The following is a 57507-nucleotide window of genomic DNA, read 5'->3' on the forward strand; positions in this document are numbered from 1 at the left end:
ATATTAAAGTCACTAAAAAATATGTAATTATTTTGAACAATCTCGATTATCATATTGAATATGAAGGATTTTCTTTTATACCAGACCTTGATTTTAATTTATTTAAGTTATAATAAATCCTTTTATAACAACAACTTAAATGAAAAATAAGTTGGACAGCCTAGTCATGAACTGCTACTTATATATTAGTCACTAAGGATTAATATTATGAAACCAGTCTTACAACCAAGCATCACAAGACGTGAACTAAATAAATTAAGAAAACACTTAGGTAAAATTAAAAATGGAACCTATTAGCCTTTTATTACAGTTAGAAGATCTAACAGTGTCGGTTTATCGCATATTTTATTCAGCCATAAGACTAATCGTTGTCATCACCTATTTAGTTTGGGCGAGCTCGCGCTATTCCTCCATCTAGAGCATGATCCTGATGTGTTAGACATACAAGAACAGTATCCACTACCGATCAATGAGACACTTTCATGCGCTGAAAAGCTGAACTATCGTCACCCAGGGAAATACAAAGAACGAGATGGCAGAGAAATCCCTGCTGCAACGATGACCACAGATTTTGTTGCCACAATTCACGATGTTACAAGCGGACAACTTTATATTAAGCCATACAATTACAAGCCAAGTTCAGCTTTGAGTACTGAGTTCGAGTCTCCGCAAAAAGTAAAGCGAACCAAGCAGAAGTTCAGGATAGAGCAAATGTATTGGGGTCGTCACAACCATCACCTAATTCAGGTGACAGAAGAAGATTTAAACCCTAATAAAACATACAACCTTCAATGGCTTAGAGAGACATATCACCACGTCAGGAAGAGTCAAATTGACGGTCATCTATGCCAAGGAATGCTAGAAACCCTCAGCAATTGCTTATTAAGCAATCCTGAATTTACTCTCAAGCAATGTCTGAGTTTCTCCGCGTCAATCCACGATGTTTCTGAACTTGCCGCTCTAGAGATCTTTCAACACTTGGTCTATTCAAACCAATTAAATGTAGATCTGAACGAACGCATAGAAGTTTTTCGCCCTGTAATCATGATTTCGAAGCACGATGAGAATTAATCAAAAATTAGTCGATGGCAAAAAGGGGCTTGAATATCTCATCGTAGATATGTGCCAAAACCTCGACATGATTGCTGTCACTCAACTCAATGTTGAGCGCCCAAAAAGGCCTCATACGCTTTCGCTGAGTGATACGTTGAGTCAAATAGAGCTAGGCAAATGGAAAGTGCTAAAGCATTCCTTTAGCCCTTACCTATACATGTCAGACGAAGAGTTACTGAAAGACAAAAAGCGCAGTAAATGGTTAAAACGTAGAGACAACAGCTTCCACATCATTGCCCCGCTAGTCGATAACGACGAACTACGTTACAACTATCTATTTATCGATAGCAGTTCAATCCTAGATCGTTTGATAAAAAAATCGGGGCGCAGTCGTAGTTATGTAGCAAAGATTTTAAATCGTTATTGGTATTACGGTTCTCATATCAATGCTCTACTCCCTCTATGGAGAAACTGTGGAACGAATCAGTCTTTACCTGAATCACCATCATTTGACCAAGCCCCTGAGTTAGGCAAAAGTGGCCCCAAAACCAGGTATGGAACGCCTTATCGTGGAGTCACTCAACAAGATATTAAAAATATTCGACGATTTGCTAAAACCATTCCAAACGGCGGAAAAGTCAGGTTGAGTGACCTTTACGATCAGTTTACACGCAAGTTCATGTATGCACGGGTTAGACCAATGGTTGAGGGAGCACATGAAATAGCTTTACCCGTTCCAAGAGCCAAGCTCATTTCACGAAACACCTTTAACTACCATTTTAAGCAAAACGTTGATCAACTTGAATTGATTCGGAAGTCTGTCGGTACAGTCAACTACCAAAAAGACCATCGAGGCCGATCAGGTCTTGCTCGACAAGGCGTCCGTGGGCCCACGAGCCGTTACGAAATAGATGCAACAGTTGTTGATCAATACATCCGTTACCCCTATGACAAAACCAATCAGTTAGCGACGGGACGCCCTGTGATCTATCTAGTTGTGGATACGTGGTCTGGCATGTTTGTTGGCACTCATGCTTGTTTTCACGGCCCTGATTGGACAGGGGCATCACAATCCCTTTTCAACGCGTTTACCAACAAAGTCCAGTTTGCTAATCGCTATGGCGTTGAAATTACTGAAAACGAATGGCCATGTCACCATGTCTGCTCTCAGTTAGTCATGGATCGAGGCTCCGAGTATACAGACCGTAATATTGAAAGCATGCTCAAAGGGGAAATTGGCTTATCAATCGCCAGCTTCGCTCCGTATCATCGCGGCGATTGCAAAGGCACCGTCGAAAAAGCGTTTGATATCTTTCATCAAAATGCAGTTCGATTTGTGCCTGGTCAAGTTATGAAAGTGCCCTGCAAGGAGGAACAACACGCTTCTAGAAAAGCGTCGATGTCCTTCGAAGCGTTCATGGAAAAGCTCATAAGGACAATCATTTATACCAATAATAACCGCCTGAGAAAGAACAACCATAACTTTGAGATGTCTCGAGATGATGTTGGTTTCTCTCCTAGAGACTTATATCTCTATGGGCTAGAAGAAATGATGATCCCGCCAGCTCAGATACCTGAGGAGCAACTTCGTTTCGCATTGCTACCTGCTGACAAGGCGACTGTGAGAATGGAGGGCGTTTACTTTAAGGGGCTGTATTACAGCTCTAACAAAATCATTCAGAAACAGTGGTTAGACAAAGCTCGTAATTTTGGTCGATACACAATAGAGGTTCGATACGACCAAAATTCAACGAACTTAATTTGGTGTAAAGACCTTGAATCTAACGAACTAATTACTCTAGAACTCACTGACCGCTCTGAAGCGTATCGTAATCAGATTTGGCAATCGACCCTGCATGAAATCGAATTAACCAAACAAAAACAAAGCCTTCATGAAGAGCATTCATTCGCTAACAAAATTGAGTTCTTAAACAAACTGGATGAAATCGATAAACAAGCAAAAGCTGACGCTAGATTCCTAAAAACATCGTCAGCAAAGTCTATCGAGATTGGTATTAAAAAACGAAAGAATATTGTTTCTTCAATTGAACGTAACAAACAATCTGAACAAATAGCAGCAACGTTAAGTTACGAAGACATCGATAGTTCGACCGCTAAAAAGAAAACCCAACACTTGGAAACACCTGATTTTTTTGACTTAGATGATGAACAAGATGATAGCTAATTATACACCTCACCCTAACTCTCAGATGGCAAGAAATCCTTTGATTGAAGCGCTTGGAATGCCATTGCTACCTAAACAATTTATACAGGCAACAACATTATCTCCTGACATGTTGATTGATATGAGTTCACTCCCTACTGAGCATCATGGCTACTACACCAGAACATTCATTGATAACCTATCTGAGTGCTATGTTGTTCAGGATGAAGCCCCTCGCCTTTATGACACCGTATTTCGCATGATTGAGCGAGGCTATATCTACCGCAATCCTTTGGTGTATGGCGATATTAAACAATTGCAATTTGCCGACTCTATTGAAATACCTGAAGGGCAAGAACGCACTCTAAAGCAAACAGCAAATCAGCAAAGCTTTTTGGTTGCGGGTCTATCAGGTCGCGGCAAGTCTGCGATGGTTGAAAGCATCCTGTCAGCCATTCCTCAAATCATTTCTCATCAAGAGTATCAAGGGAAAAGATTCATCTACGAACAGATTGTCTGGCTAAAGGTGGATATCCCAACAGCGAGAGGCCAACGGGCATTGCTATGGAGGATCCTTGAGTCTATTGATAGTGTAACGGGAGAGAATTATTACGAATCACATCAAAAAAGTTCAGTCACGGCGCTAATGATTGCTGTTCGTAAAGCTTTACTCATTCATGGAGTTGGGCTTATTGCTCTAGATGAAGCTCAAAACCTATCAGAGACTCGACAGTACGAAAAAGTCGGTAACAACGAAAATGCCACACTAAAGTTCGTTGAAGAGTTGTTTAACAAGGTTGGTGTACCGCTCCTATTGGTCGGGACATTATCAACACTCAATCTATTTTCCAAAGAGATGACCTCCGCTAGGCGCATTGGAAAAACAGGTTCGCTTATCTTAGAACAATGTGATGTTGAAAGTTCTTTTTGGAAACGCTTCATTAAACAAATGTGTCCTACACAATTACTCAAGAATCAGACAACTGACACCGATACTCTAACGCGTCATATACACTACCTGTCAGCAGGAATACCTGCCATAGCAAGTAGTTTAATAAAGGCCACGTTGTCTTATCTGACCTATCTAACGCCAAGCAATCAAGATCTGAGCATAGCTGCATTAAACCATGTATTTAAAGAACAGTTTATCCTGGTTTCAGGAGCACTGACGGCTCTAAAGCGTGGTCAGTTCCATAAATATGAAGATTGTATTCCTTTGTCTCAACTTCACTCGGTTCAAGAGGATTTATCTCCCTACGGCGATTCAAATTTTGGCAGTGACCAAATCAAGAAGCAACCCACTAAAAGCTCTCGCTCTGCCGTAAACCTATCTGAAAAAGATCAAGAAATGCTTGAGAGCCTTACTCCTGAAACTCTTTTAGCACAGGCTCGCAAGTATGAATAACATCTTAAACTTGCTTCCCCACGAACATCTGAGAAGTTATCTTCATCGGATTCATATTATGTCTCCATTTGGTACTTTTAGTACTACAGCACGACGTTTAGGGCTCGAAAAATTTAGTTCTTCTCCAGTGACAGCGTTCTCAGATCTCGACTTCTTACTCATGGACACTTTAAATAGTGATAATCGTACTATTTGGAAAAAGCATTTACACGGTAACGTCATTGAGTCTTTCCTGAACGAACATGAGAAAAGACAAGTTCCGTTGTTTCTGATAGGGAAACAATATGACATTGAATTTATACACTCGCAAACAGTTCACAACCGCACATGGCGTTACTGCAAAGACTGCATAGAAGAAGATCATGACACGTATGGTGTGGCATATTTCCATCAACCACATCAACTGCAAGGTGTGTTTCACTGTTACAAACACGGTTCAAGACTTATCAACGCCTGCTCTTCATGTGATTACCGCTTGAAGAACATCAGCCGAATGCCAACACCAACTTTAGCTTGTCCAAAGTGTGATTCCAACATGACATGTCAAGAATTGTATTCTGATGAAACAACGCTGAAGGTTGAACGGCTAATGATTGCATTAAACAATGGAGAACTCGCCCTAGACCTTGAATCCGTGCAACAAAATACGTTGGCACACATGGGATTTACGCTTGAGCAAACTGAAACGTTAGCTTTTAAGAAAGCTTGTGGCGATTGGTACAAAGAGATTTTCATGACTCTAGGGAAAAGCGCTCTAGAGCAGTACTTCTCGAATACGAGGAAAGTAAATGATCACATAATTACTCCTACTATGAGGACTACACGCCTATTTTTATCGACTTCAACAAACAGATTTAGTCCACCACTGATCTACATTCTCATGCTGGTCGCTACAGGACAACTATAGATCTATGTACCTGCACGAAATAGCTGGAGAAGCCTTTTATAGTCTAGTTGCGCGACACCACGCAGCCTCACCAAGACGCTCGCTACGCGAAAAAAACCGAGATCTCCTAGGGCGCACGGATGTTCGCATTAACCCCCAGCTTCCTTGCATGCTCGAACAAGTTGCCAAACAGACCTCAATAGACGCGGAAAGGTTGTTGTTTAACGGTACTTGTTTCCCTGTTGTCGGCGCTTGCCTTCAAGATGACAAAAGCAAAGCAAGACTTAGATGGCACATGTTGAGTAATGATGGCAGTCACATCGCTGCTGTATCACGTACCGCTTGTTCTCGGTTACGGTTTAGCAGCGCACTAAAGCTCTGCTCACGATGCCTAGAGGAAGATGCATTGAAATATGGGCATGGTATTTGGCGTACCGTACATCAGTATTACGGTATGTTCGTTTGTCCAAAGCATGCATGTTGGCTGCAATATGCACCGACAAATGCCGATGGTCTTAACAAACGCATTGAACTACCACCAACACCTTACGATAGATGTTTCCATGGTTCTGATCTGTGTTTAGAACGAGCGTTGAGGTTGTCACAATTCATCAGTAGTTGGCATCGATATGAATGCGAACGTCGATTCGAGCATCTTGCTACGCCCTCTCACTCATCTTGGATGGGTAAGGCCCATTTGTTAACTCCGAAAGGACAGATCAGGCAATCAGAAGCAGTCAATCGTCTACAAGACTTTTGGGCTCCTCTATTTGCTGGTGCAAAGCTACTGCCTTCGAAGCTATACCAATTTAATTTCTTAAGATTCCTTCTCTTTAATGGCCACTACAACCATTACATACAGCATGCATTGGTTGGTGCTTCCTTTGCGAAGAACGCCAAGTTTTATCTTCAACAAACTGAGCAGGCCTCAAATTATTGCAATCGGGAATCATCTAAACCTCGTGTCTGTCTATCAGAGCTGACCTCAGGAAACTCGCTTCGTTCTGTCGCCAAGGCGACAGGATATTCGGTGGGCTATCTAGCAGCCCTAGCGCAGCGAAATGGGATAACGGTTAATCATCGATTCAAACGACTAAGCAACTCGCTAGTCGATAGGATAATAAGGCTCGCATTCCGTGGACTTCACCGACGAGATATCGCGAAATTATGTGATGTTAGCGTTGGAACCGTAGAACAAAAAATCAACTCAATATCAGGCTTAGCCACTTGGAGAAAGCGACTCTGGTTTTGTAAGAAGAGATATCAATGCCGACAAGATCTCAAATCGATCATTTGCCAGAACCCAGCAATAACTCGAACAGAGATTAAGCACCTCAGCAGTTGCTACATTTGGCTATTTCGATATGACAAAGATTGGCTAAGCCAGCACCTACCAAAAAGAGTAGCTCCCACGTTTCACCCATCTATCGACTGGAATCAGGTGGACAAAAAGCTCGCTAAACAAATTAGGAAGCAGGTAAAGAGCGCTAGCTCCGTGTCGCATGTAGAGAGACAAATGGACTCACAGCATTCGTTAATTAAAAACAGAAAACGCCTGCTGCTATCAATTGGGCAGGCAGAACAGATCGTTACTAATTCAAAAAATAAGGAACAGTAGAATGACGTTATTCGGTACATTCCGACCAGTTCATGAAACTCACGCAGTTAAACCTCACTTACGTGATATTTCAATGTTTGTAACTCTAAATGGTGCAAAGCTCTACCCACGAGAGCAGTTTAATCAGAATGGAGACATTCACCCTTATCTAGCGCCACGCCTAAATCTCATAAAGTTAACTAAGCGTCATAACGCGGTAAAGTGGTTCCTTACCCCCAAAACTTACCAGGTTTGGGATTATAAAGTGCTCCCTGACTATAAAGAACTTATTGATAAGCGGCTTAACCACCATCTAAACGCACTAGAATTGTTTGAGCAAAGCCATAACTATCTAACTGCTAGCCCTGAATCACTCCTCAAACAAAATGACAACGGTAAACTATTCAACATGTTCTGTGATTACATGTGCACGTTTAACGCAGTTTCCATTGAGAGCAGAGAGATACCAACTACTGAGTGGGTTGCTTGGTTTGCTGAGGTGTCCCGCATTTATCAACAGACTGAAGAATACAAGAAAAAGCAGAGACAGCATAAAGCGGCTATCGCTGACAGCAATATCATCAAAGATGATTACGACGATGAAAATGATGTGTTCTACAATCGACATTACCAAGAGCGCGGGTGACCTGAAAAAGTAGGTTCTGGTGGAGCCTTTAGAAGCACCAGTAGTCTTGGCGCGTATACAACTGTGACTTAGACAGTTACTACAAGTTGGTATCAGCAAAAGTGCGAAGCCATAAATACGTCATCGCCAAAGCCTGTGACTTGGTCAATATCGCGTTCTTTGAGAACTGGCTGACACCTGGTGAGCACAGAACTTAGAAAAGTAATGTTACTATCTAACGCCCACTTTAACCTATTGAAGAGAGGGCGTCAGAGTTAGATATATAACTCAACTTAATCGCAAAATTCACGAAGGAAGTGCATTCGTGTACAAGCCATTTAACTGAGACAAACCTAAGAAATATGAAGGCGCTGAAGTTTTTAACTCTCCTTTAGCATTCTCGCGCAGCTCACTTTGACATAGAACACAAAGTTCTTCTGCGCGTGTAATTCCTACATAATGAAGGTTAGTTTCCTGTTGTAAGTCAGGATATTGCGGAGGATCGTTCCAATTTCCAGTATACTTTCGGTAAGGGAAGTTCCACTCTTCCAAACCGAAGTGAAGTACAACTTTAAACTCTAATCCTTTCGACTTGTGCAATGTCATAATTTGCACTTCTTCACTATTTATTGGCTTGTATGATTTTAGTGCTAAATCATCCGACAGTATTTCAGCGAATGCTTCTAACTCTCCATACTGTACTTCCAAGTCAAATAACGCCGCTAGCTCACCAGCAATGGAAGCTAGCCGTTTATGGTCTTCTTCTTGCCTCAACCTACGAACTTGGCCTCTCCCGAAACTACTTTGGCGACGAACATTGAATGGTTTGGTTCTAGCAAACTTATCACATACTTCCTGTGCACTCACAATTTTACCGTACTTATACTCAAGTAAAGCGGTCATAAAATCTGAAGCCGTGGTACCTATCGCATCTAGTTTATTATCGACATACAACCTATTTGGCACCCCTAGATTCTCAGACATTAACTTCAGAGTTTTTTCGGTTTTAGCCAATATGGCAATGTCCGCGGCCCTTTCTACTTTAAATTCTTTTCCAGCTATCCATTTGTTTATTAAGCTCGAAACTGTTGAAGAACATTTCGGCAGCCATCCATCAAGAACTAAACGAACGACGCGCAAATCACCTTCTTCATGCTCTACCAAATTACACTCAGGTCTTTTTAGACGGCTGGCATAGTTAACAATTGAAGGATGACACCGATGATTCAAATCAATCTCAAAGTGCTTGAAACCTGAACCTTTGTGAGTCAGCCCCTCAAGTAGTTGGGGGTCACCTCCCCTAAAAGCATATATCGATTGATCGTTGTCACCGACGGCAATTCCTACTAATCCGAGTTCAACGAGCTCAAGGAACAACTCATGCTGAGCGAAGGAACTATCTTGGTATTCGTCAACAAATACATGTGTATATCTGGCCTTTATGTATCTCCTTGCGCCCTCAGAGTTTTTCAATACAAACAACGCTAGCCCTGAAAAGGAGGTCATCCAAAGCACATTTTGTTCGTAAAGAGTCCTAAACCCACCATCATTCATTACGTCTTCAAAAGTAGGAGCCTGATAGCTCTTACTTAGTTGTGAGCGTTGACCTTCAGACAGTTTCTTCACTAGTTCGCAGTCTTTAACTTGCCCACCCCACAACCTAGCTAAAAAAGGAGCTATCAATTCGCTGAAGCAAAAACCATCTATGGTGCCAAAGAAGCTAGCTTTTGTATCATGCCCGTTTGCTTTACATTTTTGTCTAAGCTCTGTACTCGCCTTGTTGGTAAAAGATATTCCGATAACACCTTTATAATTTGGAAGCATTGGAGTCAAAGCACGAACTTTCTCTTTCACAACTGTTGTTTTTCCGCTACCAGGGCAGGCCGTTATTACGGTACTACCATCCTGATAAATGACAGCGTTTTTTTGTTGGTCGGTTAGCTTCAAAATAGTCATTCCTGAACTGTCTCAATCAATGCTATTAATGGTTTAGCAATGTTACTGCTAGCTAAATCGCTCATATTTCCACGCAACGCGATCACTAATTCCCGCATTCTGACTGCTTTCTTATCTTGCAAATATTTTATAGCAGCAGTCGTAGATCTCTTGTTGAGTGCTTTTAAAGTTGGCCCCTTGAACTCACTCACTAAGTCTGTTTCGAGGTCGACCCTAGAAAGAAATACATCATACCTTTCAAGTTTATCACTTACCGCTTGCCAGTCAGATTCGGGCATGTCACAAGGAGCTAGCTCAACTTCAGAGTGCTCCCACTTTTCTTCATTAATGATAGAGAGACATCTATTGACACCTGCATATTGCCAAAGATCCTTTTTTGGCACTTTCGAAATATCATTGTCAGTCCTCATTACAACAGGAATATCTAGTCCTTCTAAAATATCGATGAACACCCTAAAGTCGACTCCATCAACCGAAAGTATCGATAAGTTTAGAAAATCTAAGTCATGGCCAAGTCCCTCAGCGAGTGCATGATAAAAAATGACCTCTGATGGCCCTTCAACTAACAACACTCCGTTAGAAAAAAACGTCTCTGCTGGAATGATGCTCATGCGATACCCCATCCCGTCCCATGCTTCGCTAATTCGCTCTGAACAACCATCAGCAGCAGCCCATGTTTCTCCATCCTCAACATAGAGCCTTACAATTGAGTCAGGACTAAAACCTTCTGCAATCTGTGGAGAGTGAGTAGTGATGATTGTCTGACTATTTAACTCTTCAACAAGATAATTGGCTAATTTCCTTTGTTGATGTGGGTGCAAATGAGCTTCAGGTTCTTCGATCACATAGAACACTACACTATCGTTTTCAGCGTTTTCTCGGCTACTCCGAGATTTCCATAATGCCAATAGTATCTGGTTATTCCTTCCATCCCCCCCAAGGAGGACGTCGGAACCATTAGTGTTCGCCCCCAATTGTAGCTTTTCAATGAAGTCACCTACCTGTATAGCTCCAGTATCTAATTGAACCTCATAGTCACTATTGTGGTGTGCAAGTTTTTTGAGCTCTATGTTGACTTCATTTGTTGCTGCTTCTACATATTTCAGGCCTGACACTTTCGTGTTCAAGGACTTCAAGTCGCGACTTATCTCTGCCATTAGAGCTTCATCGGATTCTGCTTCAGTTTTTAGTAAAGACTGTTGGGCATACTTCAATAATTGTTTCTTTTCTCTTTGAATGAATTTATCTAAATCCCTTTTTGACTGAACATACTTCAAGTTCATACATTTTAGGTACTTGCTCCGAGGGAAGTCATCAAGTGACTCTATTGATTCACCCATTAAGATTCTCGGTTCGAGGTTATCTCTGCTTGCTCGATACTGTAGATATACCTCTCCATTGTCACTAACACATCCTTTCAAGGTAGAGAGCACCGATTCCTCTACCACCTCGTCAAACTTAATGGTAATAGCAAGCTCTGTGCTTATAGCTTCTTTGCCGATATGAAAATCCAACTCGGACGCTTCAACATCAGCCTCAGAGAAGCTTCTATCAAGTAGAAGCCTAAGAGCATGAAGCATGTTTGATTTGCCTACATCATTTGCTCCGATTACGAGGGTTTTCTCGTTGAAGTTAATATCGGTATCTTCGTAATTACGAAAACCCTGTAAATGCATGTTTGAAATTTTCAATCGTTCACCTTACATCCAATCTAAACTGTCACAACACCAAACAAATACACAATCAGGCGCTGAGCAACAAAACTCGAAAAAGAATATCAAAAGGTATAAAGTGGAGTAAAAACAAAGATCACAAAACCAACGCGAACTGCGCAGTATATAAGCACCCATAAGGATTATTTGGGTTCATCACTCCAATTGGTGCTTTGGAATTCATCAAGTTCTGGGATTTCTTGCCATGCATGAACATATAAAGAAACGAATAGTAAAAGATCTGATAGAAGAAATTGGGAATCTCGATGACCGAGATATAGAGCTTGTTGGTAACAATTTCATAGCGGTTAGCGAAGGTCAACCGATGATACATCACGGCCTTAACAAAGATTATAAACCCGCCAACTACACTGTAGACTCCTTTTCGGACGATTTTACAGTAGTAGGCGAATATAGCACAGACAAAAACTACTTCACTCATAAAGGGACAGCTAAGTCCCCTACTTTTGAAAAGATCGAAAATGATGTAAACCACGCCGTCACTCATGCAGCGAAATGTGTGCTCAAAAAAATATATCTAATAACGAATCAAGAAGAGCCAAACTCTTTTAGAAAGAAGTTCAACACCACTGATTTTGCAAAGCGCCATTCGCACCTTATATCATTTATCGATGCTAGAAGGCTCTCCATAGGCATTTACGAACAATCAATTAGTAACCCTAACATCGCGGATTTCTACAAACAATTCTTCCCTTTGTTCTCTTTAAATCTAGATAACTATGAATATTATGGAAAGTTGCCACACCTTTGCCAAGGGCACATTCGGGATGACGCCGTCTTAGATAAAATTATAACTCATGTAACTCAGAAAAATCCGATATGTGTTCTCTCTGGTCTTAGTGGTACGGGAAAGACTCAAACAGCAATTGATTTTGTACACAAGTGTACAGAGGACTTCCAAAACTATGTGTGGATAACAGGTGACGACTGGTCTGAAAACAAACCGTTGAGTAGCGTTCAGCGCTCAAGGGGAGGAGCACCTGTAAACATTGCTGGACTATTTAACTCCACAAAAACAATCTTAATAATTGATAGTTTAGAACGAGTTATAGATGAAACCGCCTTTAATGAATTAGCTGAGGGATTCAAGAAAGGTAGTATTGTTTTGATGACATCGCAGTTAACACAACCTTTGTCAGATATATACCTTCCGATCCCGCAGTTCTCCCTGCAAGTTGCATATGCGATTTTGGGGGAGTCTTTTCAAACATCTACATCAGATTGTGAAAAGTTTGTATCCAAATGTCGTTTTTCACCTTTGATATTGTCCATGGCAAGAAAACTTGCAGAGAATGAAGGCATAAGTAAATCAGATATTTATACAGAGATACAACAAGATCCAGAACTGATCGATGACGACAGTGGCAAATCTATAATTAAGAAAATCTTATCAAGACTAGAACCTAAGACGCTTAAGTCACTGACCAAAATTTCTAATTCAGGGCAAAACACTCACGAAATACAATTTCTAAAAAATTACATAGGGTTTCTCAACCTAAATACCCTGCAAAAACTTTCTTTGCTTGTACCGACCAAAGTGCCTGGTGTATTGAAAGTTCACGATCTAGTCGCTCAGTCGGTGATTGAATCCATCGATATAAGCGGGATAGCCAAAGATGTTGAAGATTTTGTGGCTAAGTTTAAGGGTGATATGACTCCCAGTGTCATTCGTCAAATACATCTATGCTTTAAACCTTTATACCAAGAGCATATAAAAAGAGGGCCCCGCTCCCCTGACTGGCTTCACTATTCGATACTTCAGTGTGAAAGTGATAGAAAAACAGAACTCTATGATGGCTTACACCAATTGCCTTTAACATCATTTACTAGATTGGATTTACCTTACCTAAAATGTGTTATTGATGCGAAGGAAATTCATTCCTATACAATTTTCGACAAAGCTGAGCGGACGAGCTTTTACAAGACCTGTGCAACTTCTTATGCCAACCTAATAGAAACGACCTCCGATGAAGACTTACGAGCTGAGCTTCTTCACCATCAAGGGAAAGCCCTTCGCAGATGTGGAGAACTAGATGCAGCATTAGCATCATTTAATAAACTACTAGCATTAAAACCTGATTGGCACGCAACTCATGGTCAAATAGCTCATCTAGGTAGCCAGCGAGAGGCTAGACCAGAAATTAAACGAGTAGGTGAAAAGTCAATGCGCATTTTAATTCAGGAAATGCTTAATGACTCCGCATCTGTTCCACTACGAGTATCCTTAGCAACTATCGCGCGCCTGAGATCTTATTTTAATGTGAAGAATGATGTCAATTCCCAGAAAGACTCTGTAAGAAAGCTCGCAAATATAATTGCACTATCAGCACTTGAAGGGCTTGACCAATTTTATGAAGGGTTTGTTTCATTTACCTCTTGTTTTGGATACAACCACAGTGAGCAATCGCTGTACATCGCTGAGCTCGTTCCAGAGATAACCGTTGTTTCTCCTGTTCAAATTGATGAAAGGCAATGGTTGAGCGCCTGCGAAGCTTTTACCAATGCTGCTATTGAAGCTGATCGGGAGAACAAAATATCTATGCAAGAAACTTTAAACGAAGCTAGCCTGCGTTTTGCTGATGCATTAAGTAATTACCCTACGCTAACCTCATTTACAGCTAGAGGGGTCGCAAAAGCTTACACCTCTGCTAATGTTCCCAAAAAAGCGATAAAAACTATAAACAGGATAGACGAAAACGAAAGAAACCACTGGCTTTTATATGAACTTGCAAAAGCTTACCTTGAAGATGAACAGAATGAGTCAGCGTTAAGAACCGCGAAGGAGTGCTTTAATCAAGCATCCAAAGATCGAAATGGGATAAGTCGAATATCTATTTACCATGAACTATTGAGTAAATGCTACGAGCAATGCGGTTCCCCAGTGAAGGCATGGCAGCACTGTAAGAGAGCATTAAGAAAATGTTCAAATCCAAAATACAGAGAAGCTATCGATAATCGGCTAAAAACATTAACAACAGTATAGGGTGCTCATAAAATGACAAACTAAAGCAACTTTGTTCTTAACAATCAGCTTGTTTTGTAAAAGGCGATTGATGGTGGTGAACTCTCGGGCACATAGCTCCAAAAAGCCTAATAGATATGTACCACCTCTATTCGTTACAGTCTTATCAGGATATGCCAAGCATTAAAGCAATTTCACTATGTACAAAGAAGATAATAGAAAAAACTTCATTTAATGATGCAACAACAAGATTAGGTAGAAAAACCATAGTTGCTATAAAGGCATACACAACCCAGTTCTTAATCTGGTTCTTCTTTTTTTCAAGCAAGGCAGTATTTCGAAATCTTTCAAGTGCTAGCGCCTGGTTATCTATCTCTTCTTGCTTCCTATCCTGCACACGCTGAAGTTTTTGTTCAGATGAGTCAACTTCACTCTTTAACCTTTGAGTTCTGGCTCTCTCAGAGTTCAACTCATTCGAAAATAACTTTACTTTTGAATCAGACTCCTCAATTTGTTGCTCCAACAGACTTTTCTCTTCATGGAAATCACTGATTAATTTACGTACTACTTTGTGGTGAACCCTTGTAGATATTGGATTAACAATAAGAGTTACGTATATACCTTCTTCAAAGTATGAAATGAGATCATTGATATGCTTTTCTACTAATTCAGGGCCCCATAGGCGCTCTTCTGGCCAATCTGGTCTTTCAGCAGGGAACTGACGAAACGTATCATTCTTTATGAATAATTCGAGTACTGGTATATTGTGAAACATGAAGTCTTCTATCTTGTAAGATTCACAACCGTGCTTGTACTTAACTTCGATAGCCAGCTTGCCCCCCCATTGATCATACATTTCATGATCTTCCTCGAAAGTGCAAAGAACATCAGGGTAGTACGTCGCGCTATTGGGTAAGTTCAAGTAAGGCTCTTTCCGTATAGAGGTGAAGTCAAATTCCAAAGGCTTATGTTTACAGTCACCAACAAATATGAATTTCATGTGCTGCATTCTTGAAAGAGCTTCGACTGCACACTTATGAGTCATCGATTCATCATAACCTCTATCAATATCCAACTCAGATTCACCTTTATTGTAACGCTCGAACTGTTTATTTACTGTATGAACTTTAAGCCGATACCTATCATCTGGGTTAGGATGCAAGCTCATATAGTGCCTTTTCTTGTGCAGTTTGCGATTGTCTTTGGCTATTCGTATAGCCTTCTCTATACTAACAAGGCTATGCTCTCCTGAAATGTCATCTTCTTGGTAATAGCCTACGCTACCATCTTCAGAATACCGCTTTACATACGCTTTCTTTGGTCTAACACTTTTTAATGACATACCACCCTCCCCTAAAAACTGTATACATAAACAGTATCTGGATACATTTCAATTTCAAGACTAGTTTTCATCGATTAAACAAATACATGCTACTCATCTCAAAGTTTCTAGACCATAGTGATAGATCTATCTAGATATTCAGTTAGCACGCGCAGTAACATTTCTACTGACCAAGCTTTTGTGTAATGAGAGTTATGACGACTGATAGTTTTCAACTTACATATCTGTGATCAAGAACCCAAATAGACAAAAGTGAACCAGTTGGTTCGCCTTTTTGTTGAGTGTAATTTACGCCTAGTAACTACTTGAGAGGGAGGCTCACTAAAACGCACTGATTTCGGATCAAGTGCTCTTGCGTAATAGCCAGTGTATTCTTCTCAATGAAGGCTAAATGCTTTCGCATTGATGCGCTGACATCTCTGTTCTTGAGCCTATCAAGCTGTTCTAGTTGCTTCAAAAATTCATCTAGCTTGTTGATACTTTGGAACAACTCCAGATTTTTGACAGGTACAATCCAATGATGTTTATCATTACTTAGTTGGTCGATCATATCTAAGCCTGCTGGATCGTAATCAAAGAAAAAACCCACCTCAACATCATTGTTGTCAAAGCACTCAATCATAGTAGGTAGGTCTTTTTGGTTCTTTCCGTGACCACGGTAGACGAGCACTGCGGATTGCCATTCCGCAGGTAAGGAGTGTACGACATCTCTCCATTGCACAATAAGCTCACCATTTTCAATAATGAGGACACGGCTAAAACGCTGGAAATCAAGGTCATCCAATTCTACAGAAACAATATAGCTAGCTTCTTTCGGTACATCTGGCTGGTTCTTTAACGGGATATTCACATTACCAGCTAAGCTAATTAGCTGCTGAAACACACCACCTTTAGCTGATTTCTCATTAATACTAGGGCCTGCTGCATCCAACCTTGAATTACTACACTGTTGAAAGGTCAATAAATTTTGCCCCAATGCAGAAGTAAAATAATTATCAATTTCCCTCAATTCGGAGCGGGATACGAGAATTGAATTGCCACTAACAACCCCTACTTCCACGAGTCTGCAAACTTCAGTATTGGACTTGTTGGCAGATATCCTCTCCCTAGAACTGGCAACAATCCTCTTAGCTGCATTAATTAACGATCGAGATAACATCATTAAGCACCACCGATTGCTTCAAAAACAATGTCACTAATAATCACATTACCGTCATAAGGAAGTATTATTTCTCTTTCTTCCTTAATTTGGACAATGCTCTTCAAACCAATTTTTTGCGCACTAATGTATCCATCGACCAATAAAAGCCAGTCTTCTAATTCTATATTAAGGTCAAACATCATATAGCTTTGCGCAGCAGACAGAGGGAGAATGTTCAGATCAGCTTTAATAGCCTCAAACATTAATTCCAACGCTTCGTCTACCTCATTAAGTTCAAACTCTTCCTCATCTTCACGGACATCCATGACTTCGATACTGTCTAAATCTGAAACTTTGCCTTTTTTCCTCTCACCGCTAGCAAGAGCCCTTACAGCCAAATCAATTAAGTCATCAGCTTGAATATCACTGTTAGTATTTCCGTAGGCTCGTACTTCTGTTTCCGAAACATGAGACAAGCAGTCAGGCAAACATTCAATGGAATTTATAGATGGCGAAAAGGTTTTGTCTTCTTGGAACTTAGCGGCAAAAACATCAATAATGCGATTAAGCTTGGAAGATTTCTTATCTCGCTGAAGCTTTGCCAACATATCGACCATTTTTTTGTTTGATACATTTAAGTCCTTCAATGCTATATCGATTTTAGATTTAAGTAGCTTCAAAAGAATTCGCTCAAGGTGAATGTCTGTTTGCACCCACTCTCTTAACTTTTTCACACTTAAATGCTCGAAGATACTATTGATTCTACCGATCTCACGTTTGCATCGACCGATTTGACGAATTTTGTCATCAACATCAGTGACCATGCTAAATTCATCCGCAACGATCCTATGAAAAGAAGATACGGTCTCAACCAAGGCGTCATTTATCTCGACCGTTATCTCTCGAATTTCATCTAAGTAGTGTTGTTTTTTATCATCATTGAAGTCCTTAACTCGTCGGTAACTGTCAACGGCATAATCCAAGTTTTCAATCTGGTTAGAAAACTCACCATGACGCTCTCTGAATCTATAACGACTAGTTACCCTATCCAGTAAACGTTTAACAGACGAATGAACTTGGACTCCATGCTCATCATCTAAGTGATATACCAACTGATGTTTTGTAAGCGCTGCAATTGCAGCTTTATTGCTTTCACTATGATGAAGTACTCCAGCATGCTCATAGCAAGCCTCGTCTACTACCTCAGTATGAGTACTCAGCGCTCGTACAGCTTCTTTTGACTCCACCTGTCGAGACATCTAAATTAACCCCATTTGAGTATCTAGTTGGTTTTCAGCATCAGCTTCGATTTCCAGCATCCCTTCATTAGTAGCGATAAACTCCAAAGTCTCATAAAGCAGCGACCATTTCGCTGTAGCAATAAAAAGAGAACCAGTTGAGGATGGAGATACAAAATATCCTTCTTGGACAAGGTAATCTAAGATCGACCGCAGCTTCGTTTTACTCTCTTTGCTTTTATGAGCTCTTTTAAGTTTATGTGCAATATGATCAAGCTGATTTTGAAGAGAGTTACTTTCCTCTATTGCTGCGAGTAACTCTGACTCCGATAGTTTGCCACCAGCCATTATAGGTCTTGAGTCTGAGTCAATATTTCGGGCTAGCTTTAGCCAAGTTATTATCCCTTCCATTGTCTGCGAAAAAACTTCAAAGTCTTTTAGTACTTCGTTTTTCTTACGAGTGTTATCTATGTTCTCGTATCCACAGTAAAAACCTAGCCCGTCTTGTGTTTCGACTGTTGTCATACTTATTCGAGACAAGTATTGGTTCATGTCACTTCGATTTCTGGTATCGGATAAATATGTGAACTCAATAGGAGTCGCATACTCACAGATCACTTTTTTACTCATGAGCAGTCGGAAAACCGATTCGAACTTATTCATTCAACCACCTCTATAGACTGATTTTGCTTCGACTCAGAAAGCAATGGATTGACTTTGCTTCTACGTCCGCCAATAAACGATTTAACACCTACATTCTTCACTATGTGATTTTTAGTCGCGAAGTATTTGTAAGTGGCTGGATGCAGATCTGGCTGAGCAGTGAACAAGCAAATACCTTTTTGAGCCATCATGTCGAATAAAATGGCCAGGTTAGAAATAGAGATTTTCCCTAATTCGTCTAGCGGCCAGTGAATAACAACGTCTTCATCCTGGCACAAGAATCGAGTCATCCCACAGAAAACAACGATAATAGCTAGTTTGGAAATCCCTTCGGAGCCGACCTTTTCTAGATCTTCATCATTTCGAACCACTGCTGGACGTCCATTCTCAACAATCGTTATCTCCATCTCGACCAAAGACTCTAGGTTTTTAGATATCTGAGCCTCTTTAAATGAAGCCAACAATTGCTTGAAAGAAGCAAGAAACGCTTTGGAAGGTAGACCTCTTGAGGTTTCGCCTGACCATTTATCCAACTCGAGGCTAAAGAGATTGAGGTCTTTCCAAAGATCAAAAGTATGGATCTTGCTTGATAGTTTGATGTGTATGCTGTCGATAGCAGGGAAAGGATTGCCTGTTTCAATCGACTTGTCCAAAGTGCTCGAAACTGAATCTACTTTACTGTTCACTTGTTTAAGGGTTTGGTGGTAGTTAGAAACCTGAGTCGAGATTGAACGAAGAGTTTCAATTTTAACGTCCCTAACATCTGGAATCACGTTTAGGACAAGCTCTTCAAGGTCTCCCAAGCAAGCAAGGGAAAATTGAGGACTATCGTAGTTGATAGCATATTCATAATTTTCTGAAAGCTTCGTCATGGTCGCAGAGCGCATCTGCTCCCACATCATTTTTATTTCATTGTTGTCGTCCAATCCTAAGATTGTGTTACTTACATCTTTTACTTTACTAACGATTTCTTTCTTAAGCGTGTTAATAGCAGTGATTTTGTCTGTCACTAAACTTACGGCATGCTCAACAGAATGAAATTCCGAATCTACAGAGACATCCTCTACGTTAGCTAAATCTGATTCATCCACCGCTTTTTCTAGGCTGTTAGTACAAGTAGTAAGCTTCGCTATGGCCTCCTTGACTGTAATGAGACCTTCTTCATATGACTTGATTGAAGACGATACTTCATCAATTCTTTTGTTTACCGACTTCTCATAGTCGTCTCTCTTCGATTCACCTCCCGTGATCTGTCGATCTAAAACCAAAATTTCAGAATTGTAGCTATCAATATATTTCCATTCTGATTCTAGCCAAGTGTCATAGTCGTGAATTAAAGCTTGAAATGTTTTTGTTTCCTCACATTGGCGTTCGAGAGATTCCCACTTCGACTTGGCTCTTTCGATACTGACTGGATCTACTCCTTTACTCATCAAGGCTTGGTTGAACGCTAACTTGTAGTCACTAACTCTGTCTGAAATTATCTTTTCTTTATTTTTGATCAGCTCATCAATAGCACTTTTTTTCGCGTCCTCTTCTGACAAGCGATAATCGAAGTTAGCTTTCACCTGAACACGCTCTTGTTGATGGCGCTGTTCTTCGTTTTCGAGTTTTTCTTTCAGCTCAAACTTAATGGTAAAAAGTTCAGACTCTAGTACGCTTTTCTTTTTCTTAACTTCAGATGTACGACTTTCAGCATCACTTTCAAACTGGACTGTTTTTTGATCTTTTAGGAGATTGAGCTTGCTCAGTTCTTCCTCAAAGACTTTTGTTCTTTGACTTTGAATTTTTATTTCTTTGTGAAGCTTATCTGCTTCTTGCTCATCACTTTTGGCTCTGCTCTTCGCTTTACCTTGCCGAACTTCTACTTCTGACTCCTTGATTTTTAGAGTCTCTAATCGCTCTGAAAGCTTCTCTTCACTCAGACAGAAATCAGGAAGTGCGATTGAATCCAGATCCAAATAGAGACCAAAAATCGACTCCGTAGCTTCTGGGTCGAAAAATGGTTTCAAGTTTTTCGCATTTAACAAACTAGGAGTGATTACTTTGCCTATATTGCCGCGCCAATCAGGCACTTTTTGATCTAGGTACTCGTTGAGCGATCCTTTTGCTGGCAATAATGCACGACTAACAGAAACTATTTCATCTGAAATTTCTTTTAATTCGCTAGTACATGTGTGGTAAGTAGAAAGACTGCTCTCATGATTTTTCTCTGCCTGACGTAGTTGCTCATTCAAATGAATTACTGCATTGTGAGAAGCGTTAAGTTTTTCACGCTTACTCTCAAGATCACTTTCCAGACTACGTAATTCGCCTTTTTGTTCTGGTGTGAACTCTAAAGACTGCCCTTCTAGAATTGCAAGTCGGAATTGTTCTTGTCTTATCTTGTCAGACTGTTCATCGAACTCATCTTGCAACTTTTTCTTTTGAAGGTTGAGGTCACTCTGCATCGCCTCTAAACGGTCGTTTTTTTGCTCGAATATATCTTCCTTAGTGTTAAGTATGCTATTGATTTCTTTTTGCTTACGGGAGCGGAAATTAGCACATTCGAGTTCCAGTTTTTGTACCTGACTGTTAAACGTACTTTCTTCGGTTTCTACGTCTTCCAGTAAGTTGTCGTAATGTTTCTTTGCAGATTCTGCTTCCTTCAGCAAGTCACTCAAGCTATTGTAAAGCGTGATTTTCCCTAAAATATCATCCTCGTTCTCGTACTTGTCACGCTTATTGTAAATAGCATCAACTACTTTGGATTTCCTTTCAAACTCAGTCCGATGAATGCTTAACTCAGTATCAAGCTTTTGAAGTCTATCTTTCCTCTCACTGACCAGAGAGCCGTGCAACTCCTTCTGCGAACGAATTTTGTCAGACAACTGAGTGTCATTTAATGCCAGTTGACGCATATAAGAAGCGATTTGAGCTCGATAGGAGTTTAGTTGCTTTATGTACTCATCAAGGCTGTCTTTACTTGCAACTGCTTCATCGAACTTGCTCTTTTTAGTGTCTAGTTGAACAAACACATCTAGGCTATTTGCTAGGTTGATATACTCTTTCTTATATGGGACATCGTCCATCGATGTATTGTTCAAGAAACAGTCCACAATCATCGTCTTAAAACGACTCAACATTTTCTTGTGGCGCATCATTGTCGCCGTCAAAATGTCGATATGATTCATGTTATGGCTCGCAGAACACAACGAGTACTCATGAGCGATTGCAACTAAGTTTTTACCCGTACTACGTCTTTGGGCCAAACGCTTTTTATTGTTTAAAATTACTGAGCGGTAATCGACACTAGTTTCAATTTGCGAACTTACTGACATTGACTGAGACACAAGGTTTTTAAGCCATGTTCGAGTTTCACTTCCTTGCTTAATTAGCTCGTCGTACAAATGCTGAGAAAACAATTGTTCAGCGGTTCCTGTCAAAAACCTATAAGCGACACTGGAGCCATTTCGATACATTACAGAACACTTTCTCTCACCAAGCTTTTCATATTCGAACACGATGACAGATTTTGGGGTGGGCAAGTAGTAATCAACAAAGGAAACTTTATCCGCTTGTCTATCCACCAGCTTACTCGGATCGGCTCCATAGAACGCTGGAAGTAAGCTTAACAGAGTGGATTTACCAGCTCCGTTATCACCCGTATTGTTGCTATGCCCGATAGCCTTGACCTTGAATAGTTTCCCAGGGATAAATGAGTGGAAAAGTACGATCCCTAATAGTTTTGAGCTTTTTGTTTCAGATTTATTCATTTCTTTCATCACAGTGCGGCAGAGATATTCTCAACCCCTCGGTTAGTGAATGATCTACAACAAACTTACTGACTCGGCTGCCACTAAGTGAGTCCATTATTTGTGCTTCCAACTTCCACCAGAGTTAAGAGGCTGCGTTTAAGATAGAAATGCCTCAACACCCAAAAGAGCCAAGTGTATCGTGTCTACTAGCGGTCAAAGAATCAACTAGTGTCATATTACACTGGAATCAAATGATTCGTTAGAGTAAATTAGTACAGTTCATTTTGATAAGGGTAATCATTATGCGTTGTGTCGAATCTCCACAAACCAAACGACTAAGGCTTATTGATTTCTATCTCTGCTTCTTTGGGAAAGTGAATCGCTCCGACCTTATTCAGCACGGCGATATTGCCGTTGCTACAGCAAGCCGTTCTTTTAACGCTTACAAGGAACGTTTTTCCGACAACACGGTTTTCAACGAAAGCCTGCGTGCATATATGAGGTCAGCATCGTTTAGTCCAGCTTTTGAGCATGACCCAGAAGCTGCTCTGAGGTTAATCGCATGGGGTCAGGAGCTTAACTCAATTCCAGTAACAACTTATGGTGTGATCAGCTTCGCGACAGTGTTGGATTCACTATCCATTGATATCGTCTCTCAAGTCACAAGGTCGATCCTGAATAAGCACTGTATTTCTGTCCTGTACAGTTCCTCAACTAGCACCGAGACTAGAACCCTTACGCCTCATTCTCTATTCAAAGGACTTGGGGCTTGGCACATCCGTGCTTGGGACAGCAAAAGACGTAAATTCCTGTGCTTTAGAATCAGTCGAATTCTTAAGGCTCAGCAAACTGACTGCTCATACGACAAGACTATAAAGGACGATACTCTTTGGAACCGTGATGTCGTCTTAAGTGTTGCACCACACTCTAAGCATGAAAATAGAAATGACTTAGCCATTGATCTTGGTATGGAAGGTCAATACGTTCGAAACATTACAATCAATGAGGCGTTAGCGGGCTACGTGCTCAATGACCTTCACGTAGACTGTACGCCTGATGCTTCTTTGCCGCCGCATGCTTTCAACTTGCAGTTGATGAATAGGCACGAGCTAGAGCATGTTGACTCTATTCGAGCCCTAGTACCTGGATTTAAATCAGGAAACCGATGACCATCACTAAACACCAAATTAGCGTATAGACAGCTATACATATTTGTTTTGTATATCCTTAACGAGTAGGACAATGAGCTTGAAAGCTACCTCAGATACTGGCTGGGTTAAGCCGATTAATCAGATTTCTGGCCTCGACCATTTAGGAGTGCAAGCTCCATGCATCGAAGTCTACGGTAAACTTCTTCCTGGAATCACTAATGTTACCGATAGAGCTCGGTACTATTCGTTCTACGCATGGGTGTTTTATGCCTTCGAAAGGAAAAAGTGGTTAGATAGTGACACTTTTTTAAAAATGTTCCGAAGAGCAGACTGCCTATTCACACTTGCCGCTATGGCACATGAAACAAGTGATGACGGTACAGTTAATCACTCTGGGGCTCTTGTAGGCAAGGATACATTTCAGAAACACTTCGAAGACATCACCTCAGGGAAAAAATTCAAGCTATCGCAATTTAGCCATACTAATCCTGATTCCTCTCGATACTTTAAGAACTCCTTTGGCGGCCTAGGACAGTATTACTTTGGCACACTTTGCAACCTAAAAATACTAGCGGGTGAGTCTCCTAAAAACGGGAAGCTCATTGAAGAAGTAGGACTAAAACTAGCCAAAGCATTTGACCAAAACGTTAACTCATCACTTTTTTTGGAAACTATTGAAAATGATGAGTTTACCTACGAAACTCTGACTTATTTAAAGTCATTCTGCCCATGTAATCTATCATGCGACAGTGAAGAACGAACTCTTTTAATTAACCTATTCACCAAAGGTTTCGCGTCACTTTATCAAACAGAATACGAAACTGACTTTCAAGCTCTCAGCCGCGTTGAATCGATGGCTTATATCCTTGCTCTCACCGAGCATATTACTAAAACAGACACCTCTCAAAGTTTTGATGTGGCGGTCTTCCGAAAACTGGCTTATACAAATGCTCTTCAATACACAGGTAAATACGAGCACCTTTGGAACATTGAATCTAGCTGGCAAGATTACGCTAGAAATGAGATAGCCTCTATTGCCATGCAAGGAATATTTTACTGTGTTCTAAAAGCAACTGAATCTCGCAGACCGAACTTCAAAGACACTCGGTCAATAGCTGCGTGGTACTGGCAAGAAGGGCCTGGTGGCAAGGTAATATCAAATTATCATCACCAACAATTCGATCAAACCTTGTCTCAACTTTCTGTTCAGTTACCTAACTATGAACGATGGGATGAAAATAACCATGAAATGACTCTTGCCCACAGAGTAGAGAAACTTACAAAGAATGGCAGTAACGATTTAGAATCCATAACTAATAATTGCCTAATGATCTTGGCAGCACTGGTTTCCCGCACTCAGAATAAGTCGGGGTATAACAGCGTAGAGCTCCAGAAAAGCTTTTTAGATAGATACCCACTCAATCTGTTAGCTATCTGTGAAACTTTAAATACCCAATTGAGTAAACAATCTACTCTGTCAGGGTTGATACAATTAACTCACCATAGCTTACTTGAGAACCACTTTCTTGTTGCTATGAGAAAGCTAAGAAACCAACAACAGATGACCTTTCGTTTCCTACCCAGTGAATTTGGTATCGAAATAATAAAGCCACCCCCAGCAGTTTTTACGTCACCAAGATTTAAGCAAGTTATTCAAATTATGGCAGATCTTGGCATGGTTCGTATAACAAAGAACTCTTTTCTAGTAGAACCTGCGGGCTATGACATTCTGAAGGTGAGCCTATGAGCAGCCCTATTTCGCTCATAGAAGAGCTGAAGAAAGGTGGTTACGATTCATGCCTAATGACAAGCTACTCTATTAACTTTGCATTCTATGAAGAGTACCTTCTTCGAAAAATGCAAATTGCTGGTGTGACAAATCATTTACTGTTCGTTGATAATCGCATGTTAAAAGCGGCTATCCAGAATTTTCCACCTAAGTTTGCTGGCTACGCATACGGCATTGCACCTATGAAATGTAACCAAGCATTTCACCCCAAAGTGTATATGCTCCTTGGTAAAAGAAAAGGCTTGCTTGTAGTTGGAAGCCACAACATGACTCTATCTGGTTTCGGCAGCAACTTAGAAGTTACAAATGTAATTAGGTTCGATGAGAAATCTAACGAAGAAGATCTTTCTATTTTTAAAGATGCTTTTCATGCGTTTGAAATATGGCTGAATGATTATGGGCAAAGCTCGTCTCAGATAGTTAGAGAGATGTTAGGTAAAGCCAAGACTTTAGCTCCATGGGTTAAAAAGAAGCCGAAGCTACCTAGTAGCAATAGCTTCCTGTTTTCATCCTCTTCCAATAAAGAATGTCTTTGGAGAAGCCTCCAAACGCACCTACCGAAAACAGTTGACAAAACATACGGCGTTTCAGCGTTCTTTGACAGCTCGGGACAGTTCGTTTCTTATCTTTCTGAGTTTTCTGTAGCTAAACCCATCATTGCAATACAGCCTAAAAGCGTTTGCCTGAATACCACAATACTGCACAGTGGCACCGTAAAATTTGTAGATATAAAATCTATCCAACCTGATAGTATGCCAGAGTTCACAACATACGCTCATGCAAAAGCTTTAGTATTTATCGCCAATCAAGAAACATTCTTCATATCAGGTAGTGCTAATTTCAGTAGCAATGCATGGCTTAAGACTGGCAGTAATACCAATGCTGAGGCAATGCTTCTTCTCCGAAATGGAGATGCAAAGGACGCAATAATCTCAACCAACTTTTTGGATATGGTAGCGTCAGAAGAAGTACTGGAAGTAAATAGCAAAGAGCTAAGCGAAGGCTCTACAGACACTACACATATCGAGTTGGTATTTGTTGAACTAGAACTTAACCAGTCTTTAGAAATCGAGCTCAAGGATAGCCATAGAGGTTGTCAGCCGTTTTACAAGGATGAGTTTGGTGACTATTACCAAATTGAACATACTCTAGAAAATCAGGTCATTATTATATCTGAGCAGTTGTTAGACTGCGGGAAACTGATCTACCTACTCCTTAATGAAAAGTTAATCGCTACTGTCGTTACACATAACGTCCCCTCGCTAGAAAAACTATGTGAGTCTTCTGAAGAACGCCAGTTAAGACAGGCTGTTTCATCATTAAGTACTGATTACCCTCAATTTGATCTTCTATTTAACTGCATTGAAAAGCTAACACCTCAATTACGCCGCCCTGTCGGTACATCTGAAAAATATATACCACAAACTCATGGTGATACGAATGAGAGAGATTCGCTCATTGTTAGCATTGATCAAGAAAACTACGCTCACACCAAGTCAGGAAGGCGTGCCATATCGTCGGATGGTTTAAACCTAATCTTAGATATGTTTCTTCATGCCATACCTTCTATCCAGCCAGGCAGCAATTCTCTATATAGAGAAGACCATTTAGGACGCAATGAGGAAGAACTTGTCGGAACAGATGATGAAGATACCGCTGAAAACCCAAGTATTTCTCCTGAGCAAGTAGAATATGTACATAAAAAGCTCACGAAAATACTTGATAAGCTTGAAAAGGTATATGTTTCGAACTCGGATAATGAAGCCAATAAAATGAGCTTTCTACTAATGGCCTTCGTTGTAATTCATAACCTTAGCCGTCACGAGTTTATTGTCGGTTCGCATGAAATCAAGGTACAGCCGACTAAAGACAATGCCAACAAAACAAAACCAATAGTTGATGAGAAGCACCTTAAAAAACTTAGAGAGATCTCTTTTTTCCGTTTCTTTAATGAAAAAGAATCTCCAATTCAGATCCTCAATGACAGTGAAAACATCTACAACAGCAACGAATACACCCAGTTGTTAGCACACGTCTCGTGGTTGCTTTTTAAGTTAGGCATAAGCTATAGCGACGCTCCACGGCTATCAAATAGTGATAAAGAATGCGAAATCATTCACTGCGCAAACGCTCAAATACTTTTCCTGATGCAAAGGTTAGATGGTGATGAAAAGGCTTTTAAAACTGCGGAAAGCTTACTTGAAAGTGATTCATCGAGCGCTTTAGAGTGGTTACACAGGTCAATGTCGGAAACTGAACTGTTACTTTATGAAGACAGGCTCCCTTATAAAGGATATCAATTAGCGAAATCAAATCTCGCTGGCTTTAACGGATTCTGCTTCGTTGATAAAAAAAGGAATAACAGGCCATCGGTACAACTTGCTACTGTAGGTTCGAACTTAACATTTTCCAGAAAATCCTTAGATATTGTATTTTGAGAATTATCGAACCCCAGTAGTGGAATACTAAATTTGGCCACCTTAACTAGAGATTTGCAAAGCCCTAGATAATCCATAATTTGCTAATTTAGTAGTTTCACTAACACAAAATTGTCCGTGCGGGATGCCTGCTCTGCCTTAGCTTCTACTTTCAAGTGTTTTCGTGTCAATGATGGTCTACAAGCGGGACTTCAGCTACAATAGGCTTAGGTAAGAGAAGGATTAGTCGAATTGAAAAAGCCCTTCCACCCGCTCTATAGCCGAATTAATGTAGGTACTTCGGGAGAAGTTTAAAGTTAGAGCGACTGCGAAAAGCGTATATACAAAAAGGTAATTCGGTGATAACACGCCCTCACTTGTGGGGGCGTTTTTTATTTGCAGATTTTGATCTCTAATCTAAGGGAGTTAGTTGATTCAAGTTTATCTGCTTTTCTCAGCATGATGTTCTTTGTTAACAGCCACTTGACCAACATTTTTGAATATAGTCGCGTTAAAAGTTCGGTTGACAGTTTAATTTTACTCCATAGCTAAACATCTTGAATCAGATCCAGTAGAACATAATCCTTATCTAAAATTGAATACGTTGCTCTAGAAGTTTACGAATAGCCAATGTTCTATTAAGAGGCAGTTCGATTCAGATCGTAATCAATTATTCACAGAGTCTATATAATGTTGTTTTTACGAACATAATTCCAATTAAAAGGTAGCCTTCGATGGTAACTAGGTTGCCCGAAGTCTAACTAGTGCTCTGATCTACATGGCTTACTACTGATTCAGCCTTCAAAATTCTTTTCTTATGATCATTTCATGCCAGCTTAATGAACCGAACAAGCAAAAACACCAGTTTAATAGGCTAACTTGTGAAAAACATCGGATCAAATGCAGCCAAAGTGAAAAGTATCAGATTAAGAAGCTAGTTTGAGAAAAACATCAGAGTAAATGTAGCCAAAGGGAAAAGTATCAGATTAAGAAGCTAGTTTGAGAAAAACATCAGAGTAAATGTAGCCAAAGGGAAAAGTATCAGATTAAGAAGCTAGTTTGAGAAAAACATCAGAATAAGAGGTTTGAAAGAGAGTGCCACAAAAAATGAAGCTCTAGCAGGCCATTTCTCAATGATGTTCTCCTTAACTATATCAAACAGTGGCGGTTCGCTGTATGGAAGCTAAAACCGACTAATCCCTACTACCCTCTTAGTTTCCATTTTAGTTATCGCTACAAAGTTTAATAAGACTTCCAAGTTACCAACAGTTTCCAACTTAGTTACCCTAAACATGATTTCCAAACGATTGATAAAGAAAGATCACAAGTTTCCATCTTAGTTATCTGTGATCAGTAGTCGAGTAGAGAAACAAAGAGGTATCTTCAAAGTTAAGTAATAACGAGAAAGCGAATATATCTTTTATGAAATCCGAGTGTTTTAATCGCACTCGGATTTTTCTTATCTAAGTTGCAACGAATTTAATTGCCCCACCAGCAAGACACCTAACCATATTTCCGCCTCCAGCGCCCCTCTCCTTCTAAAGCTCGTATCTATCTGTTTCTGAAAAAACACGCATCTCACCCAAATCTTTATTAACAAAACTCAGGTTTTCATTTGAGGGTTTTCATAGTTCGTGCGGTATATCGGTTAGGACATCATTACAACTTTCAAAACTGACTGGATAAACGATGAGCGTATATCTCTTTGTATTCCACTCAAGATTTGTATCAGGAATTATAAATGCACATTAATTTCCATTGGGCACCCATCTTATTGTTTGCTGCGCTATCAACAGGCTGTAACAGTGATGGGGGTAGCAGCGCTCCAAGTACCGACCCAGGCTTACAGAACAACCAGAGACCGATTGCGATTGCAGGCATAAATCAGCAAGTGAAAGAAGGCGATCGGGTTCAACTCGATGGAACCTCAAGTATTGATTATGATAAAGACGAAATTGCCTATCAATGGTCTTTGAGCTCAACCCCGCTTCAAAGTCTAGCGGAACTGTCTCAGGTCGATGCTATAAAGCCCACATTTATAGCAGACAAGTTAGGAACCTATGTTGTTGATCTTGTCGTTCATGATGGAACCGTCAGCAGCCGAACTAATCAAGTCACCGTTGTTGCGGTTTCTGATGGAGAAAACTCACCACCGACGGTTTCAATGTCCAAAGACCATTACCGAGAGAATATTATTGATGAAGCTTATCTGTCAGTCTCAACAAGTGATGCTGATAATGATGAGTTAACATATCACTGGAAAATCATACAGCAACCAGAAAACAGTAACCCAACACTGGATATAACCACTTCCACCTATCGTAAAAGCACGAATTTAACGACAGATACAATCGGGGATTACATTGTGGAAGTTACTGTATCCGATGGTTTAGCATCCGCCAGTGATACAGCCACTGTTTCTTTCTACTATGAGAACGTTCCACCAGGTGTAAGCGTCGGCTCCGCCATGCTTGCCATAGAAGGCATGGCTATTCCATTAGACGCAAGTCAAAGCGAAGACCCAAATGGTGACCCGATCACTTTCCATTGGTCATTCATCTCAAAACCCCAAGCGTCAAACGCTGTCATAGTGGACCCAAGCTCAGCAAAAACTCACTTTTTAGCAGACGTAGCTGGTGACTATGGCATTACTGTCGAAGTCAGTGATGGAGAGTTCTCATCTTTTCCAAACAAGGCCACTTATGCACGCGTTGCTTCACTTTCAGGCCCCCATGCAAAGGTAACAATTAATGATGATCCCAACCCTGTTCTATTACCGTATCGCAATACATGGACCATTGATAAGACACAAGATAGCGGTGACCTCCCAGAGTATTATGAACTGGGCACTTATACATTCGAAGCCGTAACCAATGACATCACTTTAACGGTTAATACCCTCCGAGATCGATCGAATACAGTACAGCCAATAGCTCGAACACCCTTTGGTGAGTTAAAGGAAGCTCAAATATACGTTATTCCTGCTGGCACACAGGAAACCATTACATTCCTTTCTCCTCCAACTTCAGGTGAAACTTCAGATATAAGCTTTGGGTTTGCATGGAGTCTCTATGGTGTGGGCGATTACAATATGATCCGAAGAGCGGGTGGCAGTTACACATTCACCAGTCGATAGCCAATACATTTACTTAGCTAAATCCATTCAAAAAAGCGCTTATGAACTTAGGCGCTTTTTTTTATTTTCGAATCCTCAGTCAAATTGGTTTATGGGTTTTCATAGTTCGCTCGGTGTATCGGTTAGAACATCATTACAACTTTCAAAACCGGCTGGATATTAATGAGCGTATAACTCTTTGTATTCCACTCAAGATTTGTATCAGGAATTCTAAATGCATATTACTTTTCATTGGGCACCCATCTTATTGTTTGCTGCGCTATCAACAGGCTGTAACAGTGGTGGAGATAGCAACACTCCAAGTACCGATCCAGGTTTGCAGAACAACCAGAGACCGATTGCGATTGCAGGCATAAATCAGCAAGTGAAGGAAGGCGATCGGGTACAACTCGATGGAACCTCAAGTATTGATTATGATAAAGACGAAATTACCTATCAATGGTCTTTGAGCTCAACCCCGCTTCAAAGCCTAGCTGAACTGTCTCAGGTCGATGCCATAAAGCCCACATTTATAGCAGACAAATTAGGAACCTATGTTGTTGATCTTGTCGTTCATGATGGAACCATCAGCAGCCGAACCAATCAAGTAAAAGTTGTTGCGGTTTCTGATGGAGAAAACTCACCACCGACGGTTTCGATATTCAATGACCATTACCGAGAGAATATTATTGGTAAAGCTGACCTGTCTGCTTCAGCAAATGATGCTGATAATGATGAGTTGACATTTCGCTGGAAAATCATACAACAACCAGAAAACAGTAGCCCAAGACTGGATACAACCACTACCACTTATTTTAAAGGCACTTACAATAACAGTCCGGATTTATCGACAGATACTATCGGGGATTACATTGTGGAGGTTACTGTATCCGATGGTTTAGCATCCGCTAGTGATACAATCACTGTTTCTTTCTACTATGAGAACGTCCCACCAATTGTAAGAGGGACAGGAAGCCCTATGGGTGCCATTGAAGGCATGACGATCCCATTAGACGCGAGTACAAGCGAAGATCCAAATGGTGACCCGATCACTTTCCTATGGTCATTCATCTCAAAACCGCAAACGTCAAACACTGTCATTGTTAACCCAAGCTCAGCAAAACCTCATTTTTTAGCAGACGTAGCTGGTGACTATGGCATTACTGTCGAAGTCAGTGATGGAGAGTTGTCATCATTTCCATCAAAAGCAGCCTATGTGCGCGTGGATTCGCTGACCGGCCCCCATGCAAAGGTAATGACTGATGATGACCCCAACCCTGTTCTATTACCGTATCGCAATACATGGACCATTGATAAGACACAAGATAGCGGTGACCTCCCAGACTATTATGAACTCGGCACTTATACATTCGAAGCCGTAACCAATGACATCACTTTAACGGTTAGTACCTTCCGAGATCGATCGAATACTGTACAACCAATAGCTCGAACGCCCTTTGGTGATTTAAAGGAAAGCGAAATATACGTTATTCCTGCTGGCACAAAAGAAGTAATTACAATCCTTTCCCCTCCAACTGCAGGTCAAACCACGGATATAAGCCTTGATTTTGCCTGGAGCCTCTACGGCTTGGGTGATTACAGTCCAATCCGAAGAGCTGGTGGGAATTACGCATTCACTAGTCGATAGCCAATATATTTACTTAGATTTATCCATTCAAAAGCGCTTATGAACTTAGGCGCTTTTTTATTTTATTTTTGTTTACGGGTTTGGACTCTTACTTCGGTGTATTTGATGAAAGCAAGTGAGATGTCTGTCGCGCGCACCGGGCAACTGGCTTGATTTCAATCATTTAAAATACATTTAAAAGGAATAGAAAATGAAACCAGTTCAACTTTCATGGATCGCAGCAGCATTTCTTGGTCTAAGCCCTGTCGTTCAAGCCGGTTTTGACGGTGCTATCAGCGACAATTCACTTCGCCAAGTTGGTGAATCAGAAGTTTATGTGCCATTTTTCCACTCAAAAGGCAAAGCAGGAATAGGCAGTGCTACTGGTAAACGCGTCGACTTCGACGGCTTAGCTGGAAATATTTTCAGCAGTAAAGAGCGAGACAGTGTTCATACATCAGGCAGTAAACACTTCAGTAACTCTCACTACAATTTTGTACAAGTTGCGAACCAAGACATTTGGTTTGGGGAATGGTATGAGGGTACACAAGACGCAGATTTCAATAACCGAACGGTTTACTACGTAGGGAACGATGCTGGCACAACTGTACCAACTAGCGGGACTGCAACTTACAACATCACCGGCATTAATAAGTTTAGTGGCAGCAATAAATTGTCTGGAACATTTGATGCTGATTTCAATAACCAAACTTTAACGGGTAGTATCTCGAATGCAACCCTAACTGTTGGTGTGAATAGCACTATTGACTCTGCAACGGCGTCGTTCAACGGCAGTGCAACCGCGACACAAGCTGGTTCTGTAACCCAAGGTTCATCTCAAGGTCACTTCTTCGGTGCGGATGCGGCTTCCCTTGCAGGTATCGCGACATTCACTAGTAATAGTGATCTTGATACTGCCTTTGGTGGTGAAAAGCAGTAATACTTTAGCCTAAACCAAAGAAGCAGCACACGCTGCTTCTTTCTTTTTCATCTGTGCTTCACTTATAAGCACTCGCGCATTAAGACACCCATGAAGTTCAACCTTTCACAACGATTATTCCTACCGCTTATTTCTTTTGTCGCCATTCCAAGCGCATTAGTCAGTTTGCCGAGCGTGGCATCTAACCCTGATACTAGCCTTCGAATTGAACAACAAGATGCGCTATCGGCAGTTGAAAAAGAAAACGCCATTTTAGCTGAAGAGCTGCAAGATGAAGAACAGCGTCAAAACGCGCAGCAATCATCTTCTAATTTAATTGACCCTTCAATAGCGGATCCTGAGTCAACGTTCAGCATAGATCTTTCGGATTCAAACCAAGTCGCCCAAGCCTTGCACCTTTCTGCTCAGCAGCATAATTGGGGCTTAGCTCAGCAACTACTCAGCCATTATCAACTATTCGATAACGCAGACCTGCTGCTTATTCACTATGTTCGAGGTGGTATTTATCGTTCACAAGGTGAGCTAAAACGTGCACAAGAGGAATACACTCAGTTAATCACGTTACAACCCAATTTTATGCCAGCGCAATTAGAGCTGGCACGCGTTCTATTCGAAAACCGCAACAACTCAGAGTCATTAGAATTATTCGAACAAATTGAAGCTTCACTCCCATCTAACAACCCTCGAACTCAAGGTATTCAACGAACCATAGATGTATTTTCTAGTGCGCTCAAAGCCCGAGATGACTGGGGCGGTTCAATTAGTTTCGGACCATCGTTTAATGACAATCTAAACAGCTCTTCCGAAAGCTACACATGTTTGGTTCATAGCGATATTGGGCAATGCATCATCGATAGAGTCACCCCAAAAAAACAACAGGCTGTTGGTATCGATTATGAAGCGAGCTTAAATAAACGAACCTCACTCACTGGTCATCATGGCGTTTCTTTCAGTGGGCTCACCTATGGCACTCGTTATTCAGGTCATGACGAATATGATGAGCAAACCGTCAAAGCGAGCTTTGGGTACAGTTATCAGAGCCAAAGAGATCGCGTGTCCTTTGCACCACAATTTGAGTTCAATACGTTTGCAGGAAAAAGCCTGTATTTAAGTTCTGGAATCAAACTGGATTGGTTCAAAACCATAAACAAGCAAAGTGCATTTAAATTCGAAACCAAAGCTGATTATCAAAACTATCAACCAGGAAAACTGGATTATCAGTCTGATTGGCAATTCTCGACTTTGTTCACTTATTGGTATCAATTACCTGATAAATGGTTGTTATTTGGAGGTGTGGACTGGACAAATAAACGAAATGATCAACAAGTTCATGCTTATACTTTGTCTGGCGTTCGACTTGGGGTTAACAAAAACGTCAGCACATGGTTAGACGTCAGTCTGTTTGCTTCTTTGAGAGATCGCCGATATCAAGATTTCAGCGCTTTACTTGGAGATAAGCGGAATGACAGAGAACAAAATTACACCTTAGTCATTCACTCACCAAGTATTGAGTATTTAGGCGTGTCTCCCACCCTTAGCTGGACTCATAAACGAGTGAAAAGCAACATCGACTGGCTTTACACCTACCAACAAAATGAAGTTAGCCTAAAACTCACTAAGCGATTTTAATTGGCAATTTATTCACATTGCTTATTAATTCAAATGGCTACGCGAATCCAATTGTTGCGTAAATCTAATTGGTACATAAGTCAAACCAGCGCTTAAGCCAAATCAACGCATAAGCCAAACCAAAGCATAAGAAAAACCAACGCATAAGAACAACTGTTGCCTAACTTAAGCAGGTACACGATTTAAACAGGTACACCACTGAACCACCAGCTAGTTGTACCTGTTTTCTCTGCGGCTTCTTATCATCCGTTATTTTTACAAATTTCATTACGGATTTCTGATTCTCATTCGGTATACCTTCCATATCACTCAGCAAACCTTTTGCTATTACTACTTATCAAATGAGCCAATATAATGAATACGCTTTTTTTTCGCCTCATGTCAGCCCTTTCGGTGTTGACACTTAGCCCACTGGTTAGCGCAACTCAAGACACTGTTGATACTGTTGATACTGTTTCTTCAGTAAATACTGTATCTCCTGTAAATACGGTCTCTCCACTAAATACCGTACCTTCTGCAAGTTCTCTCTCAAGTTCAACACCAGCTACGCTACCTGAAGTGATAGAGCACCAAATCATTCCGCCTTCAAATCCGTTAATTACTCATGACCTATCAGCGATGGGCATGTACCACGCCGCGGATTGGGTCGTAAAATCCGTCATGATCTCTCTTTTCATCGCCTCAATAATCAGCTGGGCTATCTTCCTTGCTAAACAAATACAATTAGTACGGGCAAGCAAACGCACAACCAAACTACTCAGCACTTTAGTACAGAGCGAAAGCATTCAAAACGCCGAAGTAAATTTAAGTAATCATAAAGCGAGTGAGTTGATACTTTTCACCGCGGTTCAACATGAACTTCATTTGTCATCACTGGGACACGCAACGCCAGATGGAATAAAAGAAAGAGTCCAATTACGTCTTGAACGGGTTCAAACCGAGCTTTCACGTAAAATGACATCCCTTACCGGTATTCTTGCGACTGTTGGTTCAATTAGTCCATTCGTTGGATTGTTTGGTACTGTCTGGGGGATCATGAATGCCTTCATTGGCATAGCAAAGTCCAAAAGTACGACCTTAGTGGTTGTGGCTCCGGGAATAGCGGAAGCCCTACTGGCAACTGCAATTGGGCTGATAGCCGCCATACCCGCTGTGATTATGTATAACTACTTCACTCGATTTATTGGAAAGTACAGAGCATTAGTCACGGATGTCTCAGCGGCAAGCATGGTGTTAGTCAGCAGAGAGCTCGATAGAAAAAGCCACAATGAAACCAACCTTAATTCAGATATAAAAAAGGCGGGTTAATCATGGCGTTTAAAACCTCTTCAGACAGTGATGAAATGACTGAGAATCATGAAATCAATGTCACGCCTTTAGTTGATGTGATGCTTGTACTGCTGATTATAGTGATGGTCGCTTCGCCACTGGCGACGGTTAATGTACCTGTAGATTTGCCTTCATCATCTGCTGCCCCACAACCGCAGCCAAACGAACCTTTCTACCTAACTGTTCAAAAGGATATGTCGCTCACTCTTGGTGAAAGTGACGTTGTGACGCTAAGCGCATTAAAGCCAGCACTTGATTCGGCATTACAAGGAAAAGATAAACGTATTTATTTACGTGCAGATAAAGATCTTAATTACCAAGACTTAATGAAAGTGATGAACGCATTAGTTAAAGCGGGTTACGGTCAAATAGCATTAGTGGGAATTGAATTACCGGTGGGGAGCCAATAATGAGCCTGCTTGCTGATCCTTCAGTGAATATAAAAGAGCCTAAGAAACGCTTCCTGCTGATTGGGCTAACTGCAAGTATTCTTCTTCATTTGGTGTTTATTGTGGCGTATATGTGGACGCCGCAATATGATTTTACACCTCCAATACAAGCAGCTCCTATAGTCGTCACTATTGTTGCGCCTCTCGCTTCAAACAAACAAAAAATTGAGGACACTGTATTAGGTGATCCGCAAAAAGAGATTCTTCAACAAGAGGTATTGAAAACACCACCGAAAGAAGAAGTTTTTATTGCACAAACTTCACCTTCAATTGTTCCTATTATAGAAGCAGAAAAGCCTTCAACATTCTTAGCTCCTAACAAACATAATCAAGAGGTAGTAAAAAAATCCCCACCTCAGAACCAAACGACCGAAAGTAAAGCTGATAAGCCGCAAAAGCATACACGCAAGCCTGTAAAGCCAGAGCAATCAAAGAAAAAAGTCACTGAGATACCAATTAAGCCAGAAGCTAAATCGAAAACGGTGGATCCCATCAAAAAAAATAAGCCACTAAAAACAGAGTCTCAAGCCATATCACAGCAAGCACAATCAAAGAAAAACATAACCGCAAGTAATGTAGCGAATGCGGCGGCAGCACTACGACAAGGACAACTTTCTGAGAATGGTCGGATAGCAAAAATAAGTTGGCAACAGGCGTTACATGCTCATTTAGAAAAGAAGAAGAAATATCCAAGGAAAGCAAAACGTATGAAGAAAAAAGGCACCCCTGTGATACGTTTTACTATGGACAGAGATGGTCACGTTATCAATGTATCTCTGATCCAAAGCTCTGGTACTTCTTCGTTAGATAAGGAGGCGATTGATCTCGTATACCGAGCGCAACCGCTCATTAAACCCCCAAGTTCAGTTGCAGGAAACCAACTCAGTTTAACCCTACCCATCAATTTTTCTTTCTAGTTCTCTTAAAAACCTATGGATGAGTAAGGTTCACTTTACCTGACCAAATACCACGGAAAGTTTACTGATATAGCCTGATTATTACTCTAAAAGAATGATTTATTCCACTTACATTGCATTTATGAAATCAATATTAGCTTCATGCTTTATAAATATTGCATAGTGTCGCATGACATATTGACCTTTCTATCATATTGAAAATCGACACGGCTAGCATAACTTGGTTTCGTCTTTCATTCTGGTCGAGCAACCTAAAGAACTAACGGCATACACCAAGGTTATCGGAAAAGATAAAGGACTTTTTGTTAAAAACTAATTTTACAAATGGTCCCTCGTTCTACACGGTGATTTTAGGTAAGTATATGGATGATTACTTAAAAAGAATTGAACAGCTTGAAAAAGAAAATGAGCGTTTAAAATCAGATAACGCTCGTTTACAAGAAAAATTAAACCTGGCTTTAGATGGCACAGGGTTATGCTTGTGGGAGCAACATGTGCCTAGCGGCTCTTTAACTATTTTCAATATGGAATGGGGAAAAATGCTTGGCTTCCAACCTAACGAACTCAGTGCAACTGTTGAAATGTGGAAACAAAACTTACACCCTGATGACTATGACCTAGCCGTGGGGGCGTTTGAAGATCACCTTGCAGGTAAGACTGATCTTTACCAAGTTGTACACCGAATGGTTCATAAAGATGGTAGTGATAGTTGGGTATCAGACAGAGGGAGAGTCGTCGAGTTTGATGAAAACGGCGCACCTCTACGTATGATGGGCACTCATATCGATATCACTCAAGAAAAGCGATATGAGATGAAACTGGCTGACTTAGCAAACAAAGATCCTCTTACCAGTTTATTAAACCGTTCTGCCATTCAAAGCAGCTTCAATGAACACTTATCCAATTATAGTGACGAAACCGCTGCATTAATTTTTATTGATGTTGATAATTTCAAATCGGTAAATGATGGGCTTGGACACCAAACGGGAGACAATTTATTAATCGAAATAGCTAATTGGCTTACCGAAGTCGCATTAAATAAAAGCAAAATTGGTAGGCTGGGTGGCGATGAGTTTGTATTGCTTTGCCGCTATTCTGAACGCCACGAAATCATGAGATTATGTGACATGATCCTTTCTTTCATTTCCCCGACGTTACTCGCATCAGAAAAAAATATACAGATAGGCTTTAGTATTGGAGCTTGTTTATTTACAGGCAAAACTCATCAATTTGAAGATATTTATGAAAAAGCCGACGCGGCTATGTATCAAGTGAAAAAGAATGGCAAAGATGGTGTCGCCGTTGTAGAACTAGAGGTCACCAGTTTAGAAGCAGAACACAGCAAGGATGAAGAAACACTTGCTAGCAGAGATACAAAAATAAGCTGTAAATTGTGAGTGACTCGCTACATTGCTCGAATATTTTATTGAGCTGATATCTAATAAGCAAATACTAAAAAGCCCCAGCATTTCTGCTAGGGCTTTCTAATTTGGAGGCGCCTCCCGGAGTCGAACCGAGGTCCACGGATTTGCAATCCGCTGCATAGCCACTCTGCCAAGGCGCCTTTAATCGTGTTTTAAGAGTACGACTCTTTGAAKCTCACKACTAARTGARGTTCAAATAGATGGTGCCCCGGGCCGGACTTGAACCGGCACAGCGCGAACGCCGAGGGATTTTAAATCCCTTGTGTCTACCAATTCCACCACCAGGGCACGCAAACTTGTTGCGATGCTCCTAACCAATGTGCTTTTTCAAGCGGTTAGACACCATCTTCGATACCGCTTTCGCCATAYCTTATAATTCTATATCTCTTAAAGAGATTGGAGGCGCCTCCCGGAGTCGAACCGAGGTCCACGGATTTGCAATCCGCTGCATAGCCACTCTGCCAAGGCGCCTTCTTAACATAATAACGAATTACCATGTTTCCGCTTTTAAAGAGAGCGACTCTCACTGCGTTTGAGATTTAAAAAACTAATTCAAAAAACAAACTATGATGGTGCCCCGGGCCGGACTTGAACCGGCACAGCGCGAACGCCGAGGGATTTTAAATCCCTTGTGTCTACCAATTCCACCACCAGGGCAACGCATTAAAAGCGATGGTGACACCATCTGTTCTTTTGGCTTCTGCCTGAGAACGAGGCGTACTTTAACCGATTCCTCACACACGTCAACACTAAATTTTGCCTTTTTAATTCAATCGATTAAATATCATTCCAAAAGCGTTAATTCGCGCCACTTTGATGTTTTTTGTAGCACTATTTCCGACAAATACTTTGTTATTCTTCGATACTTCTAAACTAATATCTCACGCAGTCACTGTTCATTCACACTTAAAAATTACACTGGGGTAACTACCCATCAATTTAATGTTACGTGAAGCCTCTCAAACGGTACCAATATGAACGCTACGCCGTTCTTTGTAATCTCGCTTATCCACGTGTCTTTAAACAAACACGCTATGGGTTCGACCCTAATGGTCAAAGAATAATTCGCAACATGCACGGGAAAATCATGATTCGTGTCCTTTGGAGTCGCGACAGCAAAGAAGTGGTCGTGGTTATCAAGGGTTCTCACAGTGTCAGTGATTGGCTCTTAAATTTTTTATTGTGGACAAGATGTTGTAGAAAACTTGGATTGAACTATCGAATCCATGCAGGGTTTTATCATTTATTGTTCCAAGAAAGCATGCCTTCAAGAAACGAAGACAGATTAGGGCTGAATGTCATTCAAAGGCTCGAAGCGACTCTGGTACCGTTTATAGAGCAAGGAAAGCGTATTGCGATAACAGGTCACTCCTCTGGAGGAGCGATTGGCTGTGTATTTGCAGATTACTTAGAAAAGAAATACCCAAGGAGTATTAAACGCGTAGTGACTTTTGGGCAACCCGCCATAGGAGATTGGCACTTTAAAAAACATTACGGGCTAAATCAAAAGACCTATCGAATTTGTTGTGATTTAGACATAGTGACTTTTATGCCACCAGTGCCTTTGCTTTATTGGCATGTAGGGAAAATGCTCTGGTTATACAATGGACGTATTTATGAAAACACCCCATCATTAATACGATTAGGGCGTTCACTGATTAGCTGGTTAATTAGACCTTTTTCATATCACTTAATGAGTAAATACATACGTAATAAGGACTTCTTTGATGACCACTAAATAATTAGCCAGCAACCTAAGAGTCTGCGATTAACAGTAAGAAAATGATTAATCACTAACCATTCGTGAGAGCTAGAGATTGGGCGTTACTAGTCGATAGTTAAACGAATGAGATGATAACGTTACTTCTACCATTTCTTCATTAAGCGCCCGACCAAGCTTGGATGATAAGCCCAGCAATGATCAAACATAGTCATTAGCTGTGGGTTTCCGTATTTTGATAAACTCACCGCGTGAAAACGATTTTTATGCTCTTTTAGTTTCTCAACTTGAGCAATCATTTCGTCAGATTGTTTAGGTGCGATGAAATCAGATAACACAACCAAATCAGCATTCTTGTATTTATCTCCCATCATCAAGTCGATGGACTTCATTAATACCGGTTCTAAATCCGTCCCGCCATGGAATGAGTAGCTCAAGAAATCACTGGCTTCCCTTAAACCATCCTGGCGAGTCAATTCATACGTTATTTGTTCAGAGGAAAATAAAATAACATAGCAATCACGTTCCTCTGCTAACGCAATTTGCATTAGGGCATAAGCCATTGCCTTCGCGGATTGCTCTGGAAATCCACTCATTGAACCTGATGCGTCCACACAAACGATAAACGGTCCCTTTTCTACATCGACATCTTTACTGTCCGGCTTTTGGGCTTTCACTTTGCGTAGAGTCCGAGACTTACCTTGAGAGCGATAACTTAATAATCGCTTATCCGCTAAATGTTTATAAAAAATCACTTCAAGTTCAGGATAAGCCAGAAACATAGTTTCATTTGGCAGCATTTTGTTCAGGTCATCACTTTCATGAATTCCGACAATATCATCTACCGCTTCATCACTCTTCTCTTCAACCATCTGCAGTTCTTCAACTGGGGCTTTGTTCAAAGAAGGGTCATCGACCAATCCAGCCATTCTACCAAGCTGTTCGGCGATATCTTGCAAGCCTTTATTTTTTGTTAGGAACTCAGCATGTCGCTTCATCACGGTAAGGTCAGTTTTACTTAACTTTGCAGAAGCCATGTCCCACAATCGTCCTACACTGCCCTCATCACCCGATTCAGTCACTTTATCCATGCTTTTCATGGTTTCCATGCGCTGGTAAAGGTCAGCAAGTACTTTTTCTTTACTCGCTTCAAGTTCAGTAAGTTGTGCTTGTTGTATTGCATCCGACAGGTACTGATACCATTGATCGCAAAAGTAATGCGGGAACATGGCGTTATCAACGCCTTTATTTTGTTCAATTAAACGACGAGCTTGTAGATAAAATGCAGAATGCCATTCAAGCTTCTTGATTACAGAATCAATCTCATCAAAAAACTGGTCTTCATTCCAATAAATCACTTCTTGATAGAGAGCCAACTCCTCTTTAAAACGATCGGTTTCGCAGACTTTAGTCACACGCTTTTTAACTTTGCCTCGCCACTTCAAAAGGTGATTTTTTACTGAAGATTTCATACCTTTATTTTCTGCCGCCATCATCAACTGAGAGCGAGCCATAAGATCATTGACTGCCGAGTCAATGATCCCTGAATCTGCCAGCATTAAGGCAAGGTTTAAGCCATCTGCGCCTAACATAAAACTACCCCCTTACTCAAAGTACTGGCTCATAAATTTTATGCGCTGAACAATCTTGCTACTTTTAACTTGGGTTGATTCGAGCTCTTGCATAAGATTTTGTAAGCTGATTTCCATTGCTTTAGGCAATTCAGGATCAATAAAGCTATGAGGCAGTGCCCCATGGAACTCTGAACGCACTCTCTTTAAATGGAAGTCGGCGGCTGTTAATTCTTTAAGTGCTTGCTCTGCACGGGTTAGCCATTTTTGATAGCGTTCCTCATCAAGGCCTTCTGTTGTGACCACGCTGACTAAAACAGAACGGTTGGCAATGTCTTTAATAACCAGTTGGTTTGAAGCATCTAAATCCATTTTTAGGCGACATAAGTTGGTGTTCTGATTTACATAACCGTAAATATCACCATGTCCTTCTTTGAGTACTCGGTCAAAATCATCTTTTGCTACATACACCCAACGGCTATCACCCTTCTCAGATTCAGACACTGACATATTGCTTTGAAGTAATACGAGTTTTACTAAGTTATAGGCACTACCAACGTTATACATTTTGGCATTTTTGATATCGTGCTGATAAACGTCTTTATCTTTTCGTAATAATCCTGATGTTGTGCTGCCAAGAGATAAAGATACAGATAAGCTGGTTTCAACTTCTTCTTGGATATCTTCTAATTCTTCACGGCACTGTTCAATTTGATGTTTCGATTCTTGTTGATCAAACGCTTGGTTAAGAGCAAATTCCTTCACAACACTACGCACAATTTCTCGAGATTCAGGACTGTTCCACAAGCAATCTTGCAGTAGCATAATATCAAGTGGGTTTACTGAATCTCGTCCACTGAAAAATGCACTCGCTTTAAGTAATTTAACTGCTTTTTTCCAACGTCTATCTGAAACATATAAATCTGATTCCGCGATATCAATGCCGTGACTTTGGATCTTACTTTCCAGCATGGTTTTCAATTCAAACAGCTTGTCGAAGCTATTATCTGATAGCCCTAAAGTATCGAGCTCTTTCTGCCATTGATGATATTCAATATCAGTAATAGCTAATCCTGGTGGAATGACTGCTTCTTGCGAAGTCCCCGTGGTTAACATCGATTTGAAATTTTGCTTGTTCTGAATACGATTAACGAAAATTCGAACTAGCATTCGATCATAAAGCGCATCAAGTCCACTATCTTCATCTGGTAATTCGTTTGATGCAGAGACAAGTAAACGCATGGGTACGCGCTGTATCTCACTACCATTTTTAAAAGTTTTTTCATTCACTACGGTTAAAAGTGTGTTCAAAATTGCAGGTCCTGCTTTCCAAATTTCGTCAAGGAAAACAACCTGAGCCGTAGGAAGGTAGCCCTCAGTTAAACGAACATAGCGCCCGTTATCTTTGAGCTCTTGTATGCTTAAAGGACCGAACACCTCTTCAGGTGTTGAAAAACGAGTCATTAGATATTCAAAATAGCTACTATTATCAAATGCTTGGATCAAACGTTTCGCAATCAAACTTTTTGCAATACCTGGAGGACCAAGTAAAAACACGCTTTCACCCGCTAACGCAGCCAACAAACATAACTTGATAGTATCTTCTCTTTCATACACACCGTCAGACAACGCTGCAGCTAACTTATTTATTCTTTCTGAAAGCAGCGCTTTGTCTGTGTGGGAAGAGATGGATGGATTCATCGTTGTATTACTCCAAGAACTAATAGCATTTGAGTCTGTATATATGTTTTTATACATTTGTTAGCACTTTGTTACAAGTGCATTTTATATTTGAGCTGTACTTATATCAGAAGGTTACATAGCTATTTTTATTGTAATCATAGATTCCACATTTGGGAGTCATATCACAATCGGTATGCATGCAAGTATAGGTTAAATAACGTTTATCCTTTTCCTATGTTGGTATAACCGCTATTGTGGCATCAGTCTCGCTTAAGAATGAATTTGAGCAGTTAGCTAGGAAATAACCACCATAAATGAATAAAGTAATCCATAAATGGAAGAGCATATCTCTCGTAGAAGAGAACATCGAATTACCCACTGGCGTTTCAATTTTACATACCACGATCAATCACCCTGGTGCTGCTGTGATTTTACCAATCACAAATGAGGGAAATATAATTCTTGTGAATCAATTCCGGCCTTCTCTTAAAAAGTGGCTACTAGAGCTTCCCGCTGGCACTATGGAGCCAGGTGAAACACCACAAGCGTGTGCAGAAAGGGAGTTAGAAGAAGAAACTGGCTACAGCTCAGGTAATTTTAGTAGCCTTGGTCAAGTCACTCCACTTGCCGGGTTTTGTGATGAAATTCAGTACCTATTTGTGGCGGAAAACTTAGTTCATACATCAAGGTTTACTTGTGATGATGATGAAATAATTGAAGTTATAGAAATCTCGGTGCATGAACTTGAAGAAAAAATAAGAAACGACCAGATAACGGACACCAAAACCATCGCCTGCTTAAGCAAGGCCAAATTATGTGGTTTTATCAAATAGTGATTTGATCGTTTATCGCTTTTGATCAAATAGCGCCATTGATTAATTGGCACTGTTGATTGACTAGCACTTTTGACCAATAAACTATTCGCCACTTCCAATAAAAACCAATAAGGACAATTCATGGACTTTCGTTCTGATACTGTAACTAAACCTACCCAAGCTATGCGTGAAGCAATGGCAAATGCAGATGTTGGTGACGATGTCTACGGTGACGATCCAACCGTCAATGAGTTAGAACAGTGGATTGCTAGTGAAACTGGTTTTGAAGCGGCTATTTTCACCTCCTCAGGCACACAAGCTAACCTTCTAGCATTAATGTCGCACTGTGAACGAGGTGACGAGTACTTATGTGGGCAACAGGCGCATAACTACAAATATGAAGCTGGGGGCGCAGCAGTTCTTGGATCTATTCAACCACAGCCTATTGAAAACAACCCTGATGGGACCCTGGATTTCAAGAAGCTAGAAAATGCGATAAAGCCTGACGATTCGCACTTTGCCCGAACAAAACTATTGAGCTTAGAAAATACAATTAATGGAAAAGTATTACCTCTAGAATACTTATCGAATGCAAGAAAATTTGTAAACAAACATAATTTGCAACTTCATTTAGATGGTGCAAGAGTTTACAACGCTGCGGCGGCTCTAGATGTGCCAGTACGTGAGATAGCACAACACTTTGATTCTATGACCATCTGCCTTTCTAAGGGGCTAGGCGCTCCTATCGGCTCTTTACTGCTTGGTAGCAAAGAGTACATTGCGAAAGCGCGTCGATTAAGAAAGATGCTAGGTGGTGGCATGAGACAAGCTGGTATCCTAGCCGCAGCAGGGAAAATCGCATTAACGGATCACATAGGGCAACTTAAAGTTGACCACGAAAACGCTAAGAAACTTGCGATTGGATTAAGTCAACTAGAAGGCTTCTCTGTCAATCCTGATTTTGTTCAGACCAACATTGTTTTTGCAAAACTTGATGAAACGGTTGATATCTCACGAATTTCGCAAGAGTTAAGCGAAGAAGGCATCACAATAACACTAAGTAATCCAATTCGGTTCGTGACTCATAGGGATATTACTGCCAAAGATATTTCCACGTTTTTAGATTCACTCGCTAAAAAACTTTAGCTTATTCTAAATAAGAAGTGTGGCTCATGACGTCACACTTCTATTAGCGAATGCTTTTTATAGTTTATTGTTTATTGTTTAATCTCAAGACCACCAGCCTGAATCATCCCAATAAGATCCTTACCTCCTCTATACGTTTCCATAGACTTCAAACTACCATTCGCCATCTCATCCATTACTTAGAATATTTAGTCCAATTTAGTACCACTCAATCCTCAAATTTACCTAACTAAAGATAAACATGAATTATTTTCATATTGAATGTTAATTAAAACCATTATTAACCATTCACGTAAGCACGTATAAAAGTCTTTCAGCCCTGAGAACCACAAATTTTATTAATTCTTAGTTACGACACTCAGAGTTAATAATAAAAATTCAATCAGGCTGACTGGGAAGTTAAAAATAAAATATAACACCCAGAAATAGTCAGGAATAAACTCAGCTTTTATATCAGGAAATAGGATACCCGCTCACTATGAACAATGACTTCAATTTTACAATTAAGAGCCTTAGCCTTGATGAAAATTACCACCCTTCAGACAATACTCGCATCACAACGAACTTTGCTAATTTAGCAAGGGGAGAGAGCCGTAAAGAGAACTTGAGAAACGCTCTGAAGATGATTGACAATAGTTTCAACGCGTTAGCGAGTTGGGACAACCCTAAGGGCGACCGTTACTCTGTAGAACTTGAAATCATTTCTGTTGATATGGATATTCAAGAAGGTGGTGAAACATTCCCTTCTATTGAAGTATTAAAAACGAACATTCTTGATCATAAAACTAATGAACGCATAGAAGGTATTGTTGGGAATAACTTCTCTTCTTATGTTCGTGATTATGATTTCAGCGTATTACTGCTAGATCATAATAAAGAACAGCCTAAATTTAGCATCCCTGATGATTTTGGCGTTTTGCACGGGCAACTCTTCAAGTATTTCGTCAACTCGAAAACTTATAAAGAAAACTTTAAAAAGCCGCCTGTAATCTGCCTGAGCGTTTCAGATAATAAAACATATTACCGAACTGAAAACCAACACCCTGTATTAGGTTTTGAATATCAGCCAAATGAGTCCTCTTTAACAGAACAATACTTCAAAAAAATGGGGTTAGAAGTACGTTACTTCATGCCACCAAATAGTGTTGCTCCTTTGGCATTTTATTTCTTCGGTGATTTGCTAAATGATTACTCTAACCTTGAGCTTATCAGCACGATCAGCACAATGGGGACATTCCAAAAGATCTATCGCCCTGAGATTTATAACGCAAATGCTGTCGCAGGAAACTGCTACCAGCCAAACTTGAAAAACTTGGATCATTCACTAACTCAAATTGTTTATGACCGAGAAGAGCGCAGCAAGTTGGCAATTGAGCAAGGTAAATTTGCAGAAGAAAACTTCATCAAACCTTACCAAACAGTTCTTGAGCAGTGGTCTGCTAATTACGCCTAATATTTAACTCAACGATAGCAGCATTCATTATGAAAACATTACTACCGACTTCAACAGCTGGCAGCTTACCTAAGCCGTCTTGGCTTGCACAACCTGAAACACTATGGTCCCCTTGGAAATTACAAGGCGATGAATTGACTGATGGAAAACACGACGCTTTAAAAATATCGTTACAAGAACAGCAACATGCTGGCATTGACATTGTTAGCGACGGTGAACAAACCCGCCAACACTTTGTGACTACGTTCATTGAACACCTTAACGGCGTTGATTTTGAGAAGCGCAAAACCGTTAAGATCCGTGACCGATACGATGCGAGTGTTCCTAGCGTGATAGGCCCTGTTTCTCGCCAAAAATCCGTTTTTGTAGAAGATGCAAAATTCCTAAGGAAGCAGACCAAGCAACCGATAAAGTGGGCTTTACCTGGTCCTATGACGATGATAGATACGCTTTACGATGACCACTACAAGAGTCGTGAAAAGTTAGCTTGGGAATTTGCAAAGATCCTCAATCAAGAAGCAAAGGAGTTGGAAGCTGCTGGTGTGGATATTATTCAATTTGATGAGCCTGCATTTAACGTATTTTTTGATGAGGTCAATGACTGGGGAATTGCCTGTCTAGAACGAGCAATCGAAGGGTTGAAGTGTGAAACAGCCGTTCATATTTGTTACGGCTACGGTATTAAAGCCAATACAGATTGGAAAAATACTCTGGGGACAGAATGGAGACAATACGAAGAGGTTTTCCCTAAACTTCAGCAATCCAATATCGATATTATCTCACTAGAATGCCACAACTCTCATGTGCCAATTGAGCTGCTTGAGTTGATTAGAGGTAAAAAAGTCATGGTCGGTGCTATTGATGTTGCCACCAACGCAATTGAGACACCAGAAGAAGTAGCAGACACTCTTCGGAAAGTACTTAAGTATGTGGATGCAGAAAATCTATACCCTTGTACTAACTGCGGTATGGCTCCCCTACCTCGCCCGATTGCAGCTGCGAAGTTAAATGCATTAAGTGCAGGAGCTGAAATAGTTCGAAACGAGCTCTCCGCTTAATTCTTGCTTGTTTCCCACACTCGCCAATCTCATATGCCTGAGAGCCGCATAGGCTCTCAGGCATATTAAAAACCTCAAAATATAGAAGTCGCTTAATTATTCATTCACAGGATAATGAAGCGAGATAAAGTCAAATATGTCAGGCCAACTACGGCTGTGCACATCATGGGTTGACCTATACGATAGGTGTTTAAAAGGAAAGCTGTATTCTTTTTCTTCAAGCCTAGACATGATTCTCTCAGACATCTCTTTCGATGGCCAAACATAATCATGCGAGGCTGAAGTCAATAAAATTGCGGCTGAACTTCTTTCAACGGGAATAAAAGAACCTTCAACCAGCTCTCTATTATCTATGACGTTATACCAAGGTTCATAACTGCCTAATAGTTGATTACAGATATGAGGAATATCTTTTCCTGCCCATGTCCATGCTGCTTGGCAAGGGTCAGTTTTTATCAATTCTATCCAATCTTTATCTGTTCGATTCCTATCATATGAGCCCCAAGCATATGCGCTAGGCACACTCGCAACAACTAGGTCGATTATTTCAAATTTACTTGCCAGCAGCAGCGCCAGTTCACCACCTCGGCTCACCCCATAGACCGCGATTGTATTTTTCTTTAGGTCAGGTTGCTTCTGTACCCACCGAAATGCATCACCAAAGTATTCAAGTGGCACACGATTAAGTGCCTGAGGGGTTACTTTTGACTGACTATTGAAATCAAAATAAGTTAAGGCAAGTACCGCATACCCACGTTCAACAAGCATTTCAACACTTTGTTTAACTACCGCACTATCAGAAAAATCACCGCCACCGGAGCCTCCCCACATTGCAACAACAGGCTGTTCTTTCTTCCCATCAGTGTAATATAAAGTACCGATTAAGGTGGGATCATCAATGACTCTTTCCGACATTGCTATGCATTTAAAAGAAACGATGGCTATAAACGCCATAAGAATAACTTTATACATTTATCCTCTCCTTTGAATATAAGATTTTCTAAGTCATAACGGCTATAACTTGTATATAATCTATTTAAACCAACCACTAAACTGCTTTTGGTTAGAAAATATCATTGGTAAGGATTCAACTTAAACTATGCTTATAAAGTATGCGTTTCAAGTCTCTTAATGAGTCTTTAGATGCTTTATAACATACAAAGCACTTTAAGTTGTTAAACAATAACACTGAAAAATTGATTTCAGAGTAGTAAAACCTATATTGACGTAGCCTACATTCAAAAATGTAAGTCACCACAAGTTAGGCAAGTAAACGATATATGAAGGATAAGAATTCGTTCAACACTCCTCAAAGTAGATCAATATTTACAATTTTAAAGCAACTTTATCTTACTTTTTGAATAGCTAAACTTTGAGTTTGAAAAAATAGCCAAATCTGGTGGTCGTTATGATAATGGAAATAAAGATATACAATATAAATAAACACGTACATTAAACTTGTACGTGCTTGAGAAACTCTACTTATAAACAGGCAGCAGCGTTCCAGGGACCAAATATTTGCCTATGAGATTCATCAATAAGCGTATATTCAATCCCAACACCAGATTCACGAATCGCTGCAAAAAAACCTTCATCACTAGTGCATAGTTGCTCATGCAAACGTTTACCTGGCACCCCCCACATATATCGGCTGTCACGATCCGCTTTAATTTCAATTTTTAATAATGCCTGATCTTCAACAAATACAGCAGAAAGGTTTTCTTCTTGGTTGAGTTTACTAGTAGCCTCATACAAATTACCTATCAAAAGTTCTGATAATTTATTAGGTGTATAAACGTACCCTTCTTTAGCCCTGTTGTTGCACACCCAACTAAAGACATAGCTAAAACTATGCAAGGTAACTTCACTTTCATTTTAATAACTCTTATTGATTATATAAACTGGCATGATATTTATATCTAATAAAATTACAATCTCGAAGTGCTGAATATTGAGCCCGATCAGATAAACACAACAAAGTACAAAAAATTCAGTAATTTACAGAACATCGCACGATTATTTCCACCTAGATAAGTGAAGAGCTTTCCCATACATATCGCAATGTTTTCTTTATCTTCAAATTGGAAAACACACCCAATGATGAAGATTTTATCTGAGGCAGATCCTTGAAGTCAGAGTTTATAACAACTTTAATCGACTAAGTAATTGATTTTTATAACTAAAACCAGTTATGGTTAACAATTATTAATAGCACAGCATCATGATTAATTATCCGAATTATCATTAAAGACAGTTTTAATAAATAATTTTGGTAATAAAAGAATTTAAGCATTTAAATTTCGAGTTGTTTATATACTAATATCCAGATAATTTTCCACCATTGGATTCTCAACGATCAACCAAACACTGACAGCCAGCAAACAGCATGCATAGAAATAATTTAGCCCTTTCTCATATAATGGATCATCTGAAACTCGTGATAAAACATCACCCATCGAAACCCATATAAAATGTATTGATATATTTAACAAAGCCAGCCAAGTGATTAAAATATATATACCCTTATCTCCAAAAGCCTCCTGTGATGATTCAGTAAACAAAGAGAACATCAGGAAAACCATCAACCAGCCTTTACTATTTAATACTTGAATGAGTAAACCATCAAAAAATCCAAGTTCGGTAGTCATACTTTTTTCTTTAGCCGAATTCATACGAATAAACTTAACGGCAACGTAGACTAAATAAATCGAACCTAGCATTTGTAAACTACTCATCACCTCTAGATAGTTTTTTACAAACCCTCCTAAACCAAAGCCTATGATGATAGATTTAAGAATAAATACACTATCTATACCAGCAATTAACGGTATCGAACGTTTAACTCCAACACTAGCACCAGACGCCGCAAACACAATATTTGCCGGACCAGGACTAAACACCAATGGAAACATTACTCCCAACCAAATTATAAATAAACTCATACGATTCCCTTAACTAAAAGAAAAAATTTTAGCCAAACAAATTGTATCGGTCTTGTACAAAATTGAAGGTTAACTAATTCTATTTAAGTAGTTTGATGGGGAAATACCATACGCCTTTTTAAAATTACGAGTAAAATGGCTTTGATCGTAAAAACCACAAGCAAGAGAGGTTTCAACACAACTTAAACCTTTAGAAAGTAAATTTTTTGCATGCTTAACTTTTGTCAAAAGTAAATATTGATGTGGTGTAATTCCAAAAATGGCTTTAAAACTTTTGATTAGCTGGAATTTTGAGCAATTTGAAATGATTTCTAATTCAGATAATGAAGGATTATATTCGAAATTATCCTGTATAAAATCTCTCGCGAGATAGCTACTTTTGGTGCAGATAGTATGAATTGTTTCTTTTTTAGCTCCACCATATTGCTTAAATAACGTTTCAATAGATAAGGTAAATAGAGACTCTTTAGTTAACTTAAATGACGATTCTTCTAACGACATATGTAGTTGGAGTAAAATTTTAAAAAGACATTCGTCATAAATGATTGGACTATCGATAATTGGATCAATTGGAATATCACGGTTCGCAAATTGGTTGTTAAGCTCCTCCAAATTAAAATAAAACATCCTATATCGCCAACCACTCGGTGAACCAGCGAAGCCAGTATGAACTTCAGATGGATTAATTGCCACGATATGACGTTTGGGTATAACAAGGTTTTTACCACGATAGTATAACCCTTCTGCACCTTCCTCTATTACTCCAATGGCTAACTCTTCATGCCAATGTTTAGTAAATTCAAATTTTGTATAACTTGCAGAAAGAAGCTCTACACCTTTGAACGTTTCATTCGTCCAAATCTTAGATTTTTCCAAAGTTTCTCCCTTCTAGGCTAACTAAATTTAAAATACGAGTCGTCCTTCTATACCTATACGTCTTTGTTATTTTCCTTTAACCTTTAAAACACAATTAAGTCTCTGACAACACTACTATATAAACTCACACTTAGCATAGATTCTTTGATTACATAACCATATCAATACTGTGCCCCATCATGTTCACCAATATTATTCACAACATAATCTGTTACTTTTATGAAAGACCTGTTTAAACCAATAAACTTTCAACACTTGTATAGTGCTCTAAATATTTTTTAGGAATTACAACTAACTTCCACCAGCGCTCCCACGTTTAAAGGCAATTGCATAAACGTGGAGTACCCGATCTAAAGTACCACCTCTAAAAATCATGAGGACAAAAGCCTGTCGTTTCTTTCACCCGTTGGAGTTGACGAGGAGAGCGGCGAACAATTTCAGAAATTTTTAAACACTGTGAATACAGTTTAAGTTTGAGATTATTTTTCAACTATTTTATTCTATTCAACCACTTTTTGTTCAACTAAGAATGTTGGAAATCAGAGTTAAACGGTTAGTTATATGCTATTTTTGTTACATCTCATGAAGATAAAGTTAGGGTTATTCTGTAAGCGGTTATATGTCGACTCTGAAATTGATTTTGCTTTGATATCTACTGTTCCTTCATTAATCGCTGAAATAAAGAGTCCAGATGAGCAAACTGCATCGCATATTTCAGTTAACGAACGTCGATAAAATGCTACTTTCACTGGTTCACCAATAGTATTCCACTCTTCTTCAACATATTCACGTTCAAAATAGTTCCCACTTTTAGAACATTCAAAGTCTGCAAAAGGATGATGAGTAGAAAATACCATATACCCACCAGGCTTAAGGACACGTTGAACATCCCTAAAAACAGCATGTAGATCTTCAATATAGTGCAGTACTAACGGACATATAATGACGTCTGCACTATTATCAGGCTCTAAAGGTAATCCCTTAGATACATCTTGAGAGTAAGTTTTTACTCGACTTCCGAATTTTTCAGAAACCAAAGACACCATTTCTTCAGAAATATCTAAACAAGTTAAATGATTCACCTTATGGTCAATAAACCATTCGGCATAAACACCTGAACCACATCCCATATCAATAACATCCATACCACTAACATTGTCGAGTAAGGCTATTGTCGATGGGCGCTCTAAAAGAGCATTATAAATATTATCTTTTATTACCTCATCATACTTAATCGCATGCTTTGTATACAGTTCCGACATTTAAATCACCTAATAAAGTCAAAAACGAAGAATAGCATAGAACGCCAATATAAGTATTTGATACGCTGATCACTCACTCAAATTTATACCTAAGTAACTACAACTAAATCGAAATAGAACTTAGAGACTCAATTCACTATTTTCTTCGATTTTTCAATCGTATAAAAATAACTATCATGTTTTTTAAAGGAACATGCTGAAATGTCAGTGTTTCTTTACTTGCTATAACTTCTTCAATGTTATCTTCAACATACTGTTTGGGGTTCATATCAACACGATACCTAGGCAGTAAGTATCTAGTTCCTGAAGATAAGCCTTGTATTCGCACACCTAAATCTACATTACTTCCTGTTTCCCCTAAATCAAACTCGGCTTTCCCGAGGGGGCTCTGGCTAACCTTATGTACATAAGAGATATATTTAAAACCAAGATGCCTATTAGCGGATAACGCGACTTGCACATCATTTATCTACGATAAATAGATGATACTTTTTAAGTATGGCTCTTGTTGAAAATGCCAAGCGTGGCAGTTCGCTTAAATTGCTTATTATGTATTAAATGTTTTACTCATAATCACAGTCATTCCACCAGTTTCACTTGCTGAATGATCGACATTGAAACCGTGGCGATGATACAAACTAGTATTGTGCGGTTCACACTCTAAATACAGAGTTCCTACTCCCAAAGCCTCTGCTTTATCTAAAGCTGCGAAGATTAATTGACTTGCAACACCCATAAGGCGGTGAGAAGGGTCAACAAAGACACCACCCAGCCAATGCTTGTATTCTGGAAGTCTGGTATTTTCTTGAAGTTTTAGTTCAGCCACACCAATAAGGTCATTATTTAATTTACAGATGAATGTCATGGGGAAATCGTCTCGGTTTATCGATTTAGTCATAACATCCAATACCACCATTTCTAAAGTTGTATTGGCATGATTAGCCCACTCATCATAATACCATTGAGCAATTTTATGTGAGTCACTTGGACTATCTGCTAGTAACGAAATAACCATAATTCACCTCAGACTTACACTTAAAGTTAACTTAGTTTATTTCTAAATAAATTGCTGGGGGACCGTACACATAACATCGCATTAAGTAACTGACAGCGAAGCTAATACACTCAAACTTACCGTAAAAAATCACTTAAGTTAAATTGAGTTGAAAATGCCAAGTGTTGACAGTCTTCATAAATTGCTTGTTAAGAGGAGTTAGCGCGCTCCGCTTCCTCCAGTTTTTTTAATGCAAATAGTCCTCTTTCAGATACTGGACTCGACTTATCTAATGCAAATTTTTCAGCGAATCCTTTAGCGTTGTCTCCCAAAACCTCTAGGTCTCTAATCAACATTTCTGCAGAAACGCGCCTAACAATAGATGAACTGTCTTCCGCAGAACATTTTAATAAGTCGAGATTTTGGGTTTGAACATCTAGTTTTCGTTCAGAGACGACTGCCTTAATTCTTCCCTCACAATAGCGAATATCAGTCCATTCCCATTTGCGACCTTCTATCCAGGCTATTCGACACCTAAAACTCCTGATAGATCTTTAGAATAAGCCGATGAAGATATCAGCAATCCCAGTAGTACTGCTTGAGGAACTACTTTTATTGTCATTTGAACTCCTTGTTCTTTTATTAAAATTTAAACCTAACGCCGCGTTAAGTGGTGAGCAACGCCAACCTCCAGACCTGAACTATTGTGCCGTAATCACTTAAGCTGAATTAAACCGAAAACGCCAAGCGTTGGGAATCCGTCTTAAACGCCTTGTTAACTTTTAGTCGAAGTCCATCGTATAGAGAACTTCTGGACACTTACGGCACTTAAACTTATGAACCGCTGGGCTACCACCTTTCTGGTAACCCGCAAGTATATTTACCCAAATATCGAGTTTGATCATTTCTTTCTCTAAAAATGAATCAAGAGCCTCTCCTGACAAAGCCTGTAATTCTTCTTTCTCAGCGTCTCCATGAAACTCACAGGCATCGTTACAATGGCTTTGCCATTGCTCTTGTTGCCACGAGTTATAGCCAGGTGTTCGTTCACAAACTTCTGAAACAACACTTTCGCCTAAACCTGCACTTATTAATGGGTAATCATCAACATACGTACCGTCAAACTTTTTTGCAGCCAAACCATCTGCTATGCACCAAGGGCAGATAAATTCAACTTCTTCTTGGGCATAGAGGGTTGATGAGTAAATATAACCAGTTGCTTTTTCACAACATTCGCAAACTTCATCACTAACCTCAATTGATCCAGTAGCCAAAGGATCAGGGTGATATTTAAATATGGGAAGTTTCATTAGTTCTCCTCAAAAGTTAACGCCCAATTAAGTAGCTGACAACGCTACCAATACACTTAAATTTACCGCCTAAATCACTGAAGCTAAAACAAGCTGAAAATGCCAAGCGTTGGCAGTCTGCTTAAATTGCTTGTTATGTACGATGTTCCGAAAGTAGCTTCCAATCAGTAGCGTTCAATACACTTTAGGGAGGTAAATAATACGTTTCTGCATAACACCCGCTGAATATGAAATCTTTAATACCGAGCCTATTTCATAAGGGAGAAAACTACGCCATAAAGTGATGTCACAACCTGAATTATTCAAAAAAACATTATTATTAGATACTTTTAGCGATACGTTTTTAAATTTCACCCATAACATTGAAATTTTAATAGCAGTTCCAGCACTAAACACCATTAAAAAAAGGTGAAGTTGTTGAAAATAACCACCTGACAACAAATACAAAAAACTCAATAAAGTTATGATAAATACAAACTCAGATAAGACATACTTTCTAAAGTTCAATTTAATGTAAGTATCGATAATTACCTCCTAGTACATAACGCCGCGTTAAGTAGTGAGCAACGCCACCACTCAACCTAAAACCTTGCCACCTAAAACACTAAAGCTGACCCAAACTGAAAGTGCCGAGCGTTGGGAATCTGTCTTAAACGCTTTGTTATGCATATTTTGCAAACAGCTGATGAAATTTATCAAATGCCCCTTTGAAGAAAAAATAGCGATATTCGTTGTAAACCGTACGATTTTTTCTTCCAAATTTGGAAGTTCAACCTCAATATCACTTGACTCAATTATTTTGAAAAACAAATCCGGTATACCATTTTTATACAGTGCTCTTTTGGTACCCATAGCATGTGTTTTTTCCGTTACTTCTGTTACAAATACAGTTGCGTCTTCAGAAAAAAGATCCGTACTAGTAAGCTTGATTTTTTGTAACCTTTTAAAAGTCTTATCTAGCAGATTACTATCAATATTTTCACCATCATAGTGTTTAAGAATGTGTAAAATATCGAATAGGTCTTCTAATACTTTAGCACGTTCCGCTCTGCTCGATATCTGATTTTGCTCAAGTGAAAACTTGGCTGCGAAACATGCAACTATCAATGACGCAGCAGCCACGATAAGTGTTGCCCAGTCGATTAATCGCGGTTCCGCAAGGCTATTTATTGCGTTCACTATATCTGACATATTTCCTCTTTATGCATAACGCCCAATTAAGTAGCTGACAACACTACCGATATACTAAAGCTTAACACCGTAATCACTAAAGCTAACCGAGCTGAAAATGCCAAGCGTTGGCAGTCTGCTTAAATTGCTTGTTAGGCTTTTATCGACTTAACCATTTGAAGGTCATTTAGAATAGTGCCATCAAGACGTTCTTTACC

Annotated in this window: 41 protein-coding genes and 4 tRNA genes; 23 read left to right on the forward strand and 22 right to left on the reverse strand. The window is 39.9% G+C overall.

Annotated features, from left to right (window positions below; translation table 11 throughout):
- Positions 1-432: 432 nt before the first annotated feature.
- The 6 genes from L4C37_RS19945 to L4C37_RS19970 are packed head-to-tail and all read left to right on the forward strand — an operon-like array spanning position 433 to position 7751.
- Positions 433-1071 (forward strand): TnsA endonuclease N-terminal domain-containing protein, encoded by a 639-nt coding sequence (locus L4C37_RS19945; RefSeq protein WP_429769619.1) that lies wholly within the window; start codon positions 433-435, stop codon positions 1069-1071.
- Positions 1061-3238 carry a Mu transposase C-terminal domain-containing protein gene (locus L4C37_RS19950; RefSeq protein ID WP_429769621.1) on the forward strand — a complete coding sequence of 726 codons (2178 nt, stop codon included), beginning with the start codon at positions 1061-1063 and terminating at the stop codon, positions 3236-3238. Before L4C37_RS19945 ends, L4C37_RS19950 begins: the two co-directional genes overlap by 11 nt.
- Positions 3228-4622, forward strand: a complete 1395-nt coding sequence (locus tag L4C37_RS19955) for an ATP-binding protein (protein WP_429769623.1) — start codon at positions 3228-3230, stop codon at positions 4620-4622. Before L4C37_RS19950 ends, L4C37_RS19955 begins: the two co-directional genes overlap by 11 nt.
- Positions 4615-5529: a TniQ family protein gene (locus tag L4C37_RS19960; protein WP_198596183.1), complete on the forward strand. Its 915-nt coding sequence runs from the start codon at positions 4615-4617 to the stop codon at positions 5527-5529. The genes L4C37_RS19955 and L4C37_RS19960 overlap by 8 nt, the downstream gene beginning before the upstream one ends.
- 4 nt (positions 5530-5533) lie before the next feature.
- On the forward strand, positions 5534-7126 hold the full coding sequence (locus L4C37_RS19965; RefSeq protein ID WP_429769626.1) for a TnsD family Tn7-like transposition protein: 1593 nt from the start codon (positions 5534-5536) through the stop codon (positions 7124-7126).
- A gap of 1 nt (position 7127) precedes the next feature.
- Positions 7128-7751, forward strand: a complete 624-nt coding sequence (locus tag L4C37_RS19970) for a hypothetical protein (protein WP_429769628.1) — start codon at positions 7128-7130, stop codon at positions 7749-7751.
- Positions 7752-8036: 285 nt separating this feature from the next.
- Here L4C37_RS19970 and L4C37_RS19975 read toward each other — a convergent pair whose 3' ends face one another.
- Both L4C37_RS19975 and L4C37_RS19980 read right to left on the reverse strand, forming a co-directional pair.
- Positions 8037-9686 carry a UvrD-helicase domain-containing protein gene (locus L4C37_RS19975; protein WP_429769630.1) on the reverse strand — a complete coding sequence of 550 codons (1650 nt, stop codon included), beginning with the start codon at positions 9684-9686 and terminating at the stop codon, positions 8037-8039.
- Positions 9683-11377, reverse strand: coding sequence for an ATP-dependent nuclease (locus L4C37_RS19980; RefSeq protein WP_429769632.1), 1695 nt, complete (start codon positions 11375-11377; stop codon positions 9683-9685). Before L4C37_RS19980 ends, L4C37_RS19975 begins: the two co-directional genes overlap by 4 nt.
- A 226-nt stretch (positions 11378-11603) precedes the next feature.
- On the opposite strand from L4C37_RS19980, the gene L4C37_RS19985 reads away from it, so the two are divergent.
- Positions 11604-14402: a hypothetical protein gene (locus L4C37_RS19985; protein ID WP_429769634.1), complete on the forward strand. Its 2799-nt coding sequence runs from the start codon at positions 11604-11606 to the stop codon at positions 14400-14402.
- Between the two features lie 145 nt (positions 14403-14547).
- Here the strand turns inward: L4C37_RS19985 and L4C37_RS19990 are convergent, their stop codons facing one another.
- The 5 genes from L4C37_RS19990 to L4C37_RS20010 all read right to left on the reverse strand — a co-directional run bounded on the left by L4C37_RS19990 (position 14548) and on the right by L4C37_RS20010 (position 22520).
- Complete coding sequence (locus L4C37_RS19990) at positions 14548-15723, reverse strand: hypothetical protein (protein ID WP_429769636.1); 1176 nt, start codon at positions 15721-15723, stop codon at positions 14548-14550.
- A gap of 301 nt (positions 15724-16024) precedes the next feature.
- A complete protein-coding gene (locus L4C37_RS19995; RefSeq protein WP_429769638.1) occupies positions 16025-16885 on the reverse strand; it encodes a DUF7281 domain-containing protein in 861 nt (286 codons plus the stop codon).
- Positions 16885-18123 carry a hypothetical protein gene (locus L4C37_RS20000; protein ID WP_429769640.1) on the reverse strand — a complete coding sequence of 413 codons (1239 nt, stop codon included), beginning with the start codon at positions 18121-18123 and terminating at the stop codon, positions 16885-16887. Before L4C37_RS20000 ends, L4C37_RS19995 begins: the two co-directional genes overlap by 1 nt.
- Positions 18124-18765 (reverse strand): hypothetical protein, encoded by a 642-nt coding sequence (locus tag L4C37_RS20005; RefSeq protein WP_102550647.1) that lies wholly within the window; start codon positions 18763-18765, stop codon positions 18124-18126. It lies immediately after the preceding gene.
- Positions 18762-22520, reverse strand: a complete 3759-nt coding sequence (locus L4C37_RS20010; protein ID WP_429769642.1) for an ATP-binding protein — start codon at positions 22518-22520, stop codon at positions 18762-18764. The genes L4C37_RS20005 and L4C37_RS20010 overlap by 4 nt, the downstream gene beginning before the upstream one ends.
- 284 nt (positions 22521-22804) lie before the next feature.
- Between L4C37_RS20010 and L4C37_RS20015 the strand changes: the two genes are divergently transcribed.
- From L4C37_RS20015 to L4C37_RS20065, 11 genes are all read left to right on the forward strand, one after another.
- Positions 22805-23671: a BrxR family helix-turn-helix transcriptional regulator gene (locus L4C37_RS20015; RefSeq protein ID WP_372288179.1), complete on the forward strand. Its 867-nt coding sequence runs from the start codon at positions 22805-22807 to the stop codon at positions 23669-23671.
- A 73-nt stretch (positions 23672-23744) separates the two neighbouring features.
- Positions 23745-25400, forward strand: coding sequence for a hypothetical protein (locus L4C37_RS20020; RefSeq protein WP_429769644.1), 1656 nt, complete (start codon positions 23745-23747; stop codon positions 25398-25400).
- Positions 25397-27880, forward strand: a complete 2484-nt coding sequence (locus tag L4C37_RS20025; protein WP_429769646.1) for a phospholipase D-like domain-containing protein — start codon at positions 25397-25399, stop codon at positions 27878-27880. The genes L4C37_RS20020 and L4C37_RS20025 overlap by 4 nt, the downstream gene beginning before the upstream one ends.
- 1720 nt (positions 27881-29600) lie before the next feature.
- Positions 29601-30995 carry a PKD domain-containing protein gene (locus L4C37_RS20030; RefSeq protein WP_429769648.1) on the forward strand — a complete coding sequence of 465 codons (1395 nt, stop codon included), beginning with the start codon at positions 29601-29603 and terminating at the stop codon, positions 30993-30995.
- A 214-nt stretch (positions 30996-31209) separates the two neighbouring features.
- Complete coding sequence (locus tag L4C37_RS20035) at positions 31210-32622, forward strand: PKD domain-containing protein (protein ID WP_429769650.1); 1413 nt, start codon at positions 31210-31212, stop codon at positions 32620-32622.
- Between the two features lie 190 nt (positions 32623-32812).
- Complete coding sequence (locus L4C37_RS20040) at positions 32813-33541, forward strand: Slam-dependent surface lipoprotein (protein WP_429769652.1); 729 nt, start codon at positions 32813-32815, stop codon at positions 33539-33541.
- A gap of 90 nt (positions 33542-33631) precedes the next feature.
- Complete coding sequence (locus L4C37_RS20045) at positions 33632-35170, forward strand: surface lipoprotein assembly modifier (protein ID WP_429769654.1); 1539 nt, start codon at positions 33632-33634, stop codon at positions 35168-35170.
- 354 nt (positions 35171-35524) lie between these two features.
- Positions 35525-36478: a tonB-system energizer ExbB gene (gene exbB, locus L4C37_RS20050; RefSeq protein ID WP_429769656.1), complete on the forward strand. Its 954-nt coding sequence runs from the start codon at positions 35525-35527 to the stop codon at positions 36476-36478.
- 2 nt (positions 36479-36480) lie between these two features.
- The gene (gene exbD / locus L4C37_RS20055; RefSeq protein WP_429769658.1) at positions 36481-36909 is read left to right on the forward strand and encodes a TonB system transport protein ExbD; all 429 of its coding nucleotides are present in this window, start codon (positions 36481-36483) and stop codon (positions 36907-36909) included.
- On the forward strand, positions 36909-37865 hold the full coding sequence (locus L4C37_RS20060; protein WP_429769660.1) for an energy transducer TonB: 957 nt from the start codon (positions 36909-36911) through the stop codon (positions 37863-37865). The genes exbD and L4C37_RS20060 overlap by 1 nt, the downstream gene beginning before the upstream one ends.
- A 362-nt stretch (positions 37866-38227) precedes the next feature.
- Positions 38228-39262 carry a sensor domain-containing diguanylate cyclase gene (locus tag L4C37_RS20065; protein WP_137374144.1) on the forward strand — a complete coding sequence of 345 codons (1035 nt, stop codon included), beginning with the start codon at positions 38228-38230 and terminating at the stop codon, positions 39260-39262.
- Positions 39263-39355: 93 nt separating this feature from the next.
- Here the strand turns inward: L4C37_RS20065 and L4C37_RS20070 are convergent.
- The 4 genes from L4C37_RS20070 to L4C37_RS20085 form a co-directional block, all read right to left on the reverse strand.
- Positions 39356-39429: transfer RNA gene (locus tag L4C37_RS20070), tRNA-Cys, on the reverse strand.
- A gap of 61 nt (positions 39430-39490) precedes the next feature.
- Positions 39491-39577 (reverse strand) — tRNA-Leu (locus tag L4C37_RS20075).
- Positions 39578-39686: 109 nt separating this feature from the next.
- Positions 39687-39760 (reverse strand) — tRNA-Cys (locus L4C37_RS20080).
- A 99-nt stretch (positions 39761-39859) separates the two neighbouring features.
- A tRNA-Leu gene (locus L4C37_RS20085) sits at positions 39860-39946 on the reverse strand.
- Positions 39947-40238: 292 nt separating this feature from the next.
- On the opposite strand from L4C37_RS20085, the gene L4C37_RS20090 reads away from it, so the two are divergent.
- A complete protein-coding gene (locus tag L4C37_RS20090; protein WP_429769662.1) occupies positions 40239-41027 on the forward strand; it encodes a lipase family protein in 789 nt (262 codons plus the stop codon).
- A gap of 128 nt (positions 41028-41155) precedes the next feature.
- Here L4C37_RS20090 and viaA read toward each other — a convergent pair whose 3' ends face one another.
- Both viaA and L4C37_RS20100 read right to left on the reverse strand, forming a co-directional pair.
- Positions 41156-42601, reverse strand: coding sequence for an ATPase RavA stimulator ViaA (viaA, locus tag L4C37_RS20095; RefSeq protein ID WP_429769664.1), 1446 nt, complete (start codon positions 42599-42601; stop codon positions 41156-41158).
- A gap of 12 nt (positions 42602-42613) precedes the next feature.
- The gene (locus tag L4C37_RS20100) at positions 42614-44281 is read right to left on the reverse strand and encodes an ATPase RavA domain-containing protein (protein ID WP_429769666.1); all 1668 of its coding nucleotides are present in this window, start codon (positions 44279-44281) and stop codon (positions 42614-42616) included.
- Positions 44282-44577: 296 nt separating this feature from the next.
- Here L4C37_RS20100 and L4C37_RS20105 point away from each other — a divergent pair, with 296 nt between their 5' ends.
- From L4C37_RS20105 to L4C37_RS20120, 4 genes are all read left to right on the forward strand, one after another.
- Positions 44578-45096: an NUDIX hydrolase gene (locus L4C37_RS20105; protein ID WP_273295703.1), complete on the forward strand. Its 519-nt coding sequence runs from the start codon at positions 44578-44580 to the stop codon at positions 45094-45096.
- Between the two features lie 123 nt (positions 45097-45219).
- Positions 45220-46224, forward strand: a complete 1005-nt coding sequence (gene ltaE, locus L4C37_RS20110; protein WP_429769668.1) for a low-specificity L-threonine aldolase — start codon at positions 45220-45222, stop codon at positions 46222-46224.
- A 478-nt stretch (positions 46225-46702) separates the two neighbouring features.
- Positions 46703-47677, forward strand: a complete 975-nt coding sequence (locus L4C37_RS20115; protein ID WP_429769670.1) for a DUF1852 domain-containing protein — start codon at positions 46703-46705, stop codon at positions 47675-47677.
- A gap of 29 nt (positions 47678-47706) precedes the next feature.
- Complete coding sequence (locus L4C37_RS20120; RefSeq protein ID WP_429769672.1) at positions 47707-48735, forward strand: methionine synthase; 1029 nt, start codon at positions 47707-47709, stop codon at positions 48733-48735.
- Positions 48736-48831: 96 nt separating this feature from the next.
- Here the strand turns inward: L4C37_RS20120 and L4C37_RS20125 are convergent, their stop codons facing one another.
- The 9 genes from L4C37_RS20125 to L4C37_RS20165 all read right to left on the reverse strand — a co-directional run bounded on the left by L4C37_RS20125 (position 48832) and on the right by L4C37_RS20165 (position 57310).
- Positions 48832-49707 carry an acyl-CoA thioester hydrolase/BAAT C-terminal domain-containing protein gene (locus L4C37_RS20125; RefSeq protein ID WP_429769673.1) on the reverse strand — a complete coding sequence of 292 codons (876 nt, stop codon included), beginning with the start codon at positions 49705-49707 and terminating at the stop codon, positions 48832-48834.
- 510 nt (positions 49708-50217) lie between these two features.
- Complete coding sequence (locus L4C37_RS20130) at positions 50218-50490, reverse strand: hypothetical protein (protein WP_429769675.1); 273 nt, start codon at positions 50488-50490, stop codon at positions 50218-50220.
- Positions 50491-51044: 554 nt separating this feature from the next.
- Complete coding sequence (locus L4C37_RS20135; protein ID WP_137374134.1) at positions 51045-51677, reverse strand: LysE family translocator; 633 nt, start codon at positions 51675-51677, stop codon at positions 51045-51047.
- 69 nt (positions 51678-51746) lie between these two features.
- On the reverse strand, positions 51747-52553 hold the full coding sequence (locus L4C37_RS20140; RefSeq protein WP_137374133.1) for an AraC family transcriptional regulator: 807 nt from the start codon (positions 52551-52553) through the stop codon (positions 51747-51749).
- Positions 52554-53110: 557 nt separating this feature from the next.
- The gene (locus L4C37_RS20145) at positions 53111-53815 is read right to left on the reverse strand and encodes a class I SAM-dependent methyltransferase (protein WP_429769678.1); all 705 of its coding nucleotides are present in this window, start codon (positions 53813-53815) and stop codon (positions 53111-53113) included.
- Between the two features lie 136 nt (positions 53816-53951).
- Positions 53952-54275 carry a hypothetical protein gene (locus L4C37_RS20150; protein ID WP_429769680.1) on the reverse strand — a complete coding sequence of 108 codons (324 nt, stop codon included), beginning with the start codon at positions 54273-54275 and terminating at the stop codon, positions 53952-53954.
- Between the two features lie 87 nt (positions 54276-54362).
- Entirely contained in the window at positions 54363-54830 is a 468-nt protein-coding gene (locus tag L4C37_RS20155; protein ID WP_429769682.1) for a GNAT family N-acetyltransferase, read from the reverse strand.
- A gap of 761 nt (positions 54831-55591) precedes the next feature.
- Entirely contained in the window at positions 55592-56119 is a 528-nt protein-coding gene (locus L4C37_RS20160; protein WP_429769684.1) for a CbrC family protein, read from the reverse strand.
- A 576-nt stretch (positions 56120-56695) separates the two neighbouring features.
- Entirely contained in the window at positions 56696-57310 is a 615-nt protein-coding gene (locus L4C37_RS20165) for a hypothetical protein (RefSeq protein ID WP_429769686.1), read from the reverse strand.
- Positions 57311-57507: the final 197 nt, after the last annotated feature.

It is taken from the genome of Vibrio kagoshimensis (assembly GCF_050337535.1).
GTDB lineage: Bacteria > Pseudomonadota > Gammaproteobacteria > Enterobacterales > Vibrionaceae > Vibrio > Vibrio gallaecicus.

Bases quoted from the DNA above. Each gene is read 5' to 3' on its own strand.
- L4C37_RS19950 (WP_429769621.1), top strand. From the start codon at position 1,061: ATGAGAATTAATCAAAAATTAGTCGATGGCAAAAAGGGGCTTGAATAT.
- L4C37_RS19955 (WP_429769623.1), top strand. From the start codon at position 3,228: ATGATAGCTAATTATACACCTCACCCTAACTCTCAGATGGCAAGAAAT.
- L4C37_RS19960 (WP_198596183.1), top strand. From the start codon at position 4,615: ATGAATAACATCTTAAACTTGCTTCCCCACGAACATCTGAGAAGTTAT.
- L4C37_RS19965 (WP_429769626.1), top strand. From the start codon at position 5,534: ATGTACCTGCACGAAATAGCTGGAGAAGCCTTTTATAGTCTAGTTGCG.
- L4C37_RS19970 (WP_429769628.1), top strand. From the start codon at position 7,128: ATGACGTTATTCGGTACATTCCGACCAGTTCATGAAACTCACGCAGTT.
- L4C37_RS19975 (WP_429769630.1), bottom strand. From the start codon at position 9,686: ATGACTATTTTGAAGCTAACCGACCAACAAAAAAACGCTGTCATTTAT.
- L4C37_RS19985 (WP_429769634.1), top strand. From the start codon at position 11,604: ATGCATGAACATATAAAGAAACGAATAGTAAAAGATCTGATAGAAGAA.
- L4C37_RS19990 (WP_429769636.1), bottom strand. From the start codon at position 15,723: ATGTCATTAAAAAGTGTTAGACCAAAGAAAGCGTATGTAAAGCGGTAT.
- L4C37_RS19995 (WP_429769638.1), bottom strand. From the start codon at position 16,885: ATGATGTTATCTCGATCGTTAATTAATGCAGCTAAGAGGATTGTTGCC.
- L4C37_RS20000 (WP_429769640.1), bottom strand. From the start codon at position 18,123: ATGTCTCGACAGGTGGAGTCAAAAGAAGCTGTACGAGCGCTGAGTACT.
- L4C37_RS20005 (WP_102550647.1), bottom strand. From the start codon at position 18,765: ATGAATAAGTTCGAATCGGTTTTCCGACTGCTCATGAGTAAAAAAGTG.
- L4C37_RS20010 (WP_429769642.1), bottom strand. From the start codon at position 22,520: ATGAATAAATCTGAAACAAAAAGCTCAAAACTATTAGGGATCGTACTT.
- L4C37_RS20015 (WP_372288179.1), top strand. From the start codon at position 22,805: ATGCGTTGTGTCGAATCTCCACAAACCAAACGACTAAGGCTTATTGAT.
- L4C37_RS20020 (WP_429769644.1), top strand. From the start codon at position 23,745: ATGAGCTTGAAAGCTACCTCAGATACTGGCTGGGTTAAGCCGATTAAT.
- L4C37_RS20025 (WP_429769646.1), top strand. From the start codon at position 25,397: ATGAGCAGCCCTATTTCGCTCATAGAAGAGCTGAAGAAAGGTGGTTAC.
- L4C37_RS20030 (WP_429769648.1), top strand. From the start codon at position 29,601: ATGCACATTAATTTCCATTGGGCACCCATCTTATTGTTTGCTGCGCTA.
- L4C37_RS20035 (WP_429769650.1), top strand. From the start codon at position 31,210: ATGCATATTACTTTTCATTGGGCACCCATCTTATTGTTTGCTGCGCTA.
- L4C37_RS20040 (WP_429769652.1), top strand. From the start codon at position 32,813: ATGAAACCAGTTCAACTTTCATGGATCGCAGCAGCATTTCTTGGTCTA.
- L4C37_RS20045 (WP_429769654.1), top strand. From the start codon at position 33,632: ATGAAGTTCAACCTTTCACAACGATTATTCCTACCGCTTATTTCTTTT.
- exbB (WP_429769656.1), top strand. From the start codon at position 35,525: ATGAATACGCTTTTTTTTCGCCTCATGTCAGCCCTTTCGGTGTTGACA.
- exbD (WP_429769658.1), top strand. From the start codon at position 36,481: ATGGCGTTTAAAACCTCTTCAGACAGTGATGAAATGACTGAGAATCAT.
- L4C37_RS20060 (WP_429769660.1), top strand. From the start codon at position 36,909: ATGAGCCTGCTTGCTGATCCTTCAGTGAATATAAAAGAGCCTAAGAAA.
- L4C37_RS20065 (WP_137374144.1), top strand. From the start codon at position 38,228: ATGGATGATTACTTAAAAAGAATTGAACAGCTTGAAAAAGAAAATGAG.
- viaA (WP_429769664.1), bottom strand. From the start codon at position 42,601: ATGTTAGGCGCAGATGGCTTAAACCTTGCCTTAATGCTGGCAGATTCA.
- L4C37_RS20100 (WP_429769666.1), bottom strand. From the start codon at position 44,281: ATGAATCCATCCATCTCTTCCCACACAGACAAAGCGCTGCTTTCAGAA.
- L4C37_RS20105 (WP_273295703.1), top strand. From the start codon at position 44,578: ATGAATAAAGTAATCCATAAATGGAAGAGCATATCTCTCGTAGAAGAG.
- ltaE (WP_429769668.1), top strand. From the start codon at position 45,220: ATGGACTTTCGTTCTGATACTGTAACTAAACCTACCCAAGCTATGCGT.
- L4C37_RS20115 (WP_429769670.1), top strand. From the start codon at position 46,703: ATGAACAATGACTTCAATTTTACAATTAAGAGCCTTAGCCTTGATGAA.
- L4C37_RS20120 (WP_429769672.1), top strand. From the start codon at position 47,707: ATGAAAACATTACTACCGACTTCAACAGCTGGCAGCTTACCTAAGCCG.
- L4C37_RS20125 (WP_429769673.1), bottom strand. From the start codon at position 49,707: ATGTATAAAGTTATTCTTATGGCGTTTATAGCCATCGTTTCTTTTAAA.
- L4C37_RS20135 (WP_137374134.1), bottom strand. From the start codon at position 51,677: ATGAGTTTATTTATAATTTGGTTGGGAGTAATGTTTCCATTGGTGTTT.
- L4C37_RS20145 (WP_429769678.1), bottom strand. From the start codon at position 53,815: ATGTCGGAACTGTATACAAAGCATGCGATTAAGTATGATGAGGTAATA.
- L4C37_RS20155 (WP_429769682.1), bottom strand. From the start codon at position 54,830: ATGGTTATTTCGTTACTAGCAGATAGTCCAAGTGACTCACATAAAATT.
- L4C37_RS20160 (WP_429769684.1), bottom strand. From the start codon at position 56,119: ATGAAACTTCCCATATTTAAATATCACCCTGATCCTTTGGCTACTGGA.
- L4C37_RS20165 (WP_429769686.1), bottom strand. From the start codon at position 57,310: ATGTCAGATATAGTGAACGCAATAAATAGCCTTGCGGAACCGCGATTA.